The sequence below is a fragment of the Rhodococcus sp. SG20037 genome (assembly GCF_031763325.1).
Lineage (GTDB): Bacteria > Actinomycetota > Actinomycetes > Mycobacteriales > Mycobacteriaceae > Rhodococcus_F > Rhodococcus_F qingshengii.
Map to the genome: position 1 here is coordinate 4,755,225 of NZ_CP134497.1, position 57,671 is coordinate 4,812,895.

A 57,671-nucleotide genomic window follows, 5' to 3' on the forward strand; every position below is an offset into this window, starting at 1 on the left:
CCGCTGTTCGCGGACAACGATGCCAACGTGATGGCTCTGGCCGAATTGAGCGAGCGACGCGAGAGTGCGCCCAACCTCCTGATGATCAAGGCGTCAACCGGCCTCGGCGCAGGAATCGTCATGGGCGGAGTCCTCCAACGCGGTTCACTCGGAGCGTCCGGCGAGATCGGGCATACCAAAACCGCTGCAGCGCGGGGCATGAAGTGTCGCTGCGGCGACGTCGGCTGCGTCGAAACTGTCGCCAGCGGTTGGGCTCTCGTGCATGCCCTCCGAGATCAGGGCCGAAGCGTCGGTCACGTGCGTGATGTCGTCCGCCTCGCCCTGGACGGCGACAGCGAAGCCCGCCGGCTCATCAGAAGCAGCGGCCGACTGATCGGCGACGTCATTTCCGGCGCGGTCAATCTCCTCAATCCCGAGGTCCTGATCATCGGCGGCGACATGGCCGAGGCGGACGAACTCTTCCTCGCCGGGCTTCGGGAGTCCGTCTACGGCAACGCAACGGCGCTTGCCACCCGAAAGCTTCAGATCGCTTCGGTCAGCCACGGCGCACAATCCGGCATCCTCGGTTGTGCGGTTCTCGTCCTCGACCATCTGCTCAGCGCCAGGGAAATCGATCTGCGGATCGCGGCGTCACTCCACACGTGAGTCGCTGACTTCTCGCACGCTCCGCATCAAACAATCAGACTTTTCCGGCATCGCTTGTGTTGACGCTCACACTTCTGCATAATTCATTACCTACCGATCATTCGGTTGCCGATATCGACGATGAGATCGCGCAGGAACGCTCCGAGTCAGCCAAAAGCATGCACCGAGCACACCGGCAACGTCGCAGATCGAACAGCGTTTCTCCCCTGTTCCGACTTCGCAGTTTCACCGTGTCGGTGAACCACGTGACTGGCAGAAAGTAGCTCGATGACCACAACCAGAACTGGCACCAAGCCCGCCGCGAAGGAATACGACCGCGCCGCGATGGCGTCGATGGTCGGCACCACCGTCGAGTGGTACGACTTCTTCATCTACGCCCAAGCTGCAGCCCTGATCTTTGCCGACCTGTTCTTCAAGCCGATGGGCTCGGCCGGCCAGATCGTCTCCTACGTCACGGTCGGCATCAGCTTTGTCTTCCGTCCTCTCGGTGCCATCGTGGCCGGCTATCTCGGCGACAGGCTCGGCCGCAAACGTGTCCTGGTCGCGACGTTGGCGATGATGGGTGCCGCGACGGTTCTCATCGGCGTGCTGCCGACGTATGCCTCGATCGGAATCTGGGCACCGATCCTGTTGATCCTGCTTCGCGTCGTCCAAGGATTCTCGACGGGCGGCGAATGGGGCGGGGCCGCTCTTCTTGCCGTCGAACACGCACCCACCAAGCGTCGAGGATTCTTCGGAGCGTTCGTACAGATGGGAGTACCGCTCGGAATGTTGCTCGCCACCGGCGTTTTGGCACTGTGCACGTTCACCCTCACGGACGAACAGTTCACCACCTGGGGATGGCGAGTGCCGTTCCTGCTCAGCGTCGTGTTGATCGGCGTCGGCTTCTACATTCGAAGCAAGGTCAGCGAGTCACCCGTATTCGCCGAACTCAAGGAACGCCGCACCGAGAGCAACACGCCTATCCGAACTCTGTTCAAGAAACACCCGAAGCAGGTCGTACTCGCGGCGCTGTCCTTCATCGGCACAAACGGCAACGGCTACATGGTGATCGGCGGATTCATCGTCGCGTACGCAACCAAGACCTATAGCCTGGGTAAGACCGAACTACTGATTGCCACGCTCGCAAGTGCCGTCACGTGGGGCGTTTTCACCATGATCGGCGCCTACTGGTCGGATCGACGCGGCCGCACCACGGTGATGAACGTGGGCAACCTCGCAATGGTCCTCTTCGCGGTGCCGTTCTTCCTCCTCATCGACACCGGGAATCTCGGCTGGATCTACGTGGCGATGATCCTGTTCTCGGTCGGACTCGGGCTGTCGTACGGACCTCAACCCGCGTTGTTCGCCGAACTGTTCCCGGCTTCGATCCGTTACAGCGGTGCGTCGATCTCCTACGCGGTAGGCACCATCTTCGGCGGCGCCTTTGCTCCCACCGTCGCACAGTGGCTCCTCGGCAAGACCGGTGGCACCCTTGCCATCTCGATCTACCTCGCCCTGCTGGCGGCGGTCTCGTTCGTCGCCACGATGCTCATCAAGGATCGATCAGGACGAGACCTGATGGTGTGATCGACCTGAATGTGGACGCCCAACGGCGTCGCGATGCCGGAGTTTGTCAGCCGAACTTTCGAAAGGCGAACTCCGGCAACTTCTTCGCAGCATTCGCTGTACGCACGATCTTGTGGTTCTTGCCTCGCATCAGCGCCAGTTGGATCCGCGATTCGATCCAGAACGCGCCGCGAGGCGAGCGGTTCCAGGTCTTGTGCAGCAACGTCTTCGTCGCTGCGACGGCGTCCGGCGAGCGAACCGCGATCTGCGACAGCAGTTCCTGTGCCGGCTTGATCGGATTGTCGCTGACTCCGCTCACGAACCCCCACTCGAGAGCCTGATTTCCGTCGAACAGTTCAGCAGTCATGGCGAGGCGTTTCACGACGTCCATTGCCGCGAGTTCGCGCATCGTGACCGTTCCGGTCATGTCGGGGATCAATCCCCACTTCGCCTCCATCACCGAGAACGTGCAATCGGGGGTGGTGAATCGAAAGTCTGCGGCGAGCGCCAATTGCAGTCCCCCGCCGAAGCAGTGCCCGTGAACGACCGCGATGACCGGCACGGGCAATTCGCGCCACACCCAGCACGCGCGTTGGAAGAGGTTGGTCTTCTGACCGGGAAATTTCGCGAAGGCCTTCGCCATGCGCCTCGGTTGCTTACCCGCAGAGGCGAAGTCCAACCCGGCCGAGAACGCGTCACCCGCGCCTTGAAGAATCACGCCCCGGATCGAACGATCAGCTTCGATAGTTCGAGCGGCGTCCACCAGGGCGTCGAGCATGTCCAGATCGAGACCGTTGAGTTTCTCCGGTCGGCTGAGCGTCACGTACGCCACCGACTGCACCACCTCGACACGAACGCGATCACTCACGGCTACTCCTTCGGTTAGACATACCCCCGACGAACTTACCTGAGAGTAAGTTCGTCGGGGGTCCGTCATGCCATCTCCGCAAGAAGTTCCATGGTCACTTTGCCGGCAGGATCCGAATCAGTGGATGAAGGCACGGCCACGACGGAGTCCACTCCCGCCGCTCGGTACGCCTCGAGTTGCTCGCGGGCATCGGCCGGAGTCCCGACGATTCCCACCGTTGCCACCATCGCGTCCGAGACCTGGCTCAAGAGCTCGCGCGGCGCGGCCCCGGCCCTGGCTGCCTCGATCACATCAGCGAAGCCCGCGCGGACGAACATGTCCGAGTACCCCGGAGCAGCCAGATACGGTACGAGCCCGCGTCGAAGTTGATCGATCGACACCTGTGACGGTCCATTCTCGGCGACGGCAGCCGGTGCCCACACCGACACGAAAGGCATGCCGGTTTCCAACTCGGCAGCGATTTCCTTGCACCGTGTGATCAGGCGCCCCGCTTGCTCCGGGCTGACCAGATTGAGCACCAGTTCGTCGCCCAACTCCACCGCGGCCCGAAGCGCCTTGTCCCCGAATGCCGCAACGATCAGCCGCCCACCTGGCGGCTGAAGTCGCAGCCGATATCCGCTGGTCCGCATCACCGTTCCGGCGACTTCGCCCCGTTCACCGTCCATCAGCGCTCGTACACCGCGGGCGGACTCCGCGAGCGCCCGAGCTGCCCCGGACCTGCTTCGTCCATGCCATTTTTCGACCACGACAGTGCTGGACGTACCCAAGGCGATCGACACGTGGCGCCCGGTGAGATCGGCCACCGACGCCGCCCCGATCGCGATCATCGCCGGATCACGAACCGTCACCGCGAGCGGGCCGACCACTAATTCGGAGTGCTCGAATCCGGTGCCGACTGACGTCGCCAGAGCAAAGGCGTCGTACGTCGCCATCTCCCCCACCCACACTCGGCCGAACCCGAGTCTGTCGGCGAGGCGTGCAGTAGCGGTCACCTCCTGCGGCGGACGGTCCTGCCACAACCCCAGGGAGATGTCGATGGTCGGCAAACCTCTACTCGAAGTCGGAGACAAGACCCATTCCCTCCAACAGTGTCGGACGGTCGTAGTACTCGAGCCACTCGGTGATCCGTCCGTCTGCCATGCTGAGGATTCCGACAACAGGAACGACGCCATGGGTACCGTCGAAGTGGAAGTCGTCCACTCGCTGCACAAATACCCTTCCGTCGATCACGCCGAGAGACTCGATCTTCAGTGTGATCCGTTCACACTTGCTTGCCAGTAACGCAATTCGGCCCGCAACGGCCTCCTTGCCGACAAGAGGTTCCTGCATGACGCTGTGGAGCACACCGTCCTCGGCGAACAAGTCGACGACGCGTGTCCAGTCCATGACGTCCCACGCCTGGAACATCTCACGCGCCAACGCAAGCTTGTCACTGTCGTTCATCACACTCATGCCACACTCTTCTGTCGAAGCTCACGCTTGAGGATCTTTCCGGTCGAATTGCGCGGCAGTTCTTTCCGAATCTCCAGCCGCTCGGGAAGTTTGTACGACGCAATGCGCTTGTCCTTCAGGAACGCGACCAGAGCGTCCAGCTCGAGTTCCGTCTCGGGCCGCAGCGTGACCACTGCTGCGACGCGCTCACCGAGTACTTCGTCGGGGTCGCCGATGACGGCCACATCCGCGACGGCCGGATGCTCGGCGATCAATCCCTCCAGTTCGGCTGGGGCGATGTTCATTCCGCCGCGGATCACGAGGTCCTTCCCCCGGTCCAGGTAGCGGAGAAACTGCCCGTGATCACCGGCAATCTCGAAGATGTCTCCGGTGCAGAGGAATCCGCGTTCGTCGAACGGAGACGGCCGATCGCCGAGATAGCCGGCAAAGACCGTCGGTCCGCTGATTCGCAACTCACCCGGGTGCCCGACTTCGGTGATGTCCTCGCCGGTGACCACGTCGACCAAGCGCACGTCCATCCAGTCGGAGATTCTGGTGCTCCAGCGAAAGTTCTCGACACCGAAGCGGGGGAAGTACCGTGCGCGGTCGTCCGGATCCGGCATGTCCGCAGGCGAGGAGAGCAGACTGATGCCTTCGTTGGATCCGAAGAAGTTGATGACTCCGATTCCGTATCGCTCCTGCCATCCCCGGACCATCGGAGGTTGCAGTGGCACCGAACCCGAACCGATCCGAGTCAAGCTCGACAGGTCGACCGCCGCGAGCATCGACTCGTCGGCGAGCAGCATCCACAACAGCGCAGGCGGCGCTACCGTGTACGTCACGCGCTCGGCCTCGATCTGCCCGAGGAAAACTCGAAGATCGAACGGGTGGTGCTGTACCAGTACACATCCCGTGCGGAGCCACGGCAGGAACATTCCGTTGATTCCGGCCATGTTGACCATCGGGAACGGGTTCAGCAAGACGTCGCCGACGCCGATGTCGGGAGCGTCGATCGTGGCCCAGCAGATGGCCAGCCACTCGTAGTGCGAACGTGGGACCCCCTTCGGTTCGCTTTCGGTCCCGGAGGTCCAACAGATCGTCATCGCATCGTTGGGGTCGTTGGGATCTTCGGTGATTCGGACATCCAATTCACTGCGCTGTGTTTCGGTGGCCGCCCGAGGACTCAGCCCCACGACACCGGCCGGCAACTGGGCCGGAAGCTCGGATGCGGGAGCGTAGGCGAACACCGATCTCAGAGAGGGAATCCGGGATCTGATTGCAGCGATCTCCGTAGCAGGGAGTCTGTCACCAAAACTGGGTACGGTGACAAATGCTGCAAACGCCGCCTGGTTTGCCATTCCTTCCACTTCACGTTCGCGGTACTGCATGGGCAATGGCGAGACCACGATCCCCAGAGACCACGCTGCAAGGTAGACCTCGACCAATTCGACGGTATTGGGCATCTGCACGCCCAGAACATCTCCCCGGCCCAAACCCACCTCGGAGAAGCCGGCAGCGAGCGCGATGACTTCGCTCTCCAGTTGGTTCCAACTGAGGCGTCGCGGATCTCCGCCGGACAACTCGCTCCGGTTCGCCGGATCAACCACGGCAAGTTCGTCACCGCGTACCCGCACCTGCGCCCGGAACACCTGATCGATCGTCTCGTCGGACCACCACCCCTTCGAGGTGTATTCGTCCACCTTGACGCGAGGGTGCAATCCCCTGTGTGCCTTGTTCATTCGCGTACTCGTTTCAGTTCTCGTAACGGCCGGAAATGTCGATCACGTCGCCTTGCTTCTCGAACGCCTGGGTAGCGGCGTTCCACTCGAACGGCTGGAATGCCAGGATTCCCAATGCATGGTCCGCGGTCATCGTGAATTTGATTCCGTCGATGAACATCGGCGGGTGGTAGTCCTGCGTTCGTGCGGCACTCATGATGCTGGCGCGTGAGAGTCCGTCGGATGACTCAGAGGCCCGAGTGAAGTTGTCCACCAACAGGTCACCGATGGCCCAGCCGTTCACGGTGTAGCTGTTGGTCGGGGAATCGGCACCGTGAGCAGCCGCACCGGCCAGGTAGTCACGTACCGCCGCGTCATCCTTGTAGAGGGCGTTGTTGGGATCCTTGAGCCACACCATCACCTGCTGCCCGTCGGCAGCATCACCGGCGGGCGCATACAGCGTCGCACCGTCGACGCAGTTCGACGGTTGAATCACGGTGTCGGGCTTCCATCCGACACGTCCGATCGCCTGGGTGATCGCGAGGCAATCGGTGGTGACACCGGCCACCACCAATACCTCGGCGCCACTGGCTTTGAGGGTCGATGCCGCCGTCTTGGGGTCGGTCAGCGCCTCTTCGGCTGCGATCTCGAAGTTCGTTCCTTCGATCGCGGACTTGAAGCCGTTGGCGATCCCTTGTCCGGACTCGGTCTGGTTCGTGGCCAAGGCAACCTTGGCGCCGCTCGGATACTTCTTCTTCAGGCTTTCGACCACTACCTCCATCTCGACGCCCGGATCCGGTAGATACTCCGTGGTCCACGGAAAGTCTTCGATCACCCGGAACTCGGGCATGCCTGCCTGCGCGAAGAGCAGTGGAACACAGGCAGTGGTCTGGTCGTCCGCGATGGCGTTCAACTGGCCTGCTCCGAACGTGCCCAGAACGTCGACCTTGTCCTTCTGAATGAACTCTCCGACATTGGCTTTGGCGCGCTCCGGGGAGAAGGCATCGTCCTTGACCACGACGTCGAGCTTGACGCCGCCGACGCCTCCGGCCGCGTTCTCGACCTCGAACCGTGCTCGCATTCCTTCGATCACGTTGCCGACCGCGTCGGCGAGCGGGCCGGACGTCGGCCCACTCCACCCCACCGTGAGTTTGTCGGTGATCGGCGCCGCGGCACCACTGGGATCGCTGCAGTCGTCGACCGATACTGCTCCGGCCGAGGTCGACGTGTTGCTCTCTGCGTCGGAGTTACCTCCGCAGGCCGAAAGGAGTAGTGCCGCAGCGGCGATGACTGCGGGAATCGTGGTCTGCCTTTTCATATCGTCCAGTTCCTTGCTGTGAGTTGAGAGAAACGAGAGTGGGCGAGGGAGACGGCGCTCAGGTGCGGGGTTCACCTTCGCGATACTTGGGATGATCTGCGGGAACCACGAGGACAAACCGTCGGAGAACGCTGTTGATCCGGCCGACGATTCCGTCCGGCATCAAGAACACGATCGCGATCAGCACCGCGCCGAACACCACTCCCGACACGGGGCCGTCGGTGACGCTTCCGGTGTAGTACGGCAGGAACACCACTGCCGTCGCCCCGACGATCGGGCCGAATTGCGTTGCGATTCCGCCCAACACCAGTCCGGTGATGAACTCGATCGACTTCATCAACGAAAAGGACTCGGGTGAGAGCGCGCCGATGTACATCGTGAACAGCGAACCTGCCAGACCGGTGATCGCGCCGGAAAGTCCGAAAGCGAGAATCTTGACCCGCGCGACGTTGATGCCGTTTGCACTCGCCGCAATCTCGTTGTCGCGCACCGCAACCATTGCCAAACCGAATCGACTCTTGACGAGATTGCGGATCAGGAGCATGACCACTGCCAGCGTCACTACCGAAACCCAGAAGATCCAGAGATAGGTGTCCGCGCGGGTCAAACCCGTCCATTTCGGCGGGACCAGAAGATTCGCACGAACGACCATGCCGGCCGCGCCACCGGTGAGATCCCCGGTCTTGCGGATCACTTCGGGAAACGCCACAGCGACGGCGAGGGTAACGAGGGCCAGATACAGCCCTTTGATCCGCAAGGAGGGAAGCCCGACGAGAAGTCCTAGTACGAAACACAATACGACTGCCATCGGGATTGTGGTCAACGGCGAGTATCCGCGATCGACGATCAGAACGCCGGTCGTGTACGCGCCGAGGCCGAAGAAGGCAGAATGGCCGATCGACAGAAGTCCGGTGTACCCGCTGACGATATTCAGTCCGGCGATGGCAATCGCGATGATGAAGACACTCGTGAACTGCCCTACGCGAAACGGCGCGCTCTGCGACACGAGGAGCAGGGCACAGACGGCAGCCACCAGCAGAACCAGTTGGAGTATCCGGTACGACGTCGATCCGGCAACCACCACGCGCGGCTGCCTGACTGCCTTTTCGGCGACCGCGGGTTCATTTCTCTCGGCAAGCGTCGTCATACCCGCTCCAGTTTCTTGGTACCGAACAGTCCATTGGGTCTGACGAAGAGGATCACCACGATGATCAGTAGCGCGGATGTCTGCTGCAGCGAACCGCCGATGACCGAAATGTAGCCGCTGAGCATCGATTCCAGAACACCGATCGTCAACCCACCCACAACTGCGCCGACAAGACTGTCCAGACCGCCGAACAGCGCTGCCGCAGATGCTGCGATGAAGATCGGGAACATGGTCGTGAGGCCGAGTTGTTGCGGCGAGAGCGGAGTGACCAGGACACCGGCCAGTGCGCCGATCGCTGCCGCAACACCCCAGCCGATTGCGAGTATCCGGCTGGTCGGAACTCCGGCGAGAGTGGCAGATTCGGCATTGTCCGCGACGGCACGCATGTGCAGACCGACTCTCGTCTTGCGAAAGAGCAAGGACATCAACACAAGTAGGACAACGAGCGCAACCAGTACGCCCAGTGCGTCGCCGTACACGCGCGCGCCGCCCACTGAGATGTAGTCGGTGGGACCGTTGGGAAACGGGCTCGGCATGATCTTCGTTTCGCTCCCCCACAGCATTCCGGCCAACGAGTTGAGCCCGGTGAACAATCCCAGTGCCACTATCAGCACTGCCATGTCACTTCTACGTTGAACCGGCCGGATGAGCAGACGCTCCATCAACGCCCCGAGCAGGAAGCCGAGAGCGAGAGCCGCTCCGATCGCGGCCCAGATCGGCCAGGACATCGTTGTGAGCCACCACGCCACGAAGGTTGTGAACAGGGCCAACTCGCCCTGAGCGAAGTTGATCGTGCCGGTGGCACGGAACACCACCACGAGTGCCAGCGCGAGAATTGCGTAGATCGAGCCGTTGGTCAATCCGGAGATGAGTCGTTCGAGAAAGAGTGTCACCGTTTACTCCTGGTACCCGAGATAGGCGCTGCGCACGACGTCGTCCGAACGAAATTCCTCGGGCGTGCCGGCAGCGACGATGGTGCCTACGTCGAGCAGGAAGACCTTCGACGCGAGTTTCATCGCGAGATCGGCATTCTGTTCCACGATCAGCAGTGCAGTTCCGTCGCTCCGGTTGATCGCACCGAGCGTGTCGAACAATTCGGCGATGACGATGGGCGCCAGACCCAGGCTCGGTTCGTCGCACAAAAGCAGGGTGGGACGGCTCATCAATGCCCGCGCGACCGCGAGCATCTGCTGTTCACCGCCTGACAGCGAACCTGCCAACTGTGTGGACCTCCTCGCGAGCACCGGAAATGTCTCACACCACCGCTCGATGTCGGCCTCGATCTCCGCCTTGTCGTTGCGAAGCGCAGCGCCGACGAGCAGGTTGTCACGTACCGACAGTTGACCGAGAGTTCCACGGCCCTGTGGGACAAGGCTGACGCCGGCGGCCACGGCGCGTTCAGGTTTGGATCCGAGCGGCGAACCGTTGAAGGTGATCGTTCCCTGGTGCGGAATCAATCCGGCAAGCGCACGCATCATGGTGGTCTTGCCGGCACCGTTCGCGCCGAGAACGACAGCGACCCCGCCGGGTTCCACGTCGAGCGAAACCCCGTGCAGTACATTGCCTCGCCCGTAACCGGCATGCAGATCATCGACGCTCAGCAGGCTCATGCCGCTCGCCCCAGATAAGCATTGATCACGGCGTCGTTCTGCTGGATCTCCGCCGGAGTACCTTCAGCGATCTTGTGGCCGAAGTTCAGTGCGACAACGTGATCGGAGATACCCAGCACCAATCCCATGTGGTGTTCGACCAGAAGCGCTCCGAAGCCGAAGTCGTCGCGGAGCGAGACGATCAGTTCTCCCAACTCCTTGACTTCGCTGTGTGTGAGCCCGCCGGCGGGCTCGTCGAGCAGAAGCAGCGAAGGCTCGGACATCAATGCTCGTGCCAGTTCGACGCGCTTGAGTGTTCCGAACGGAAGGCCTGCTGCCGGCGCGTTCGCGACGTCGACGAGTTCGAGGCGTTCGAGCAGGTACCAGGCCTTCTCTCGCAGTTCTCGGACTCGGGCGCGCGCTGGAGGCCAGCCGAGAAGCCCGCTCGCCAGTCCGAAGCGGCCCCGAGACGATCCGCCGACCATGGTGTTGTCGAAGACGCTCATGCCGCTGAACAGTGCGAGATTCTGGAAGGTCCGAGCGATCCCTGCAGATGCCATTGCATAGGGCCGCAATCCCAAGAGGTCGGTTCCTTGCCAGGTGATGACACCGCGACTCGGTTCGTAAATCCTTGTGATGCAGTTGAACAGCGTGGTCTTACCAGCGCCGTTCGGCCCGATGAGTCCGCAGATCTGGCCGGCGTGGACGTCGAAGCCGACGTCGTCGAGAGCCGTGACTCCGCCGAATTCGATCGATACATCGGAGAGCGTGAGTACGACCGGGTCATTCGCAGGTTGTGCGGGTGGTGTGTTTCCAAGCATTGGTTTCACCTCCTCGTGACACTTCAATTAACAGTGTGATAGAGATTACTACAGTAAACAGAGGCACTCCGTCAACGTGCGGCCCCCGATCCGGAGCCGAGAAGGGACATCATCTTGAGGTCCAACAACATTCACGCAGTCGACAGCGGCGGGGGCCCAGACGTCAGGGACTACAGCCGGGTCGACGCTCTCGTCGCCAAGCAGGAAATCTACGAGGTTCTGGCTCGTTTCCTCCGAGCTGCCGATCGCGGAGACGTCGAGGACGCCAGGCGGTGTTATCTACCCGGCGCAACCGAAGACCACGGGGGTGTCTTCACCGGCACCGCCGACGACTACATCGACCACATCGCCGGGGCCATCACTCACCCACGGTCACTGACGACCCACGCAATGACCAACGTCCTGATCGAACTCGACGGGGCCACAGCACACGTCGAGTCCTACGTGCTTGCCTTCGCACGAATCAAGCACTCGGACGGCATAGCCGACACACTCACCGCGGCGCGCCTGATCGACCGCTTCGGCTACGAGGACGGCAGGTGGGGAATCCGCCACCGCGCACTGCGGTGGGACTGGAACCACGACATGGCCACAGCCGAAGGCTGGATCTTCGGGATGCTCGCGCCTGAAACGTCCTTGAAGAAGAGCAAGAAATTTCCCGACGACCTCATCTACACACGGCAGACACAGGAGCACTCATGACAAGGTTTCGCGGAACGCCGATAGAGGGCGCGACTGTCCTCGTCACCGGCGCCAATCGAGGGCTCGGCTTGGCCTTCGTCCAACAGGCGAAGTCGATGGGTGCCGCCAAAATTTATGCAGGGGTGAGAAATCCCGACGAGGCGCCCGCCGAGCTGCGATCCACCGGAGCACACATCGTCGAACTCGACGTGACCGATCCAGGACTCGTCGATGCAGCGGCCAGGGCGTGCGGTGACACCACAGTGGTCGTCAACAATGCCGGACTGTTCACCGGGAATCGGTTGATCGAGGCCGACGACCAAGCGGCTGCGCGAGCCGAGATGGAGGTCAACTACTTCGGGCCTCTGACGATGATCCGCGCCTTCGCGCCGGTACTCGCCGCCCGCGGCGGAGGATCGATAGTCAACGTCCTGTCGGTGGCCGCAATCGCTCCGACCGCCTTCATGGGTGGCTATTCACCGGCCAAGGCGGCTGCTCTGTCGCTCGGCGGCATCGCTCGCGCCGAACTCGAACCGCACGGCATCACCGTCACGTCGTTGATCGTCGGCAGCGTCGATACCCGCATGGCGTCACATGTTCAGGGCCACAAGGAAAATCCTCTGGACATCGCCGCGACCGGACTCGCCGCCACGCAACGCGGTGAGTGGACGTGCGACACAGATTTCATGGCAATCGATGCCCGTGCGCGTCTGGCCCGCGACCCGATTCGGTACGAACGCGGTCTGGGCAAGCTCCTCTTCGCCGGCGAACTGACCACTCGATCATGAGCGATCCGATTCGTGTTGCCCAGTGGGCGACCGGTGCCATCGGCAAGACAGCGCTACGCGGAATCATCGATCGTCCCGACCTCGAGTTGGTCGGCCTCTACGTGTACAGCGACGCCAAGGCGGGTCGAGACGCCGGTGACATCGCCAGACGAGCACCGACGGGGGTGATCGCTACACGCGACGTGGACGAGATCATCCGCTCGCGCCCACAGGTTCTCATCCACAGTCCGCGGTTGCAGATTCCGTACGAACGCCACGACGACGATCTGTGCCGTCTGCTTCGCGCCGGGATCAACGTGATCACGACGGCCGGGCAGCACTTCCCCCGCGCACACGGCACCGAACGCGAGCACATGTTCGCCCAAGCATGCAAGGAAGGCGATTCGACGCTCTTCGGGGTCGGCGTGAGCCCAGGTGTCATCGGCGAGCGATTGGCGTTGGCGCTGACGGGAACATCGATCGAACTCGACCGAATTACGATCGACGAGGTGCTCGACGCTCGCGGCATGCCTGACCCCGACTTCGCGTTCACCGTCATGGGAATGGGTTCGCCCCCGGAGGAACTGGACGGAACCGGGCCGTTGCCCTCGCTGTACGCGTCGCTGTACCTCGAGACCATCGCGTTCATGTGCGAGCGCCTGGGCGTCACCTACGACGGGGTCGTGTCCGATCACAGGGTCGTTCCGGCACGTACGGATCTCGACGTCGCCGCCGGACGCATCGCCGCGGGAACCGTCGGAACCACCGAATGGCGCTGGCACGCAATGGTCGACGGAAAGCAGTTCCTCACCCTCGCCATCATCTGGACCATGGAACCTGATCGCGACGAATACGCGGGACGGGACCAATGGGAAGTCCACCTCTTCGGCAAACCCGAGATCGTGATGACCGTCAACCTGGTCGAACCACAAGATCCGAACAGTCGCACGACAGCCGGTCAGTTCATCACTGCAGGCCCGGCACTACGCGCCGTCGAGCATGTACTCGCTGCTCCCGCCGGCATTTTCGAACCCCCTGTCTTTGCCCCCTTCAGATTGGAGCATTCAGCATGACAACTCAGCCGACGGCCGTAGGTTCGACTGCCACCCGTGAACCTGCCACCCGTGAACCTGCCACCCGTGAACCTGCCGTCCGTCAACCTTCCGTGAACGCGCTCCTGCCCGACGGTCGCCCCGTGCAGAATCTGGAAGACTTGCTACGCAGCCGGGCGATTGCCAGTCCGGAGAGCACCGCCGTCATCTCCGATGACGGGCGTACCAGTTTCCGCGAACTCGACATCGAAACAAATCGTGTCGCGAATGCACTTCTGCGCGATGGTGTTCGACCCGGCGACCGGGTGGCGTACATCGGGGCCAATGCACCGTCTTTCCTCTCCGTCCTGTACGGATCTTCGAAGATGGGCTCGATCCTGACGGCCGTCAACAATCGGCTGGCACCGGGCGAGGTCGACTACATCCTGAGCAACAGCGAGCCGACCGTCGTCGTACTCGGAGCAGGCGATGAGGGCCTCTCCGACGTCGCCGCGGCGGTCGGTAGCGTCCGGACCGTCGTCACGGTGGATGGCGCCGGAAACTCGATCTCGTGGAACGACTGGCTTTCCGGTGTCGGCGACGACGATCCGGGGTCGTCGCGCCGCCCCGACGACACAGCGCTGATCTTCTACTCGTCGGGAACCACCGGTCACCCCAAGGGAATCGAACTCACCGGCGCCAACCTCGGCCGTGCCCTCGCCACCATGTATCACCTGCTCGATCTCGACACCGACTCCGTGGCTATGTGCCCGGTTCCGTTCTTCCATGTGGCCGGACTGGGTCTCGCCCTGGTCACGACGCTCGGCGGTGGCGCTCTACTGCTCGAGACCATCGCCGGACCTCTCGAACTCGTCGCGCTGATGCAGGAGTACAAAGTCACGCATGCGGTCGCCGTTCCCGCGGTGATCAGCGTCCTGACCTCCCTTCCGGCTGTGCGCGAGGCAGATTGGAGTGCCCTGCAGTTCCTGGTCTACGGAGCCGCGCCGATGCCACTGCCCCTGTTGCAAGACGCGACCGAGGTCTTCGGGTGTAGTTTCCTGCAGGCATACGGTCTCACCGAGTCGACCGGCGGCGTCACCATGCTGACCCCGGAAGATCATCGGGCGACCGACGAGTCGACCGCGCATCGGTTGAAGTCCGTCGGGCAGCCGATGTTCGGAGTGCCCATCCGCATCGTCGATCCCGTGACGCTCGAAGACGTCCCGGTCGGTACCCGCGGAGAGGTCGTCATCGGCGGCGCTCACGTCATGAAGCGTTACTGGCGTAACGAAGCAGCCACTGCGGCCACCATGTTGGACGGCGACTGGCTTCGCACCGGAGACGGCGGATCGTTCGACGAGGACGGCTATCTCTACCTCCACGACCGCCTCAAGGACATGATCGTCTCCGGCGGTGAGAACGTCTATCCGGCCGAGGTGGAGAGTGTTCTCTCCGGGCACCCCGGCATCCGCGAGGTCGCGGTAGTCGGCGTTCACTCCGATCGGTGGGGTGAGACTCCCCTTGCCGTGGTCGTTCGAGCTGCTGATTCGGATGCAACCGAAGCGGAGATCATCGAGTGGTCACGCGAGCGACTGGCTCACTTCAAGTGCCCCAGTGCGGTTCGGTTCATCGAGGAGCTGCCACGCAACGCTAGCGGGAAGCTGCTCAAGACTCGTTTGCGACAGGACTTCGCTTGAGTCCATGACACGAATTCGGGGCCGGTCGCTTCGAGCGATCGGCCCCGATTTCTGTCGTTCGATGTGAAGCACGCTCAGCGTGGGTGAATCCGGAATTCCACGCCGCCGACACTCAGCCCGGGCTCGACGGCAGACGCGCCGCTCGACGCCGCCAGATCGATTGCAGTGAGCATCGACCGCTCCCCCGGAACGAACGACACGACGCGTGATCCCAGCCTGATCGAGAGTGGTTGCGCCGAGACCGGTTTCTTTCCGAACACTTCGGCCCACAGCGTCGCCGTCCTGGCCGGATCGGACGAGGACACGTCGACGCCGAGGATGTCGTCGACCCAGGGATCGAGGGAAACCTCCTTCTCCGTCTCATCCCAGAACCACTCGTCGGCGTCGGGAATCTCGTCGAGTTCTACGAGCAGTCCGAGATCACCGGGATGAAGTTGGACGATCCGGTGACCGTAGGCCTCGAGATCGGCCACCGTCCGAACATCGGCCGCAGCTGCACGTTCCAGATAGGGCTCGATGTTCGAAACCTGGATCGAGAGTGCATAGCCGCCCTCCCCTCCGCCCTTGCGGATCCATCTCGCCAGCGAGACCGTCTCGTCGAGCGGCGCGACGATCTCGAGAAATGCCTGCGGCCCGACGGCCAAGGTCTCGTCGGCCAAACCGATGTCTTCGAGCAGTGGATCTGTGAATCCTGGTGCCAGATTCAACGCTTCACGTAGTTGTTGACCGGTCTTGTCCAGGTCTCGTGCACCGATCACCACCTGTCGCAGGATCTCCCACGTGCCCGCGTCGTGCGTGCCCGTCACAGTCCGACCGCTTCGGCTGCGGTGTCGGCACTCTGCCAGCGTCGAAGCTCGGCACCCGGCGCCCACGTCGAGTGGGTGCCACTCGAAATCCGTTCGGGAAGGCGAAGTTTGCACAATGGTCCGTCTCCGACGCGGGCAGCGTCGAAGATCAGGCAGAAGGACGCGTCCTCGTTCATGTCGGTGGTCAACGTGATGAGATAGCCGTCGTCTTCGGCGGTACCACCCACGCGTGGTGCCATCGAGGTCTCGCTTCCATACACGCCGTCACCGAAGGAGAATCGTTCCTCGTTCCCCGTAAGCAGGTCGTGTTTGACCAAGCCGTCGAACAGGAACCACGACGGCTTACCAGAAGCCGCATAGGCGTATCGGTACTTCTCACCCGCGAAATTGCCGTTCATCATGCCGAATTCGGTGATCGAGTCACTGAGTTGCTCTTCACGCGTGGCTCCGGTGACCAGGTTCAAACGCCAGCGGTGAAGCCGGGTCTGCATGCGATCGAGAGCGAGGAAACGGAAGGCGCGCTCCCACTGATTGCCCATACCGTTGTCCGACGGCTCCGGATCACCCTGGTAGAAACCGTCCAGAACAATCTCGTCCCCCTCTTCGTAGGCGTTCACGAAGTGCAGGACATAGGTCGAATCGGCTTCGAACCACTTGATGTCAGAAGTATTTCCGCGGCGTGGGATGACTCCGAGACGCAGCGGGATATCGGGATGGAAATTCGCGACGTGCGCGCCCTTCTCCAGCAGAACCGGATCCCAGAACAAGGGGCAGTCGTTGAGGATCGCGTAGTTCTCCGTGAAGGCCATGTCGTGCGGCAAGCGCGGACCGGGAAGTGGGACGTCGACGTAGTGGACCAACTCGTTGGCCGAGTCCACGACGCCGTAGTGCATGTACGGCGCTTCCTTGCTGTAGTTGAAGAACAGCATTTCTCCGGTCTTGTCGTCCACCTTCGGATGCGCGGACACACCCCATTCGAAGGGGAACTTGCCGTTCCAGCTTTCCTTGCCGAGTGTCTCCGCCGACATCGGATCGAGACGATACAGATCTCCGCACTGGTAGAAGCTGGTGAGAGCAGTCCCCCGGTGAACGACGACGTCGGTGCTGGACGCGTCCTTCATCCGGGTGCGCGCACCCTTGCCGCCCTCGGGGCGACTGAGTTTGGGAGACTCGGCAAGCCCGGCCCACAACGCAGCGCCGGCATCCTGCTCGGCCGCCAAGCCGTCGGTACGTACGAATCGGTTGCGGTAGAACGACTCTCCGTCGCGAAAGCCCACGATGTGAATCATGCCGTCACCGTCGAAGGGGTGATACGCCTTCATCGAGGGATGGAGCGGATTCTCGGTGTTACGCAGGTAGACACCGTCGAGGTCTTTCGGAACCTCACCGAATACGACTTCGAGGTTGTCCGCTTTGAACTCGGTGGTCTGGGGTTGCCACGGGCCGGTGCGATACGGGTGATCGTCATCGGCGGGAAGGGTGGACAACAACTTGCCTACGATTTCGACGTCCATGGAATTCTCTTTTCGACTGATGGGGAAAGGCTGGGTTGGGCTGCACCTTCAGGAAACTGCGTCGACGACAAAACTGACGGTGGTGGCCGTACTTCCACCGAAGTTGAGCGTCGCAAAGCGGCTCGCACCCTCGACTTGGAAACCGCCGGCCGTTCCCGTCACCTGATGGGCCGCGTCGAGAAGCATTCGAACACCACTGGCACCCACCGGATGACCACCGCCGATCAGACCGCCGCTGGGGTTGATCGGTAGCTTGCCGCCCATGGCGATGTCACCACTCTCGATGGCTTTCCACGACTCGCCGGGCGCGGTCAGACCGATGTGGTCGATCGCGAGATACTCACTCGCCGTGAAACAATCATGTGTTTCGATCCCGTCTATCCCGGCCAGGTCGACTCCGGCCCGGGAGAAGGCACCCATCACCGCATCCCGAACGTGTGGCATCACGTAGGGATTATCGGCGTCGCGGGCCAGCTTCTGCTCGAGACCTAAACCAACTGTCCGGTGACCCCAGCCCGCGATCTGGGCCCGCGGAGTCGCCGCGGCGCCAGGGTGTTCACGCAGGTACTTGTTCGTCACCAGCACCACCCCGGCGCCACCGTCGGTCACCTGGCTGCAATCGAATCGCCGAACACCACCTTCCACAACGGGATTGGTCGTGTCGTCACCACCCGCATTTCCGAGTAGATCGGGCACCGCCCAACCGCGTGTCTGCGCGTTGGGGTTGTTCTTCGCGTTTGCGAAGTTGATCTGCGAGATCGCGCGAAGGTGAGATTCGTCGATCCCGTAACGCCGCCCGTACTCCTTCGACACACGGTCGAACATGTACGGCCACATGAATTTTGCTTCCTGACCTTCGTGTCCGACCCAGGCTGCAGCGCCCAGATGGCCGGCCGCGTCATCACCCGGAACCGTCTTCTCCAGTTCGATACCCATCACCAGAGCCACGTCGTAGTTGCCGGCGCGCAGGTCTGCCATCGCTGCAAGTACAGCGATACTGCCCGATGCGCACGCCGCCTCGTGCCGAGACGAGGGCACACCCCACAGGTCTGGATGCACGGTGGCGGGCATCGCGCCCAGCTGACCTTGGCCGGCAAACAATTGACCGAAGGCATTACCGACGTGGATCACCTCGATGTCGGTGGCAGGAACCTTCGCCGCGTCCAGGGTGTGGTTCACCACCTCTTCGGCAAGGTTCGCGAAATCGAGTTCCTCACGGGTGAAGTTCCGTGCGAAGTCGGATTGGTACCCGCCGAGAATCCAAATGTTCGAAACAGTCATGACCTCTCCCCTTGCCGATCCGGCCTCGGTGACGTCACCGAGATACCCGCGCAACGGCGGTTGTAATTTCACCGCAACCGTACTACAACTAGCAGAGTAACTCTACTAATTGAAGGGTTGAAAATGACTGATGCTTTTGTCCTCGACTACGTGCGCACACCGCGCGGTCGAGCATCGGCGCGAGGCGCCCTCCACGAACACAGCCCCGTCGATCTTGTCGTCCACCTGGCCAAGGCTTTGCAGGGTCGAACGAACCTAGGCGCAGAACAGATCGACGACGTCGTTCTCGGTTGCGCATCGCAGGTGGACGAGCAGGGCGCGAACATCGCTAGAACTGCCGCACTCCTTGCCGGTTGGGGCGACTCCGTCCCCGGCGCAACCCTCAACCGATTCTGCGCATCCGGCGTCGACGCAGTTGGCCAGAGCGCGGCCCGCATTCGCGGCGACGACGTGTCCCTCGTCGTGGCCGGTGGCGTCGAAAGCGTCTCCCGGACTCCGATGTTCAGTGATCGCGGACCGCTGTGGACCGATCCGGCAACTATCGCGCAGATCGGTTCCATCCATATGGGTGTTGCCGCCGACTTGAATGCCACGATCGAGGGGTACTCCCGCGACGAGTTGGATGCGTACGGCGTCGAAACCCAGCACAAGGCTGCCGAGGCCTGGCGCAACGGCGCATTCGAGCGGTCCGTTGTGCCTGTCCCCGGCAGAAATGGTGAAGCCGGAATCGCGCACGACGAACTGGTCAGGGCAGAGACGACGGCAGAGGGACTCGCCACGCTGCCTCCGGCCTTCGAAGGGCTCGGCGCCGCCGGTCAGGATGCACTCGCGCTCGCCGCCTACCCTGAGGTCGGCAAGATCGAACACCTGCACACCGTCGGATCCTCTCCCGCCATGGCCGACGGCGCAGCGCTCCTACTCCTCGGATCCGAGAAAGCCGCGGCCAGAACCGGCTTGACCCCTCGCGCACGGATCATCGGATCCGCCTCGACTTCGGTGAATCCGGTCCTCATGCTCACTGCGGGCCAGAGCGCCGTGGAGGCAGTCATCGCGCGAGCCGGGCTTCGTCCACAGGACATCGACGTGTTCGAGTTCGCAGAGGCGTTCTCCGCACTCTGCCTACGGTTCCGCCGCGATCTTGACGCCGGGCCGGACCGCATGAACCCCAACGGAGGCACGATGGCGATGGGCCATGCATTCGGCGCCACCGGAGCAATTCTCGTCGGCGCATGTGTCGACGAACTGGTACGGAGCGACGGACGCTACGGTGTGGCCGCGGTCAGCGGCGCCGCCGGTGTCGGAGTCGCGGTGCTCGTCGAACGGATCGCCTCATGACCGTCAGTTCACTCTCCGGCCGCGTTGCCGTCGTCACGGGAGGGGGTAAGGGCCTCGGCCGTGCCGTCGCACTGCATCTCGCGAGCCGAGGGGTCACGGTGATCGTCAACAATCGGAATCGCACACTCGATTCGAGCGGCCGAGGCCCTGCAGATCAGGTCGTCGACGAAATCCTCGAAACCGGTGGACAGGCCGTCGCCAACCACGACGACGTCACCGACCCCGAGGTCGGCCGAAAGTTGGTGGACGACGCTCTCACTCGGTTCGGACGACTCGACTTCTGCATCACCAGCGCCGCGGTCAGCGGTCCACAGATGCTTCATCGCACCACCGCCGAGAACCTCAGCACCGTCATCACGACAAACGTCGTCGGAACCGCACTGGTCGCCGCCGAAGCCTCCCGAGTGATGCGCGAAGCCGGATTCGGGCGCATCGTGATGATTGCCTCGACCGCAGGACTGCACGGAGAACCCACCGTGTCCGCCTACGCCGCCAGCAAGGGTGCCGTCATCGCATTGGGACGCACCGCAGCCGGCGAAGGAGCGAGTCGCAATGTGTTCACCAATGTCGTACTGCCCTATGCCACTACGCAGATGACCGAATCCGGAATGGATCCACGATTCATCGACATCATGGGTGCCGACCTGGTAGCCCCGGTGGTCACCGCCCTCGTCGATCCCGAGTCCACGACCAACGGGCAGGTGATCGTCACGGCAGGCAACGGGGTGCGTTCGGCAGACGCCGTCGAGGGCTCGACCGAATTCTTGCCCACCACCACAGAACTCGATGCCAAAGCGCTCGACGCGCTACTCGTGACCAGCCGACTCGGCGCTCCTCACACCTATCCGAGCGCACAGGAAGCCTTCGCGGACTTCGCTTCCGAACTGCTCGACCACCACAATCGGAAAGCGCGCGCATGACCGACATCCCACTGGGCGATCTTGCACTGAACTTCGGTGTGAGCGCACTCGCCGTCCTCGTCTTCATCGCAGTCGTGATGGCCGTCGCCATCCGGATGAACAATCACTCGATCATCGACATCTGCTGGGGGCCTGGCTTCGCCGTCGTCGCCGTCGTCTCGTACCTGACGTCCATCGGGTCGGACGGCAACGATCTGCGTCGCCTCGTCGTGCTGGCTCTGACCGTGGTGTGGGGAATGCGACTCGGCCTCTACATCGGCTTCCGAAACCGTGGGCACGGGCAGGACAAGCGCTACACTGCCCTGCTCAAACATCAACAGGGACCGCTGGTTCCGTTCCTGATTCGCAAAATCTACGGCCTCCAGGGCGTTCTCATTCTCGTGGTGTCGCTGCCCGTCCAGTTCGCGATGTACGAGTTTCGCGCCCTCGGAGTCCTCGGCGCGATCGGCATCGCGGTCTGGACCGTCGGCTTCGTCTTCGAATCGGTTGGAGACTACCAACTTTCCCGCTTCAAAGCTGATCCGGCCAATGCCGGGAAGGTGATGGACCGTGGGCTCTGGGCCTGGACCCGCCATCCCAACTACTTCGGTGATGCATGCGTCTGGGTCGGACTGTTCATCCTCGCGCTTGGTGATCCATTGGCGCTGATCACGATCGTCTCTCCGATCGTCATGATCAAACTGCTGGTGAGCTACAGCGGTAAGGCCCTTCTCGAACGCGGCATGCGCAAGAGCAAGGGGCAGGCCTACGACGACTACGTCGCCCGGACCAGCGGATTCTTACCTCGTCCACCCCGTCCGGCACGAAACCACGCGTCGTGAGCGCCCCCACGAGTGGTCTCGCCGACGTCTTCGATCTGGAATCGACCGGCCCGGACCGGTGGCAAGGGTCGAACGACGGTGTTCGTCTACCTCAATTGTTCGGCGGCCAACTGGTAGCCCAGTCGATTCTCGCAGCCGGGCGCACGGTTACCGACGGCAAAGCGATCAGTTCCGTCCACACCCACTTCCTTCGCCCGGGATCGACGGAGCATGCAACCGAGTTCTCGGTAGATCGACTTCGCGACGGAAAACGCCTGTCCACCAGAGGCGTCGACGTCCACCAGGACGGACGACTCGTCTGCCGTTCCACGGTCTCTGCCTCCTCGATCGACGAGGGCATCACTCACAGTCGCGCAGTACCTACCGCACTCCCGCCCACTGAGTGCGTGACGTTGCAAGAGTTGGCCGAGGCAGACGGTGGGTTGGGAGAGGTGTGGGAGGAGTTCTCCGCCATCGAGATTCGTGTTTCCCCCCTTGATTCGCACTCCCCCACCGCGCATTCGGCGGCGCCTCCGCGCAACATCTGGATGCGTTCGGCTCAGCGGCTGAGCGACGATCCACTGATTCACGTGGCTGCTCTCGCTTATGCCAGTGATCTGATGCTGATGGCAACCGCACTGACTCCGCACGGCTACGACATCGGGCAGGAGCACTCGCTCGACACGGACTGGACTGGTGTGTCCCTCGATCACACGATGTGGTTTCAACGCCCTGTGCGAGCGGACGAGTGGCTGCTCTTCGAGCACGCGACCCCCACAGCTCACGCCGGCAGAGCAGTCGTGAATGCGGCGGCCTTCGATCGATCCGGACTCCAGATCTGCCAGATCACTCAGGAAGCGTTACTCATTGCCCGCACCGAGTGATTCCCGACTCTTTCTGCAGACCATTCGGTACGGTCTCGCGGTGCCGCAGGGTTCGCGGCCTATGATTTCGGGGTGGTACGAGTGAATGCAGCCGGATCTTCGACACCCACCGCGTCGGCGGGCGTCACCGAGTTGCCTGCCGGCGGTCCGAACGCACTGGCCGTCACGCTCGGGTTGTTGGGGGACGAGTGGAACCTCTGGATTCTGCGATTCGCCCTGTTGGGGTCGCGGCGATACAACGACTGGCTCGCCCTCGGGGGAATCTCCAACTCCGTATTGTCCTCACGGTTGGCGGTCCTGACGGCCGGCGGAATGCTCGAGCGTCGTGAGTATCAGCAGAACCCGCCCAGGCACGAATACTCGGTCACCCGCAAAGGGCAGTCGATCTGGCCCGTCCTCATCACCATGTGGTCGTGGGAGAAGCAGTGGGCGCCCAATGAAACCCAGCCGCTTCCACCACTGCGGCACAGCACCTGCGGAAACGACTTCACCCCGATCCTGCGCTGCAAGGAGTGCGGCGAGGACGTGGACGTACGATCCCTGGACTCCCAAATGGGTCCGAGTGGGGACTTCTCACGCAGTGTCCCGGAAGCAACATCGCGGCGACGCTCCACCAAGTCCGAACGCCGTCCGGAGATTCTGGCTCACACGATGGAACTTGTCGGCAATCGCTGGTCAGCGGCGATCATCGGTGCAGCTTTCCGAGGCGCTCGCCGCTACGGAGAGTTCGCCGAGATCACCGGTGCACCACCGGCGATAGTCGCGGATCGCTTGAAGCACCTCACCGAGATCGGTGTGATGGAAACGCGTCCGCTTCCGGATCGCCCACAGTGGTCGGAGTATCGACTCACCGCCAAGGGCACGGCGTATTTCCCCGTGGTGATGTGCATGATCTCCTGGGGTCAGCGTTGGTTCAGATCCGCGGACGGCCCGGACATCGTTCTCCATCACAAGGCCTGCGGTAAACGGTTCGAAGCACGCTTGGGTTGCAGTGTGTGCGGTGAAGAGTTGAGGTCTTCGGACATCGAGGCCGTCGACCTCACCACCTCGGTCCACGTACCCGGGTCCGGCTGGTCCTGAGGTCCGCTCAGCCGGCAGTGCGGATCCGGCCGAAACTCCGGCCTCGGTGTTCGAGCGGCAGCCTGTCCCCTCGCCCGAACAGTTTGTTGCGCAGCGTTCCCTCGTCGTAGTCGCTCTGGTAGGCACCTCGTTTGGTCAGCTCCGGAATCACATGCTCCACAATGTCTTCGAAGGTTCCAGGAGTCACCGCGTACGCGAGATTGAAACCGTCGACGTCGGTCTCGGACACCCACTCCTGCAACTCGTCCGCGACTTCCGCACCGGAACCGACAACGATCGGGCCGAGCCCGCCGATGCCCGCCCACTCCGCGATGTCCCCCACCGTCCATTCGCCGCCTTTCTCGTCGGCCTGACGAAACGATGCGACCGCGGATTGAATGGCATTGCTCTCGACGTTCCCGATCGGCTCGTCCGCTCGGTATCCGGAGAGGTCGATTCCCATCCACCCCGAGGTGAAAACGAGCGCGCCTTCACTACTCGCGTAGCTGCGGTAGTCCTCGAGCTTCGCCTGGGCCAACTCAGGGGTTCGGTCGGTGATGATCGTCAACAGTGTGTAGATGCGGGCCGAGAACGGATCTCGCCCGACCTTCGTCAGTTCGTTTCGGATTCGAGCAACGGTGTCTTTGAGAATCGCCTTTGTCGGTGCACCCACAAAGATCGCCTCGGCATTCTCGGCGGCGAACCGCACCCCACGAGGCGACGCGCCGGCCTGGAAGATGACCGGCGTCCGCTGCGGAGAAGGTTCGGAGATGTGGATGCCCGGAACCGTGAAGTGCTTGCCTTCGTGCTCGATCGGATGAACCTTGGCGGGGTCCGTGTAGACCCCGGTGGTTCTGTCACGCACCACCGCGTCGTCTTCCCACGACGTTTCCCACAACTTGTAGAGAACTTCGAGGTACTCGTCCGCGTGGTCGTAGCGATCGTCGTGCTGGAGTTGGTCGTCCTCGCCCATGTTCCGCGCGGCCGAGGGGAGGTATCCGGTGACCACGTTCCACCCGATTCGCCCGTTCGTCAGGTGGTCGAGGGTGCTCAAGCGCCGAGCGAACGGGTAGGGATGCTCGAAAGCTGTACCTGCGGTGATCCCGAAGCCCAAGTGCTCGGTCACGGCAGCCATCGCCGACGCCAGCAGTAGCGGGTCCGAGACCGGTACCTGCGCGCCCTGCCGCAGCGCTGCGTCGTGATTGCCGCCGTACACGTCGTACGTTCCCAACACGTCGGCCAGGAACAGCCCGTCGAATCGTCCACGCTCGAGGAGCTTCGCCAACTCCGTCCAGTACGTCAGATCCGTGTACCTGGACGACTGGTCCTCCGGGTGGCGCCACAGACCTGGCGATTGGTGGGCGACGCAGTTCATGGCAAAGGCGTTGAAGCGGATTCTGCGGGTCATTCCCGCACGATGCCGTGCCTGCTCCGCGGTGAACACCATTGCGATCAGTGCGATCGGTACGGCTCCTGCTTGCACCCGGCGATACCGTCGACTTCGCGACCTCGTCGGCGGGCCGCTACACTGACTAGCGCAGCTGTGACGCCCGAGGCTTCGTGCCGACAGGTCGAGCGGATGCAACAGCAGTATCGGGAAGCGAAAACCCCGGCAGCACAGGGTTTTCAGCGCTTGTCGGTACGCTCCCCGCCCTCGTAGCTCAGGGGATAGAGCATTCCTCTCCTAAAGGAAGGGTCGCAGGTTCGAATCCTGCCGAGGGCACCAGGTGGGACTCTCCCCACATCGGCGCCACCAACGTGCCATTCTTGACTTCATGACGATGCCTCACTCCACGGCTACTCCCCCGAAGAACATGTCTTTGATCCCGGGTGGGACGTACTGGATGGGCTCCGAAGATTTCTATCCGGAAGAACGCCCAGTTCACCAGGTCACAGTCGACGGATTCTGGATGGACACGACGGCGGTGACGGTCGCCGAGTTCCGACGCTTCGTGAAGGCAACCGGCCACGTCACCACTGCTGAAATCGCCCCGGACGCCGCCGACTATCCCGACGCCGATCCAGCCCTCCTCGTCCCGGGATCGTTGGTCTTCAATTCGCCACCCGGCCCGGTTTCACTTGACGACTACACCCAGTGGTGGTCGTTCACTCCCGGCGCCGATTGGCGCCATCCCGAGGGCGCCGACAGCAACATCGGGGGACGTGAACGGCACCCCGTCACCCACGTGTCGTACTTCGACGCCCAGGCCTACGCCGCGTGGGCCGGCAAGGAACTCCCGACCGAGGCCGAGTGGGAGTTTGCCGCCCGCGGTGGACTCGATCGCCAGGCGTACGTGTGGGGCGATCACGACTCTCCGGGCGGGCGGCCCGGTGGCAACGTGTGGCAGGGCCAGTTCCCCTGGGAGAATCTGCTCGAGGACGGTTACGAGCGCACCGCTCCGGTCGGAAAGTTCCGGCCCAACGGCTACGGACTGTTCGACATGGCCGGGAACGTGTGGGAATGGACGGCCGATCACTACACGTCCGACCACGCCCACAGTTCCAAGAACGTCGCGCCGGCCTCGTCGTGCTGCATTCCTCGTAATCCCCGAGCGGAGTTCGCCACGGAGGCGTTGGCGGGCGAACCCTACGCACGACGGGTGATCAAGGGCGGCTCACATCTGTGTGCACCGAACTACTGCCTGCGCTACCGCCCTGCCGCGCGGCAGGGCGAATCCGAGGAGTCCTCGACCTGCCACGTCGGCTTCCGGTGCATCATCCGCATTCCGCAGACGTAAATCAGAAGGGCACGTCTCCGAGGATTGCCACCCGCTCCATCACGCGGCGATGAGGGAAGTAATCACTCGCTGCGTAGTGCTGGGTAGCCCGGTTGTCCCAGAAGGCAATGGAATTCGGCGCCCACTTGAAGCGGCACTGAAAGTCCGGGACCTTGACCTGCGCGAACAGCAGGTTGAGCAGATCGTTGCCTTCGACAGGATCCATGTCCGGAATGTGGGTGGTGAAAAGGCTGTTGACGAACAGAGTCTTACGCCCGGTCTCCGGATGCTTACGCACCATCGGGTGCAGGACCGGCGGGTACTGCTCCTTCATCTGTTCCAACTTCTCCGGGCTCATGCCGCGTCCGAAGGACGGCACAAAATCGTGGATGGCGTCCTTGCCGTCGATCAAGTCCTTGATCTCGTCGGGGAGGCAGTCGAAGGCGTTACCCATATCAGCCCAGAGCGTGTCACCACCGGCAGGCGGTACGTCGATCGCCCGAAGTACTGAACCGAGCGGCGGCGTCTTCGTCCAGGTGACGTCGACGTGCCAGATGTTCTCGGTTCCTGGACTGTCCTCTCCGCGTTCGAATCTGACGACTGCCGGAACCTCTCCCTGTGGGAGAAGTGGATGGACCTCGAGTTCGCCCCAATGGGCAGCGAAGTCACGATGATTCACGCTCGAAATCGGCTGGTCCCGAAAGAACACGACCTTCCATTCGAGCAGGGCCCGGCGCACGTCCTCGATCTGCTCCTCCGACGGATCATGCAGGTCGATGTCGCTGATCTCGGCACCGATGAACGGTGTGACGGGTGTCAGAGTGAACCGCTCGTACGGCCTCGATTCAACGCCTTCCGGGTTTCGCCTCATTCCGCGTGGTCCGAATTCGATTGTGTGATTGCCGATTTGGACTGTTCGTGAGGATGTAAGGGTAGCCATCGAATGACTCCGTCCTGTCGTGTCGTGTCGCGGGGTCACACGTCAGTCGACGCGTGCACCCGCTTTGCTCGTGTGCGTTTGTGTGCGCTTTGGGGCGCGGTCAGTGCTCCTACCGCGAGATCGACCAGATGATCCACTGTCGTATCGAAATCTGCCTGCACAACCGGGTTTTCGTCTTCGCGGCGCTGCTCGAAGATGGCCAGAGCGGAGACGCTCATGTTGAACGTCAGATCGATCCGTTCGACCGCGACGCGGCGAGATAGATGCGGCAACGCCCGCGTCAACCTGACGACAACTTCGTTGATCCCCTCGCTGACCTCGCGGAACTCAGCACTCTGCGTATCCACCGACGGTGAGATTCGGGCAATGAACCTCGCATAGTTGGAACCGTCGACCGTCGCCAGAAAATCTGCCAGCGGGTACAGAAAGGCTTCGACCAAAGCACGGACCAAGTCGGTCCGCCCACTGGCGTCGATGTCGTCGAGATACGTCAGTCGCGCTGCGTTGATCTGATCCATCCGATGCCGGAATACGGCCAGCACCAGACCGTCTCGCCCACCGAAGTGATACTGAACTGCAGAGTTGTTGCGCTGCCCGGCCGCAGTCGCCACGTCCCGCATGGACACTTCGTGAATACCTTGCTCGGCGAACATCCGCTCGGCGACGGCGATCATGGCGTTCTTGGCATCCAACGAGGCGGGCATACACCGACCATATAAGTCACTGTCTTAATTCCGCAAGCCCCATCCCCTGTGCGCGGTTAGGGAGTGCAGGGACTCCTTAACCACTCACGGGGGTAGTTGTCCCAGTCAACGAGACATACGCCGCCAACTGAATTCCGATCGATACGCTCCAGATTAAGACGACTGCTTAATCCGCCCGGTTTTGCACACGCCAAGGAGCCTGCTGGTGAATCGCCATTCCATTCCGATCATTCCCGAGACGCCGAACGTCGCGGCCGCCGTGTACTACCCCGATCAGAATCCCCCGTACACCCGCCCGGAACCGCTTCGCCCGCCGGCCGGGGCCCCGAACGTGCTGCTGATCATGATCGACGACGTCGGATTCGGCGCACCCTCCGCGTTCGGTGGCCCGTGCCGCACCCCCACCGCCGAGCGTTTGGCCGAAACCGGCGTGAAATACAGCCGATTCCACACCACGGCTCTGTGCTCGCCGACGCGTGCCGCCACACTGACCGGGCGCAACCACCACAGTGTCGGTATGGGTGTCATCTCCGAAATGGCCAACGCGGCACCGGGATACAACGGGACCCGCCCCGCCTCTGCCGCCACGGTCGCACGCGTCCTACAGGGAAACGGCTATGCGACAGGTGCTTTCGGCAAGATGCACCAGACCCCGACGTGGGAGACCACCGCTGCCGGGCCGTTCGACCGTTGGCCGGTCCGTGAGGGTTTCGACAAGTTCTACGGTTTCCTCGGTGCCGAGTCCGACCAGTTCACCCCGGTTCTCTACGAGGACTTCACGATGGTCGACTTACCCAAGACACCACAGGAGGGTTACCACCTGTCCGAAGATCTCGTCGACCACGCGATCGAATGGGTCGAGGGCGTCAACACGATGGACCCCGACAAGCCGTGGTTCTGCTACCTCCCCTTCGGCGCGTGCCACGCTCCACTCCAGGTCCCGGACCGCTACCTGGACAAGTACGTCGGCGAATTCGATCACGGGTGGGATCGCCAACGCCAGATCACCCTCCAAAAGCAGAAGGAACTGGGCGTCGTCGCTCCTGACACCGAATTGGCCCCGTGGGCTCCGGGGCTCCCACACTGGGACGAACTCGACGACGACCAGAAGAAGGTCTCGGCCCGTCTGATGGAGTTGTACGCGGCATTTCTCGAGCACACCGACGACGAGGTAGGCAGGCTCGTCGACCGGTTGCAGGACATGGGTGTACTCGACAACACTCTGGTGCTCTACATGATGGGTGACAACGGCGCTTCCGCGGAAGGCGGAATGGAGGGCTCGTTCAACTACCTCGCCGGCCTCAACGGTTACAAGAGTGCGACATCCGACGTACTGGCGCGCTACGACGAATTGGGGACCGAAACCAGCTACCCGCACTATCCGGCGTCGTGGGCTCTGGCTCTCGACACCCCCTACCAGTGGGCCAAGCAGGTTGCGTCCCATTACGGCGGTACCCGGAACGGCCTGATCGCCCACTGGCCCAAGGGGATCGACAAGCCAGGCATCAGGGAGCAATGGCATCACTGCGTCGACATCACGCCGACGATCCTGGAAGCTGCCGGTATTCCGGCACCGTCCAGCGTCGACGGGGTGACCCAGAAACCGATGGAAGGCGTGGCGATGAACTACACCTTCGCCGAGCCCGACGCCGAAGAGCGCCACACCACACAGTATTTCGAGATCTTCGGCAACCGCGGAATCTACGATTACGGTTGGACCGCAGTCACGGCCCACCGCGCACCCTGGCTGATGGCCACTCACGGCCTCGAGCTCACACCGATGAGCGAGGACCGTTGGGAGCTGTACGACACCTCGGTCGACTGGTCGCAGGCCCGCGATCTCGCAGACGAGCATCCCGAGATCCTGGCCCGGCTCAAGGAAAAGTTCCTCGTCGAGGCGGCCAAATATCAAGTGCTGCCGCTGGACGACAGAACGGTCGGTCGCCACGCCACCGCGGAATCACGACCCCCGCATCCGATGATGGGCCGCAAGACCCTCACTCTGTACCCACACATGAACGGTCTGGTCGAGAAAGCCGCGCCGACGTTCTTCAACCGCTCGTACACGCTGACCGCGAGTCTGGGTAGCGTCGCCGACGGCATGCTGGTCAGCCTCGGTGGCCGGTTCGGCGGATTCGCTTTGTACATACTCGATTCCGTCCCCGTCTACTGCTACAACTTCAGCGGCGGTGGTCGGACCTTCGTGCGTGGGCGCAACCCGCTGGCACCCGATACGCGCGAGGTGTCCGTCCACTTCGAGTACGACGGCGGCGGAATCGGCAAGGGCGGAACCGCCACCCTGATTGTCGACGGCGAGGTGGTCTCCGAAGGCCGGATCGAGAAGACCACTCGGGCGATCTTCAGCATGAACGAACAGCTCGACGTCGGCATCAACCGGGGAAGCCCGGTGGCGGAGGAGTTTGCGGAGAAGGGCACGTTCCGTTACGGCGGCAAACTCCACAGCGTGACCGTCGACTTACGATCCACCCGAGATGTGGTGTCCGCAGAGGAACGGGAGAAAATCTCACTCGCCGTGCACTGATCGACCAGGCGACGCTCGCCGATTGTGCAGCCGCGCGCGATATCTGCCGTGCGGCTGCACAATCGCCCTGCGTCTATCCGACCGTGTACATCTGCAGGCACGGCCCCACCGGGCGAGCTTCCAGGATGTCGCGGGCCTTCTCACGCGCTGCGTTGAACTCCCAGGGCGCAGTGGTGCCCGGCACTCCGAATCGATATCTGCTCAAGGCACATGAACGCTGCGGTTCCGGTAGACGATCCAAGGCAGGTACCGCGTCGACGGAGAGCCCGCGTAAGTAGGAAACGTCGATGCTCTTGCCGCCCTCGAACCGTTCCACGTTCTTTTGCGCGATGTACGCGTCGGGGTTGAACACCGCGAAGGCCAGCAGCGCGACGGCCGAAGTGGCGAGAACAGCTGTGGGCAGCCACTTCCCGGACATCCGAATACCTGCGACGAGCAACAACACGAACACGAAGCCAAGAAGCAGCTCTGTCGCGAAGACGCTGACCCGGAGCACCGTGAAACCGTACTGATTCTCGTACAACCACATCCGGTGCACAGCGGACGCCACGATCACCAGGCTGAAAACACACAGGGCACCCAGCAGTCCGCGGGCAAGACGCCTCGATCCAGCGTCGCGGCGGTCGATGTACCGCACTGCGACGGCGATGACGAGCAGCGTCAGCACGGTAACCGCCATAAGCTGCCAGAAACCCTCACGCGCGTAGTCCGCATAGGTCAGTCCATCGGTCACCTGTACGTGCTCGTCTCCCCCGAACAGCGTCTTCGTCTGTACTGCAACAAAACCGAGGAACAGCACGTTGAGTACTCCGAGCGGGACCGCCCACTCCCACATCGGCAACGGCGTCGCCTGCGCAGGTGCAAACGCGTCCACCGTCGGCGTTCTGCGGCGCAGATACACCGCAACCAGCGTGCCGAACGCCATCACGACGCCGGCAAAGATCCGTGCTCCCGGGTTCGACACCGAGATGGCAGGAGCGAAGCCGTCGAAGATCTTCGCGAACTCCGGATCCGCACTCACGAACAAAGATCCGAAAATCAGCAGGAGAAGAATCGATACTGCGCTTACGACGACAACTCGCGCCGCCGGCACCCGCGGAGCAGAGCGGGTAGCGAGCTTTCGACGACGAACGAAGTTGACCGTCCGGTGCGGTGCCCGCCAGGGAGCGACCGTTCCCAGAAGTATTCCGGTCCACGTCCGCCCGCCGATCAGAGTCCACGTGAACAGAACCCACGCAGCTACGACGCAGAGGAACACCAACCACTCCGCACCGCGAACGGCGGCAACACCCAGCAGTGCGAGCATCCCGATGGCGGCGACCCACTGCGTCACGGTCATCCGCGGCGGCGTCAGAATCCCGAAGACGATCACCACACCGGCACCCACGATCACGTACGCGATACTCGCGAACCCTGGGTCGAGGATCAGGGCCGCAAGCACCCCTACTGCGGCCGCGCCGAGGAGCATCGAGCGGGTGGCCATCGAAGTGCGATCGGGACGCCAGAACCGGCTGGGACGCTTGGGTTTTACGGCCGGCATCGGCGGTTTCGGTGGAATTACTATCGGAGCGCTCATGTGATCTCCTATGTGTCTGGTTCAATTTTCAGGGTCGGAAGTACAGACGAATGCCGATGAAGACATGCGCCATCGCGAGATCTCTCGATCTCGTCAGGGACTTTGATTCAGTTCTGCGGCAGCACTACTCGAATGCAACAACCCGACGGGGCATCGACGACGGCAATCCTGCCGTCATGTAATTCGACCGCCCACTTCGCGATCGCGAGGCCGAGTCCGGTGCCCCCGTCGGTCGAGCCGCCGCGGATGAAGCGGTCGAACACTCGCTCACGGGCCTGTGGTTCGATGCCGGGGCCGTCGTCGTGGACGTCGAGCACCAACTCCCCCGCGCTGCCGGTACGTACTCGGATCACAACTTTGGTGTCGACGTTCCCGTGCTGAACCGCGTTGTCCACCAGGTTGGTCACCACCTGATGGAGGCGATCCGGATCGGCGACCACGGACAATTGTGGAGGCTTGACGTCTATCTCGATGTCGCCCGCACTCACACTCGACAGCTCGCGTAGGAACGGCTCGACCTCGAAACGGCGGCGTTTCAACGGCATTGCGCCACCCTCGAGTTTCGAGAGATCGAGAAGGTCGGCTACCAGCGCGCCCAGTCGTTCCGTTTGCCGCAGCGCCGATTTCATCATCGCCGGATCCGGTTCTTCGACACCGTCGACGACGTTCTCGAGCATGGCTTGCAAAGCGGTGATGGGCGTGCGCAGTTCATGGGAGACGTTGCCGATCAACTCGCGGCGGTACCGGTCGTCGGCCCCGAGGTCCTCGGCCATCCGATTGAACGCATGGGCGAGTTCGCCTACTTCGTCTCTGGAAGTCGCTCGTACTCGCCGCGAATAGTCGCCGCGCGCCATCGCCTTCGCCGCGGCCGTCATCTCGCGAAGCGGTGACGTCATCCCGTGTGCGAGCACCTGCGTAACGCCGAGAGCGACAACCAACGCCGTCAGTAGAGCAAAACGAAACGGTTGTTGCGACGTCAGCCAGAAACCACCCGCGGCGAACACCAGTGCTGCGACAACCAGGAGGCCGACCTTCACCTTGAAGGACCGCATCGGGTCCAGCGGCCGCGGCCACCGTGCAAAAAGACGGTCGACGACGCTCATCGCGGCACGTCCCAGGCGTACCCGACCCCGTGAACGGTCCGGATCACGGAAGGTCCGAGCTTGCGTCGCAGCGCCTTGACGTGGCTGTCGACGGTCCGACTGCCCGCTCCCTCACCCCAGCCCCAGATCTCCTCGAGCAGCGACTCCCGCGGGATCGCGGCTCGCGGCCGCTCCGCCAGATAGGCGATGAGATCGAATTCGGTGCGAGTCAGGTGAACTTCTTGCGCATCACGGCGTACTCGACGTTCGGTCAGGTCGATCACGACGTCACCGAACTCGAGGAGGTCGGCCACCGGGCGAGCAGCGTGCTCCGCGCGATCCGCACGCCGAAGCAGAGCCTGCACCCGGGCGACGAGCACACGCATGCTGAACGGCTTGCTCAGATAATCGTCGGCCCCGACGCCGAGACCGATCAGCATGTCCGTTTCATCGGCGCGAGCGGTCAGCATCAGCACAGGCACCGGGCGCACGGCCTGGATGCGGCGGCAGACTTCGAGTCCGTCGAATCCCGGCATCATCACGTCGAGTACCACCAGGTCTGCGTCCATCTGCTCGCAGCGGGCCACCGCGCTGGGACCGTCGAACGCCAGCTCGACGTCGTAGCCCTCGGCACGCAGCCTCGCCGCGATGGACTCGCAGATGCTGACCTCGTCGTCGACCACGAGCACTCTTCGCTGACTCATGGAACTGACTGTATTCGGCCCTCGTGGATGAACCTGGGAGGACTTGTGAAGGTTCTGTGCAGGTTCTAGAACCTGCGGATGTTGTTGATCGGCAGATCCGCCAGGGGCGTCAGTCCGGTCGGAACACCAACTCCGTAGGCGTTGAACACCATTCCGAACCCAGCGTAGATGCCGACGTGCGTCGCACCGGGGTAGAAGGTGATGACGTCGCCGGGGGCGAGGGCCCACCGGGGAACCGACTGTCCGACGTTGGCCTGCTGTTGGCTGGTCCGTGGCAGATTCACGCCGGCCTGCCGAAACGCCCATTGCACCAGCCCGGAGCAGTCCCACGAGTTCGGCCCGACGCCGCCCCACTGGTAGGGCTTTCCGGTCTGAGTGCTCGCCGCTGCCAGCGCGATCAGCCCTGCCGGACTCGGAATCGGAAGGGCGGCTGATCCGCTGCTGATGCTGCCCGTGCTTCCCAAGCTTCCGGAACTCCCGCTACTGCCACCGCTACCGAGACTTCCCGGGTCGGCTGAGGCGGGGGCAGCGGAGAGCAACAGGACACTTCCGGTCAGCAAAGCCGCGACCGTTCCCGTGCGGAGTGTCGACTTCTTCATGCATCCGTCCTTCGTGGGAGTCGTTTCGGCGCGCGGCAGCGCACCTCGATAGCCGTGAACTGGTAAGACACGTGAAAACAAACACTTCGTTCGGATGTTAACGGCGTGGACGTGGTGTTCGGACAGGAATGATTGATCCGATTTGTCGGTTTTGAACAAACGGGCCTTACGTCCCGGGCTGGCAGAAGATCAGGGAATGATGGGGGATTTCCTGGATCCCGCGGCACGACTAGGTCCATAGATTCGACTCATGCGCCCATACCTGCTCGTCGCCGCGGTCATCATCGGAGCCACCACGGCACTCGTCGGTTGCTCGACGCTCCAGCGCGCAGTGGAGATTCAATCGGATCTCGACGGACTCACCAGGTCGGGTGTCGTCGGGTCGATCGCAACACTCGACGACGGCACCACGACGGCTGTCATGACCAGCGGCGTGCCCAACCGGACCAACGGCGATTCGATCGGCAAGAATGATCGGGTCCGGATCGGAAGTGTGACAAAGACATTCACCGCTTCACTCGTCCTGCAGTTGGTGGCCGAAGGCAAGGTCGACCTCGACGCACCGATCGAGCAGTACCTCCCGGGCCTACTGCACGGCAGTGACATGGACGGCAGTGGCACAGACGGTAGCGCAATCACCGTGCGGCAACTGTTGCAACATCGCAGCGGCCTACCCGAGTTCGCCGGAGAACCCGGCGCTGACGAATGGATTGCCGCAAACGAGGACCGAACGCTGACGCCGTCCGCCGCGGTCGCCATCGCCCTCGGCAAACCGGCGCAGTTCGTCCCCGGAACGTCGTTCGTCTACACCAACACCAACTACATCGTTCTCGGAATGCTCGTCGAATCGGTGACCGGCCGCAGCTACGCCGACGAACTTCAGTCTCGGATACTCGACCCGCTGGACTTGGAAGACACGTACCTCCCGCCGGCCGGTGAGCTCGACATCAGGGGCGATCACCTGACGGGCTATCAGGATCTCGACGGTGGCCTGACCGACGTTTCCCGCACGGAACCGTCGATCCCCTGGGCTGCCGGAGCGATGGTCTCGACGGGCACAGACCTGAACACCTTCTGGCGTGCACTACTCGACGGGCGGGTGGTGCCGGCCGAGCAGCTTGCCGAGATGACCACCCCTCAGGTCGCCGCCACCGAAGCCGAGGGACTCGGGTACGGGATGGGCGTCGGCGCCACCGAACTTCCCTGCGGCGTCACCTATACCGGCCACAGTGGTGGGATCTACGGGTACTACACACTGTCCGGTGCGACGCCGGACCGCGCGTTCACTGTGACGCTGACGTCGACGCCGAAGGACCAGCCGGACACCGTCGCGATACTCTCGCACGCACTCTGCCCTTGACGCTGTTACCAGTATTGATGACGTTTTCCATCAGTGTCCGCGACGAAAATGACCGCGTCGGCGCCGTCCAACTCCGAAGGTTTCAGCGGCAGATGCCCTGGCAGGATCGCCTCTCCCGCGGTGACGGACAGGTCAAGTGCTGCGCGAAGTGCGGGGGTCGGAAACAGGGCACGCCGACTGGTCGCATCGGCCAACGCTCCCTGCAGAGTGCCCGGATCACTGTCGGGGTTGGCGTCGGTTGCCACGAATACGTAGCGCTCTCCGAGGACAAGTCCGACAAGTGAGCCGGCGCTCCCCCAGCTGACCACGTCGCCGTTGACGGGCATGTCGGACGGCACTCGCAGGAGATGGGCATTGTGTGCGAAGAGCAGGATCGGCCCGCGTCGCTGCTCCTAGGCGACGACGGCCAGCAGGTTCTCGGCCATCATCTCGGCACGGAGACTGAGCAGAGTGCCGATACGATCAGGAGCGGAACTCGCCATCGCGGCGTGGTAGCGCAGAAGACCTACAGCGGTGCGTGCGTGTGCGAGGGCCAGGTCGTATCCGCCCGGGTCGGCGGGCCGCAGCACAGGTGCGGCGCGCCGCAGGACGCTGGCGAGGTCGTCCGCAATGATGCGCAGGGCACGAGCCTGATCGGAGTTGCCGACGGACGCAGCCGGTTCGAACATCGCCGCCGGGTTGGTCCAGTCGGGGTCCTGCCCGAGCAGAAGGTCGATGTCGTCGAACGAGTGCGGCCGCATCGCAGCGGGCAGGAAGTCACCTGCTGCAGACAGCGCGCCACGTGGGCTCGGTGCGCCGGAGTACTCCACCGGAGCGTCGAAGCCGTAGAAGCGAACTCGGTCGGCCGGAGCGCGGCCGTGGTTGTACTCGCGTAGCCATTCGACGAGTTCGCGGTTTCCCGGTACCGCACCGAATCCGTGGCTGAAGCCTGTGGCGAGCACCTTCTCGATGTCCGCCTCTCCCCCGTTCACGTAGTCGTTCACGAGCAAAGCCGCAAAGACATCTGTTTCGAGCACGATCGACCGATATCCTCGTTCGACCAGTTGGCCGAGAAGTTCGTTGCGCAGCAACGGAAAAGCCTTGATCCCATGAGTCGGCTCGCCGAGAGCGAGCAGAGCCGGCACCTCGGTTCGCGCTGCGAGCAGTTCGTCGACCGCACGACCAAGACTTGCCGCGTCTTCGAGTTGGCGGCCGAACTCACTCAGCGCTGGGGCAGTGGACATGATCATCCCTTTCGAAGGTGGACTGCCTTCGACAGTATCGTTGAAGATTCGGTTGAAACTTTCACTGGCAATTACCTGGGGTATACCGTGAAAAGCCTCAATCGGAGGTGATCAGTGCGGCCCATAGACCTTGCCCGTGAACACGGGTTGTCCGCACAGGCGATCCGCAACTACGACGATGCCGGCATCCTCCCTCCGAGCGAGCGCAGCACTTACGGCTACCGGCGATACACCCCAGTGCACGCGCAAGCCCTGCGCACTTTCCTCGCATTGCGCGGCGGTCACGGGCACCAGCGGGCCACGGAAATCATGCGGGCGACCAACCAGGGCGACACCGAGTCCGCCTACCGCCTGATCGACAGTGCGCACGTGACGCTGCTCGCCGAGCGAAAAACTCGCACCGAGGTAGCCACAGCGCTGGGGACTCTGTCCACCATGGCACCGGCACTGGTGCACGGTCCAGCGCTGACGGTGGGTGAGCTGGCGCGCCGTCTCGGCGTTCACCCGGCGACACTGCGCACATGGGAAGAGCACGGCATCCTGCGCCCGGAGCGCGAACAGGCAACGGGTTATCGCGAATACGGTTCGGAGTGTGTGCGCGACGCCGAGATCGCACGGCAGCTGCGGCGCGGTGGCTATCGGCTGTCGCAAGTCGCTCAGTTTCTCGATTCGCTGCGCGAGGCCGGCGGAGCAGACGCATTGTCAGCGTTCCTCGAATCCTGGCAAGACCGGCTGGCCACACGCAGTCGCAACCTTCTCGCCGGCGCAGCTCAGCTCGATGCCTATCTCACGATGCTGGATCAGACCTCGCCTGGTTGCCGATCAGCAAACGGTTGAGGCGTCAGTTCACAAGCCGCGCAAGGCTCCTCACCATCTCACCGACGGTGTCGGTCGACGGCCACGGGAATTCCGGAAGATCGGCCCGCAACATCACCTGTCCGTGCAGCGAAGTCCAGATCGATACCGCATCGACAAAAGTGTCTGTGCTGGCCGACCTCCCAGCGGCGACGCACGCGTCGAGGTTGGTCACCAGCGTGTTGAAGGCGGCCAGTCCTCGCGTATCCGATTGTGGTGACTGACCTTTCGGCCTGGACCACCCGAACAAGACCCGATACCGAGCGGGCTCGGAAATGCCGAACTCGACGTATGCCGAGCACCCGGCATACAGACCCTCGACCGGGTCGGGGTGTGCGGAAACGGCGTCGGCCACGGCGAGATGCAACTGCTCCAGCGATTCGGAGACCACCGCTTCGACAATGGCATCGCGATCGGAAAAGTGTCCGTAGATAGATGGTGCGGATATCCCGACTTCGCGAGCGACTGATCGGAGCGTCACCGCCTGATCCGATCCGGTGCGGGCGATGAGCGTCGCCGCTGCGGCGACGATCTCTCCGCGGAGCCGTGCGCCGCTTCCTCTCGGATTTCGGGCGCGAGTACTCCGAGAACCACTCGTCCCAGTTTCATCGGCATCTTCGGAAACATCACTCACCCGACAAACTTTACACATGTAAGGCGAAGGGGTACGTTCTCATCACTAAACATTCGTAAGGTTACATTCGTAAGGACATGATGAATTCCCTCGAACCCACTGACCGGCGACGATGGGCAGCACTGGGCGCCCTCTGCACATCCCTCGTCGTAGTCACGATCGACAACACCATCCTCAACACCGCTATCCCGACCCTTGCCCGCGAACTGCGGGCGACCACCGTCGACCTGCAATGGATCACCAACGCATACACATTGGCGTTCGCCGCCTTGCTCATCACGGCAGGTGGACTCGGCGCGAGATTCGGTCACCGTCGGATACTTCTGACCGGCCTCACCGTGTTCGCTCTCGGGTCAGCCTTCGCTGCCCTCTCTCACACGTCGTTGCAGCTGATCGGCTGGAGAACAGTGATGGGGGCAGCCGCCGCACTGGTCATGCCGGCGACGCTGTCACTTGTCGTCTCGATGTTCGCCCCGCACGAGAGAGGCCGGGCGATAGGAATCTGGTCTGCAACCGCCGGACTGGGAATCGCGATCGGCCCCGTAGCCGGTGGCGTACTACTCGAACATTTCAGTTGGGGAAGCGTCTTCTGGATAAACGTCCCACTGGTCGCCGGTGTGATCGCCGCGACGGTTTCTCTTGTGCCCCCGGCAAGAGGAATCACGAAGGGTTCGTTCGACATCCCCGGGCTCCTGTTGTCCGCCGGCGGACTGGCTTTGATCGTGGATGCCCTCACCCAGGCAAGCCTTCGCGGATGGTCGTCGCCCGTCACGCTAGTGGAGATCGTCAGCGCAACAGCACTTCTCGCCGGATTCGTCTGGTGGGAGCTGCGGGCCTCGGCGCCAATGACCGACGTGCGCATCTTCACCAGTCGAGTGTTCAGCACCTCCAATGCCATCTTGGCCGTAACGTTCTTCGCCCTTTTCGGAGTTCTCTTCACGTACACGCAATACCTCCAATTAGTTCGTGGTTACGGTCCATTGGTCGCCGGCGTCGGTGCAGTTCCGTTTGCGATAGTGATGGCGACTGTCGCCTGCAGCAGCGATCGTATGGTCGGCCGATTCGGCGTGCGCAGTTCGATCGCGACCGGTCTCGCAGTCATGTCCGCGGGACTGTTGGTCCTGTCGATCGCAGCAGATAGGTACGCACCGTTCGGAATCCTGGCTGCGATCATGGCACTGGTCGGCGCGGGGATGGGGTTGGTCATGGCTCCGGCCACAACCACGTCGATGTCTTCGGTTGCGCCCCAGCAGGCTTCGATGGCCAGTTCGATCAACAGCGTCGTGCGAGAGTTGGGTGGAGTTCTGGGCGTCGCCGTCATCGGGACGGTCGTAGCCACCGTTTTCCGGTCCCGCTTCGAACCCGGAGTCGACACTTCCACAGCCGATCCGGCGCAGATCCATGCCGGCGCTCCCCCCGCGAGTGCCTTGACCGACGCAGCGAACCAGGCTTACACCTCGGCGATGAGTACCGGAATCCAAATCTGTGCCGCAGTCGCGTTCGTCGGTGCGTTGGCCGTCATTGCACTGTTTCCCGCACCACGTCGCCCGGTTTCTTGTCCTCCCGCAGACCTCGCCAACTCGGATGACGCAGACGCTCGGTCTTCGTCCAATCCATGAACCGCACCTCACCGACGAGTTCCGGCCTCACCCACACCGCACCCTTGCGGTCATCTGCTGGAAGTTCCTCCCCGAACGGACTTTCCTTCTGACGCAGCGGTTCCAGTGTCGCAAGTAAAGACTCCAAGTCGCGATCACTGAAGCCGGTACCGACGCGCCCCACGTAGGTCAATCCATCCTCACCCGGAATTCCCATGAGCAGTGCCCCGATCCCCTGTGCTCGATTGCCCCGCCCAGTGCGCCACCCTCCGATCACCACCTCTTGAGTGCGCCAGTTCTTCACCTTGATCCAACTCGACCCACGCCGCCCCGGAAGGTAGACCGATGCACGACGTTTGGCGACAATCCCTTCCCATCCGGCATCGGTACTCACCTCCAACGCGTTCTCCGCCGTGCCCTCGATCTGTGGAGGTACCTCGAGCTCACCGACCTTGCCCGCCAACGCATTCAACACGGTGCGCCGATCCGTGTAGGATTTCCGCAGCAAAGACACTCCGTCGAGGTACAGAAGATCGAAGGCCAGGAACACCGGTTCCCCACCTCGCTGGAGGAGGCCGAAATCTGTAACTCCCACGTCGTTGTACGCCACCACTTCACCGTCGAGAACCACGTCATGACCGTCCAGCACCTCGGCCAACCCGGCAAGGGCGGGATAGTCCCCGGTCTTGTCGTTACCCGCGCGACTGCGAAGTGACATTGTGCCCGAATGATATTCGAGAATCACTCGGATCCCGTCCCACTTGCCTTCGAAAGCCCACTCCTGCGAGTCGAGACCTTCGAGCGTTCCAGCGGTGGCAAGCATCGGCTCGAGATTCTTGGGAAACTCCGTTCCGAAACTCGCGTTCTGATCCTTCATCAGATGCATCAACCACTGGTCACCCTTCGTCCGGATCAGCGCGAAGCGTCCCTGCACCCGTTTCCCACTGAGGCGCACGATCACCTCGTCTTCACGCCACTTCTCGGTCTCGTACGTCCCGGAATCCCAAATCGTCATCGAACCGCCGCCGTACTCCCCCTTCGGAATCGTGCCCGAGAACGTGGCGTACTCGAGCGGGTGATCCTCGGTGTGCACGGCCAACCGATTCTCTCCGGCACTGGTCGGCACGCCCTTCGGAACAGCCCAGGACACGAGCACACCATCCCGCTCCAGCCGAACGTCGTAATGCAATCGTCTGGCGTGATGTTCCTGAATCACAAAGGTATTGCCCGCTGTCTCCTTGGTCACCGCAGCAGGGATCGGCTCCGGCGTCCGGTCGGCCGACCGCTTGTTGCGATAGTGCGTCAACGTGTCGGCTACAGCCGCCGAGACCGGCGGATCCAGATCGCCCAGCAGATCACCATCGGATTCGACGCGCTCCAGAACCTCGTCGAACAACAGATGTCGTAGTTTCGGATCGTCGAGTTCGTCCCAACTGCGCGGCGCGGCAACATAGGGTTGATCGCGACCGCGCATCGAGTACGGCGCAATGGTTGTCTTGGCTGCGTTGTTCTGACTCCAGTCCACGAAAATCTTGCCTGCCCGCACATTTCGAGCCATCGTCGCGGTGACGAGATCCGGGTGAAGCTTCTCGAGTCCGGTGGCGATCTGCTTGGCGACAGTCGACGCACCGCTTCCGTCCAAGGCTCGATCCAGTGGAACGTAGAGGTGAATTCCCTTGCTACCACTGGTTACCGGATAGGCAGTCCACCCCAGAGTTGCGACCAGATCTCGAATCGACCTCGCCACCTCGGCGCACTCGGTCAATCCGACGCCTTCGCCCGGGTCGAGATCGAATACCAGTCGTGTCGCCGGACCACGCTCGGAACCGTCGAATCGCCATTGGGGAACGTGCAATTCGAGTGCGGCCTGCTGCCCCAGCCACGCCAGGGATGCAACGGAATCGAAGACCGGGTAAGTGACGACACGATCAGAATGTTGCAGCGACGCACGCGTGAGCCACTGCGGGGCAGACGACGCAAGGTTCTTCTCGAAGAAGGACTGACCGTCCACGCCATTGGGCCAACGCTTACGAGTGCCCGGTCTACCGACGACATGCGGAAGCATGACTGCGGCGATACGGGTGTAGTAGTCGATGACTTCGGCCTTCGTGGTGCCGCTCTCGGGGTAGAGGATCTTGCCCAGATTGGTCACGGACACCGTTGTGCCGTCGAGCGTGATCTGACCCCGATCCGTCGTTGCCATTTCCTCATTGTGCTGGATAGTGCTGCATCTGGCAGTAGAAATCTGGTGGATCGGAAACCTGCCGCTGCGCCAGTCCACGGGCAAGACTGGATTCTCGATGGGAGAGGAGACCACGATGACAGTTCGCAGTTCCGTGGAGCCGTTGGTGGACAACAACTGGCGGATGTTCGCCACCTGTAAGACGGTGGACCCCGCGGTGTTCTATTCGCCGGGTGAAGAACGCGGACGCAATCGGGCTGCACGGGAAAATTCCGCAAAGCAGGTGTGCTTCCGCTGCCCGGTCATTCGGGACTGCCTGACGTTTGCACTCGACACCGCTGAACCACACGGAGTATGGGGTGGGACGACACCGTCGGAGCGCCTTGCACTACGACGCTCAGCTGCGTGAACTCCGCTCACACGAGACCCCCGTCACGTCCGTACCGGACAAACAGGCAAGATGGCCTTGTGCCTATGACACGACGCGCTGTTGCCGTGACCGCGATCTTCGCTTGCTCGATCTTGTTGGGCTCGTGTTCGTCGCAGCCGGAGGCACCTGCGGCAGCGGACACCACGACCACGGTTCCCGAGGCATTCACCAAACTGCCCTCGACCACCGCCGTGGACAAGTGCGGACCCCAGAGCGGGACCACCCTCGAAGACGGTGTCTTGACCATCGCCACCGATTCGCCGGCGTACGCGCCGTGGTTCGTCGACAACACTCCGTCCAACGGCAAGGGCTTCGAGGGAGCGGTGGCCCGGGCCGTCGTCGACAAGCTCGGGTACAACGCCGATCAGGTTCGCTTCACCACGGTCGCCTTCAACGACGCACTGAAACCAGGCCCCAAGGATTTCGACTTCGACGTCAATCAGTTCACGGTTTCCGGGGATCGCCGCGAGAACGTCGACTTCAGCTCGCCGTATTACGCAGTGGCGCAGTCGGTGATCGCCTCGCGCGGGAGCACAGCCGCTGAGGCAAAGAATCTTGCGGATCTGGCCGGCTACCGTTTGGGCGCTCAGACCGGTTCCACCAGCCTCGCGGCGATCACCGACACGATTGTTCCGACCACTGCGCCACGCGAGTTCGCGACCACGGACGACGCGAAAGCTGCGCTGGCCGCGGGCGAGATCGACGCATTGGTCGTCGACATCCCGACCGGATTCCACATCACCGAGAACGAACTGCCCGGGTCGGTCATCGTGGGTCAGTTTCCGCGGCCCAACGCGGTCACCGAATTCTTCGGGTTCGTGCTCGAGAAGAACAGTCCTCTGACGGCGTGCGTCTCTGCCGCCGTGGATGCGCTCTACGCCGACGGCACCCTCGAGAGACTCGCAACCGAATGGATCACGGACAGCGCCGACGCGCCAGTCCTCGAGTAGTTCAGCCGGCGCGCCCACTGATCGCGCCGACGAAGACCTTCGGGATGTCTGCCGGTGTCGGAGCGAAGTGGCTGTTGCCGCCGGTGAGAGCCGAAATCTGCTCGAGCACATCGGTATCGGCGTCATCGGTGACACCGATGGTGATGATCGGTACCGGCCGCGTCGGGTCCTGCTCGCGAGTCAGGGTGTCGAGAAGTTCCTGCAGCGAGATACTCGACGGATCATCGTTCGCACCGTCGGTCAGTAGAATCACCGAATTGATCGAGGCCGGATCGTAGGTCTGTTGCATGGACCGATACGCGGCGAGAACGCTGTCGTACAAACCTGTTCCGCCGCCGACGATCGAAGAGAGGCTGTCGATCCGAGACAGCAGTTTGCTCCGATGATCCGTGTCGCCTTCAGTTGCATCCATACGGGCGACAGGTTCGAGTTCGCGGTAGTCCGTGCCCTCGCCGAGGTCTCCGGAGAATGCCCAGAGACCCAATTGTGCGTTGGCGGGAAACATTCGGATCGCAATGTCACCGGCCTGTGCAGTCGCGGCCATTCGAGTGACCCCGTCCTGCATGTAGTCCATGGACCCCGAGACGTCGACAACTGCCAGTGCACGGGAAGGCCTGGACAGAATCTCGTACTGCGCAAGCGCTTTGGTGACCACAGTCGGATCGGACGGCACCAGCGAGCCAACTTTTCCCACTCCACCGGCGACCGGCGGGGCCTGATCCGCGCCGCGGAACCCGAGGCCGGCAAGTACGGAGCGCCCGGTGTCCGATGTCAGCGCTGCCGCCAGCAGTTTGCCGGCGTCGACCGCCGCCGACGAGTCTGCACCCACACTTGCCATCGGGTAGTCCATGAAGACCGAACCGGACGACGGTACCGACGCGGTGAGTCGACTGTCCGCATGTGCGGCGAGATAAGCCTCGAAGGTCTGCTCGGTCGTCACCGCGGTCCCGCCGTCCGCGTCCACGGTTTGGATGCGTCCGGTCGAACCGGTTTCCTTCAGATTTCCGTACTGCGCTTGCGCCACCGGGACCAGGGCTGCCGAAATGGACGTGAGGTCCCCGCCCCGCGACTGGGCCTCGGCAAAGGCTGCCACGATCGGTGCGCTGGAGACGGCACTGGTGAGGGGATCGCCGATGTGCAGTGCTGGAGCGCCGAGGACATCCGTCCAAGCGGCGGGTGCCTCGCTACCCGGCGCCGAGACAGTGACAACAGGGGTGGACGCGACCGAGTTGCTGATCCGGCGAATCTCCTGCCCGCTCGCCGAAACCTTGTCCAACCATTCGCTCGAATCAGGGATCCACAGTGCGGGTGCCGAACCGTCGGCGATCGCCGCGACGGTGAGCACGGGATCTTGCGGCGTCACACTGAGCGAGCTGCACCCGAGTTCCGTAGCGGGGATGGCAGCGGCGACAGCTTCGAGTCCCGAGGCGATCGACGGATCGGCGGCCACGGTCACGGTTTCCGGGTTCTCACAGCTGGTTGCCGTCGCAGCTGTGACAGCACTCGCACCGAGTTCTCCCTTGTCGCTGACGCTTTTGAACGTCACGGCGAATGCTGCGGTTCCACCGACTGCGACTACTGCCAAGAGTCCGATCAGAACCTGCACGGATCGAGGCATGGACGCAGGTGGTGCGCCGTACCCATGACGAGACGACATTGATCGAATCCTTTCCGGCGGGACCCGCATCAATAACCAACCGATGCCCGGTTTATCCCGCCGAAAAGAATCCTAACTCATGTTAGCGGTGAAGTAGCTCGATGTGGAAATCTCCACAACTAGGTGTAGATCTGGACAAACTGGGCCAGCGACTTCTCCACATCGCCTTTGAGCGCCCGCGCCACACTCGAACCGATCGGGCCGAACAACGGCGCGCCGCCCAACTCGACTGTCAGCGCGAGTTCCGACCCGTCGCCCTTTGCCTTCACGTCGAGTTCGAGACCGAGCTTGACCCCGCCCTTGCCGTCTCCCTTGAGCGAGATCGCCTTCGGAACGTCGTACTTCTTGATGGTCCACCGAACGCGGTTGCGCAGGCCCTTCACAGTCACGACCGAGCTGATCTCGGTGCCGACACCCAGTTGTTCGGGAAGTTCACTGCGCCATCCGTCGTGAACCACGAGCCAGTTTTCGTATCCGCTGAGATCGGACGCCTTGTCCCACACTTCCTGAGGAGGAAGCGGAACGTCGATTTTCACTGTGAGCTTTGCCATGGCAGAACAATAAGCCCCGTGCGCCTTTTCCGTAACCAGAGGTACCAGAAAGACGCACGGGGGCTTTGCCCCTCTTAGTGGCTGACAGCCTTTTCGACGCCGACGCCGGTGAGGGAGCGAACTTCCATCTCCGCCTGCTTTGCCGGATCTTCGATCTTGTTACGTCCGATGTACGTACCGACGATGCCGAGGACGAATGCCAGCGGGATCGAGACGATGCCGGGGTTCGAGAGCGGGAACCAGGCGAAGTCGGAGTTCGGGAACATCGACGACGGCTTGCCCGACACCGCCGGGGAGAACACGATCAGCGTCAAGCAGCTGATCAAACCGCCGTAGATGCTGAAGAGCGCACCGGTGGTGTTGAACTTCTTCCAGAACAACGAGTAGAGCAGGGTGGGCAGGTTCGCCGAGGCCGCCACTGCGAAGGCGAGAGCCACCAGGAAGGCGATGTTCTGCCCCATCGCCATGATGCCGAGAACGATGGAGACGAGTCCGATGACCACGACGGTGATTCGAGAAACTCGAACCTGCTGCTCCTCGGTTGCGTTGCCGCGCTTGATCACACTGGCGTAGATGTCGTGAGCGAACGACGCCGAAGCAGTGATCGCGAGACCGGCAACGACGGCGAGGATGGTCGCGAACGCCACCGCGGAGATGATGCCGAGGAAGATGGTGCCACCGAGCTCGAAGGCGAGTAGCGGAGCGGCCGCGTTCTCCTTACCAGGCGCTGCCAAGATCTTGTCCGGTCCGACCATGCTGGCCGCGCCGTAGCCGAGAACCAGTGTGAACAGGTAGAAGGCACCGATGAGCGCGATCGCCCAGGTCACCGAGCGGCGAGCTTCCTTGGCAGTGGGCACCGTGTAGAAGCGCATCAGCACGTGCGGCAGGCCCGCGGTGCCGAGCACCAAAGCGATTCCGAGAGAGATGAAGTCGAGCTTCGTCATTCCGGAAAGACCGTACTTGGCACCGGGCCCGAGGATGTCGCGTCCCTGCACACCCTTGGTGGTGGAACTGTTGACCATGTCCTGCGCATTGGCGAGCAACTGAGAGAAGTTGCCGCGCACTGCCCACAGAACGAGTACGAACATGATTCCGGCTCCGGCAACCAGCAGAACTGCCTTGACCATCTGTACGTAGGTGGTGCCCTTCATGCCGCCGACCAAGACGTACACGATCATCAGCACACCCACGATCGCGACGACGATCGACTGTCCCACCTTGCCGTCGATGTTGAGCAGCAGCGCGACAAGTCCACCGGCGCCGGCCATCTGGGCAAGAAGATAGAAGAGGGAAACGGCCAGAGTGGACAGGGCTGCCGCCATGCGCACCGGACGCTGCTTGAGTCGGAAGCTCAGCACGTCGGCCATCGTGAATCTGCCCGTGTTCCTGAGCAATTCGGCGACCAGGAGCAGTGCAACCAACCAGGCGACAAGGAAGCCGATGGAGTACAGGAAGCCGTCGTAGCCGTACACGGCGATCGCACCTGCGATACCGAGGAACGATGCCGCCGAGAGGTAGTCACCGGCGATGGCGAACCCGTTCTGCGGGCCGGTGAACTGCCCACCACCGGTGTAGAAGTCGGACGCCTTCTTGGTGGTCCGGCTGGCGCGGATCACCAGCGTCATGGTCACGACGACAAACGCGAGGAAGATCGCGATGTTGAAGGCTGGGTTTCCTACGTCCGTTCCGGACGCGGCGAGTGTGGTGATCACTGTGCGGGACCTTCCAGTTCTTCACGGATGGCGGCGGAGCGGGGATCGAGCTCACGACCGGCGAACTTCACGTACCACGCGGTGATGGCGAAGGTCGTGACGAATTGCCCGAGGCCGAGGATGATGCCGAGATTGATGTTGCCGAGGACCTTGGTGGCCATGAAGTCGTGGGCATAGGTAGCCAGGACGACGTACACCGCATACCAGAGCAGGAAGAATGCAGTGATGGGGAAAACGAACTTGCGCAGACGCGTTCGGAGTTCCTGGAATTCGGGACTCGCTTGCATGTCTATGAATGCCTGGGCATCCGGGGTGCGTCGCTCTTGCGGCGACCCCTCACTGATTTCTGCTGTGGACACTGCCGGCTCCTCGCCTCGCGTGTGAAGTGAACTACGCACAGACGTTAGTGAGATCGGAGTCACATGAAGACGCTGTGGCGCCAGTCACACGGTGAGCAGTCGCGCGCTGCGCCGAACGGTCAGGCAGGCGCGACCAACGGCAGAGGGTTCGGGCGGTGAAAGTCAGGGTTGGCGGAGATCGTCTTCGCGATCGGAGCCCATTCCGAGCCGTTCCGGGGCGTGCATCCGCGTGAAGATTCGCGCAATATCTGCCGGTATCTGCTTCGACGACACCTTGCTCACGACGATCATCGTGAGGAACGCCAGCGGCACGCTCACCGCGGCCGGGAACGCGAAAATGGCTGCCGGCCAGCCACCGAGGACGTCCTCCGACAAACCACCCAGGACGGCGACAGTAGCGGCAGTGCCCGCAACACATCCACCGACAACCATCCCCGCCCCGGCGCCGACGGCGGTCAGACCGCGCCACCAGATACCCAATACGAGCAGTGGGCAGAGCGTCGACGCAGCGACTGCGAACACCAAACCGACGGTTCTCGAGAGGTCGACCGACACCACCGCCAGCGACAGCACGAGAGGAACGACCCCGGCCAGTAGCGCTGCAATACGGAAGTCTCGAACTCGACCACGGAGAACATCGGTACTGACGACGCCGGCGATGCTGACGAGCAATCCGGACGACGTCGACAGGAAAGCGGCGATGGCACCGGACGCCACGAGGGCTGCCAGCAGTTGTCCGCCCCACCCCGAGAACACCGAGCCCGGCAACAGCAGCACCGCCGCGTCAGAGGTGCCGGTGATCAGAAGTTGCGGGACGTACAGACGAGCGAAGACGCCGAGGAGTGTCGGAAACAGGTAGAACACGCTGACCAGACCGACAACGGCGAGCGACGTCAGACGGGCTGCCCGGCCGTCGGGGTTGGTGTAGAACCGGACGAGAACATGAGGAAGGCCGAGCGTTCCGAGGAAGGTCGCGAGCATCAGCGAGTACACCTGGTACATCGGGTGCGGCCCACCGAAACCCCAACCCGGGGTGATCCAGTCAGAGTTCTGCGCGGGCGCTCCGGCGACGACAGGGACGGCGGCTCCCGCGTCGAGGACCATGGACATGCCTTCACCGAGAGTGTGCTCCCCCGGCCCCAGGGTCATCGTGCCTTCGACCGCTCGTCCGTCGACTGTGCCGCCGCTGACCGTCACCGGCTCGGACACCTGGACGACGACGTCGGTGGTGATGTCGACGGTCGTCGCAGTGGTGACCGTCGGCGGCATCGACGCGCCGACGTCGTGGTGATCGCCGAAGAAGTAGAAGGTCAGTGCCACAGCGGGAATCGCGACGGCAGTCAGTTTCAGCCAGTACTGGAAGGCCTGAACGAAGGTGATCGAGCGCATCCCGCCGCCGACGACGTTGGCGATGACGATGACCCCGACCGCTACGCCGCCGATCCAACTGGGAACCCCGAGCAAGATATTGAGCGTCAGTCCCGCGCCTTGGAACTGTGGAATCAAATACAGGATGCACACCATCGCGACCACGAGCATCGCGAGCTTGCGCAATCGCGGTGAGCCGAGACGGAACTCGGCGAAATCGGGGACGGTATACGCACCGGAACGCCGAAGCGGCGCTGCGACGAACAGCAGCAGGGCGAGGTATCCGGCGGTGAAGCCGATGGGATACCAGAGTGCGTCGGCGCCGTACTTGGCGACCAGCCCCGCAACACCGAGAAACGAAGCAGCAGAGAGGTACTCGCCGGAGATGGCCGTCGCATTCCACCGCGCACTGACGGTTCTGGACGCGACGAGAAAGTCCGAGGTGGTACGAGCGAGCCGAACGCCGTAGATTCCGATAGCCACCGTCGCGACAGCTGCTGCCACGATGCCGAGCACCGTCAACACCGGGATAGGTTGTCCTCCCACAGTGCCGCGCTCAGTCGTCCACGATGTCGTTGAAGTCCTGCTCGTTTCGCTCCGCACGACGCACGAACACCCAACCGGTCGTCAACAGCAAGGGATACACGGCGCCGCCCATCACGAGCCACGGCAACCGGATGCCAAGGACCGCGACCTCCGACAGCGTCGGGAAGAGATGCGTCAGCAGCGGCACCGCACACAGGAGCCCGGCTGCGACGACGGCAAGGCGAATCGCCAGTCCCAACTGCGCGCGAACGAGACCGCGGATCATGGCGTCACCGACTTCGGTCTGTTCCTGCACCTCCACCCGTGTTCGCACGATCCGTGCGCCACTACGTTGCGCCAACACAACGCGCTCACGCTGCGGAGGATCGGACTGCGACGTCACCGCGACAACCAACTCTGCTTGGGCGCACGAACCAGTCGATCCTTGAGTTCACGGGTGTGTCTGCGACTGACCGGAAGCTCGACGGGAGGTTTGTCACCGTGCGGGCGCAGACAGACCACCAATCCACTGCCTACTGTTCGGATGCCGGTGACCAGCGCCAGAGATACCAGGTAGGAGCGGTGCACACGCAAGAAGCCCGCGTCGGCCCAGCGTGATTCGAGCGTCGAGATCGGGATGCGCACCAGGTGCGACTTTCCAGCGGTGTGCAAACGCGCGTAGTCCCCGTCGGCTTCCACCCACTCCACCGAGGAACGCTGAACGAGCGTCGTGACACCGCCCAGTTCCACCGGGATCACCTCGTCCGTGGGCGCAGCTTCGGGTTTGCTCTCACTCTTGGTGCGCCCGGCGAGCCCCACGATCCGCTGAACGGCCTGAGCGAGACGCTCCTCCCGGAGCGGTTTGAGTAGGTAGTCGACGGCGCCGAGATCGAATGCGTCAACCGCTCGATCGTCGTGCGCTGTCACGAACACCACGGGCGGTGGCGTCGCGAAATTGGAGAGGATGCCGGCCAGTTCGAGACCGTCGAGTCCGGGCATGTTGATGTCGAGAAACACCGCGTCGATGCTTCCACCGCGCAGTATCCGCAACGCTGTCGTCGCATCCGATGCCGTGTGAACGTGCGCCACCGAGTCCTCGGCGCGCAGCAAGAAGGCCAGCTCGTCGAGGGCTGGTTTCTCGTCGTCGACGGCAAGGACGGTCAGCTGGGCATCAGTGTCAGTCTCGTTCACAACAGGTCCATGTTCCCACGACGGTTTCAGCCTGATCATCGAAGGCGAGAATCAGACGTGAATACCCTGCTTGAACTTGGGAACACGCATGCTGACCTTCGTACCGGCACCCGGCGCTGTCTCCACCACGAGTCCATAGTCGTTGCCGAACGCGGCACGAAGTCTGTCGTCGACGTTGGCCAAACCGACGTGAGCAGCTTCTCGTGCGCTGGGTCGCCCCGATCCCGACTCGATGGCGTCGAGCGAACCGGAGCGCAGTAGCTCGGGGTCCATCCCCACACCGTCGTCCTCGACGCTGATGATGCAGTCCGGTCCCTCGTCCGCAGCCACGATGCTCACGGTCCCGCCCTCCGGCTTACTCGAAATGCCGTGACGAACCGCGTTCTCGACCAGCGGCTGGAGGGCAAGGAAAGGAAGAACCACGTTGAGCACTTCGGGTGCTATCTGAAGGCGGACGTTCAGAGCCTCCCCGAATCGCGCGCGTTCGAGGGTCAGGTAACGATCGATGTTGCGCAGCTCGTCGGCAAGCAGGGTGAACTCACCCGCAGATCGGAACGAGTACCGCGTGAAGTCCGCGAACTCGAGGATCAGTTCTCTGGCCCGCGCCGGATCGGTTCGAACAAACGATGCGACCGTGTTGAGCGCGTTGTAGATGAAATGAGGACTGATCTGTGCGCGCAGGGCACGCACTTCGGCTCGATCCAACAGGGCTCTGGACGCGTCGAGGTCGGCGAGTTCGATCTGACTGCAGGCATATCGTGCCACCTCGGTGACCGCTCCGAGCATTCCCGGCCACGGGTCCTCGCTGGTGACGATTCCCAGTACGCCGACCACGCCGATGTCCTCGATCAGCAGGGGCTGAGCGATCAGCGCTCGCACATGGTGATCGCTCGGTCCGCGCACCAGGTCCGAGTGCGTGACGAGTACCCGGCGTTCGCCTTCGATCGCACGAATGGCGGCGTCATGGAATTGTTCGGACAACGCTTCGTGACGGCCGTCCCACGCCAACAGGTTTCCCGACGCGTCTGCCAGGCCCAGACCGGAGCCGCCGGTCAGCTCGCGTAGGTGAGGCGCCGCCTCGGCGGCCGAATTCTCGTCGAGTCCACGCCGAAGTGGCCGCGCGGCAAGCGAAGCCGTGTGGAGAGCGGCATGGACTGCACGTTCGGTGGGGGTGGTCACCTCACGTCTGGTGCGCATCCACACAGCCGTCAGCGCCCCGGCCACTGCGAGAATCAGCACGCTGAGAAGCGCGACCACGGCCGGACTCAAGGCGAGTCCTCGTCCAGTTTCCGTATCAGTGTTTTCGGAGCCACCGTGCGGTACGCATCTTCGACGACGTCGGCTACGTCGTTCCAGAATTTCTCGTCCTCGGTCTCGTCGGCACTCGGAACGTCGAGGTACACGCCGATCCATCCCCGGCCACCCACGTACGGAGGGACGAAGAACCTCGACGGGTCACGACTGACCCAATCTGCCTGCGCCCCAGGTGGGGCCGCGGCCCAGATCGCGACGCGATCGTCGTGGTGGTGATCTGCCATGGTGACGAACTGCGGCGCCTTGCGCACGAACCACGACGCTTCACCGTGGCTGACCCGCTCGGTCGCCTCCGGCAATGCCAGTGCAAGAGCGCGGATTCGTGCCGAGGCCTTCATCGATTCACGACCCGCAGGTGTTCGGTGCCGGAACACCTGCAAATCGATCCTTCACCCACGCGACAGCTCCCGGCACAGCGGCGCCGTCCGCATGACCTTCACCCGGTCGCGCCTGGAATTCGATGACGTCACCGCCGGCGCAGGCGCGTTCGACCGCCGCCTCGGTCCATTCCGGACGGATCAGGTTGTCATTGGTACCGACGACTACGTACATCGGACCGCTCGCGCGTTGACGGGGAAGAGCAACGTCGCTGAGCCACGCGTGAATTCGGTCCGCATCCTCGGCGGTAGCCGGCCGCGTGTCGGCGGGCATCACCTTTCCGACCAGACCCAACTTCTCCGTCGCCCGAGAGGTCAGGCACGAGGTGAGCAGGTCGTAGTTCTGCTCGAATGCGCCGCGCACGTAGTCGGTTCGTTCGAGGTCCGGATGGGTGAGGGACAGCCCTTCGAGTACATAGGGCAGCAGCAGTTGCTGAGGCAGTGACAGATTCACCTCGGAATCACTCGAGATGATCGGCGAGATGTCCGCTGCCGGGGACAGGTTTGCTGCACCGACGAATTCGAGTCCGTCGCCGTAGGTGTCGGCTTCCTCGGCTGCCGCCCAGGATGCCTGCCCGCCTTGGGACAGCCCCAGAGTTGCCCAACGAGTCGAGGTGTCCGGAACGACGTTGCGCGCCGCTCGAACCGCGTCGATGACGTTGAACGCCGCGGTGTCCGGTTGCAGGTAAGGATGCGGGTCCGGAGTGCCGAGGCCCTCGAAGTCGGAGACAGCGACCACGTATCCCGAGTCGAGGAACGGCGCGACCAGGCCGATCGTGCCGAACAGGGTCGGCGAGGCCGACGGCGCGCAGTCGTCCGAAATACCCGTCGTGCCATGGCCGATGGAGACGATCGGCCAACCGCCCTCCGGCGGAGTTCCAGGCGGCGTGAACACCGTTCCCGACACCTGAGTCTCTCGGCCGTCGATACCGGAGGTGGAGCCGTACAGGATTTTCACCGCGCTCGCTCCGGACGCCGCCACTTCGGCTGTGCTGGTGAAGGGTTCACTGTCGAACACGACGCCACGTTGCGCACTGCTCTCGACCGACGGGGTTGTCGTGGTCGAGGTGTCGGTGACGGAGACATCCGGCGAGGCATCCGATCCGCAGCCGACGCTCACGAGAAGTGCGCTCGCCACCACGACTCCCCAGACTGCGCGAACCCTCGAACTCCGAACAGTCATACGCAGTGTTCCCCTCTATTTGCCTGCACCGCTACCTGCTCGGCGACGCCTGACACGTTCCTCTGCTGCGGCCTCTTCGATGTCGAGTCCTTCCAATACGGTACGCAATACCTCGTCGTCGAGATCTCCGTCGTCACGTGCGGCGATCAGCGCAACTCGTTGCGAGCGCAGTGACTGATGCCGGAACTTGTCGAACAGAGCTCCCGCATTCCACAAGGCGGCCTCGCGATCGGCGTCCTCGTCGACCTCCTGGAGTTGAAGCCTCGCCTGCATCGAGCGTCGTACGCGTTCGACGATCGCCTGCAGTTCCTTCCCGTCGATCCCCGGCGGAGGGTGCGCGGCCGCGTCTGCCAACGCCTTCTCTCCCGCCTTGCGAGAAATGTTGCGTGCCAACTCCATCTGTTCCTGCGTGCGCAACTGCTCGTAAGGATCCGCGACGTCGAGGCGACGGATCATGAACGGCAAGGTAGATCCCTGGATGAGCAATGTCCCGACCGCGACGATGAACGCGATCGCCTGGATGACGCCGCGTCCCGGGAACGGCTCGCCGGACGAGAGCGCAAACGGGATACCGCCGGCCGCAGCAAGAGTGACGACACCACGCATTCCCGCCCACGAGACCACCAGATTCTGTTTCCACGTCAGTTGATTCTCGCGATCACGGCGCAGGGTTACACCGAATCGCACACGGGAGTAGCTCAGGAACAGCCACACCGGCCGAATCACGATGACCACGGCCAGGACTGCCAGACCGTACGCGAACACGTGAAGCACCGGAAGTCCGTCGGCGACAACATCGTCGATCACGAAGCTCAGTTGCAGCCCCATGTACGCGAAGACGAACATCTCGAGGAGCGTGTCCAGGCTCGACCACACCGAGCGCTCCTGCAGCCTGGTCATGATCGACGCGTCCGTCGAATAGTGCCCGATCACCAGACCAGCAACCACGACGGCCAGAACACCGGACGCGTGTAGTTCTTCAGCGGCCAGGTAGGCAGCGAACGGAAGGACCAGCCCCAAGCCGGTTTCGAGTGGAGAGTCGTACATGCGGGCGCGAACGAACTTGACGACAAACGCGAGCACCAAGCCGACGACAACGCCGCCGATCACTTCGTACGCGAAGAACAACAGGGGCGAATCGGTGGCAATTCGCGTTCCGGTCACTGCTGCGACGGCGACGGTGAAGAGCGTGAGCGCGGTGGCGTCGTTGACGAGCCCCTCGCCCGTCAGGATGGCGATCACCCGTTTCGGGAGCCCGAGCTTCTGACCGACCGCCACCGCGCTGACGGCGTCGGTCGGCGCGATCACGGCCCCGAGCACCAGGGCGGCGCCGATCGTGAACTCGGGCACCATCCATTCGGCGAAGAAGGCAACCACGAACGCCGTCACCAACACCATTCCGACGCCGAGGCGCAAGATCGGGGCCAAGTTGCGTTTGAAGGTCGCCACCGAGAATTTCAGAGCGGCCGAGTAGAGAAGCGGCGGCAGGACCACACCGAGAATGACGTGGGGATCGAGTTCCGGCCGCGGCATACCGGGTATGAAGGATGCGACCGAACCTACCGTCACCAAAACCAGCGGAGCCTGCAGGTTTCGTCGATTGGACAGCCCGGTGACTGCGATGGCGGCAATGACGACCAGCAGAATCCAGGTGAAGTTCACGCGTTCATTCTGCCCGCCGACCCTGGGAGTTCACCTAGCGGACGCACAGAAGCCCGCAACCTTTTCGGTGACGGGCCCCTGAGCAACGGTGCTACCGAAAAACGGTATGCCGAATCCGGTATTACTGCTTTTCGGGAACAGCCTTCTTGGCGGCCTCAGCTGCCTTGTCGATCTGATCGCCGTACTTGTTGCCGGTCTTGTCGTCGGCGATGTCGGCGACCTTGTCGATAGCGTCGTGAACCTTGTCGGAGTTCTCCGCTGCGAGCTCCTGGCCCTTTTCGACCAATCCCTTGACGTTGTCCAAGAAACCCATGTCCGTGTCCTCTCCCGGTGCTGACGCACATCCTTCGGCGGAATCGTTCCTCCGCGCCCTTCGATTCTCACAGGTCGACGGCCTCTGCGCCAGAAAGCAGGTCCGTGCGTTCGAGCCGTGCGCAACTCGAGGTAACGTTAACCCGCCAATAGCTGATTGACCACCCATCGACATCGACAGGTGCCCGGTTTGAATGCAGGACTGCGCGGGACGGGGAGCGACCCCTACCCCACGCGTGAACTGCTGTCCCGGTGGTGGTCGGATCGCACCGATTACACCTGGCTCCCCCGATTCCTCGACACTCGCGGGCTGACCGTTCCCGGACGCAAATTAGTCGCGGTGTGGTGTTTTCTCTTCGCCCTGATCGCGGCGACCATGCAGTTGAGCCGCTTCGGTTCCGACACCGCCCTGGCGCGGTCGATCTTCGCCCTCGGAACTATCAGTGGCGCCTATGCGGGCTACCGCTGGGCGCGTAATGAATCGTGGCCAACTTGGCGACAATCCGTGGCCTTTGTTGTCTGGGCCGACCTGTGGCTCGCCGTCACTCTCTTCTTCGCCGTGCGCACCGCTTTCGTCGGAACCATCGGCTGCATCTTGTTCATCATGATCGGCTTCTATGCGGCGATAGTTCACAGCCCTCGCGTTGCCATCAGCCACATCGGTTGGGCTCTTGCTGTCTGCACGACGCTCGCTGCCATGGCGATGTCCGAGCCGGTCAACGACGCCTGGGTGGTCGTGAATCTCTATCTGATGGTTGCCGGTGTGGTTTTCTCCACCGCATGGATTCTGCAGATCGTCTGGCTGCGCCTGACCGACGACGCACGCAACGCCCACCGGGACTACCTCACCGCGACACTCAATCGCCGCGGACTCCAGGACGAGGCACAGCATCTGCTGCGCAGTGATCGAACGCAGGCTCTGATCGCACTACTCATCGACGTCGACTCGTTCAAAAACCTCAACGACACGCACGGGCACGTCGCGGGCGACGACGCGTTGACCGCTGTCGCCGACCGCCTCATCGCTGCCGCCGGCCCCGATGCGGTGGTGGCTCGAATCGGTGGAGACGAGTTCGTCGTCCTGCGCGGAGTCGATCGAGGAGACATCGAGCAGGTCGCCACCGAGATACATTCGGCGGTCTCGTCCGACTCCGATCCCTATCCTGTGTCCGCCAGTACCGGCGTCAGCGTCTATCTGAGTCCCGAGACGGACTTACCGGATCGAGCTGTCAACGAACTGATCGAGCACGCAGACAATGCGATGTACCGAGCCAAGAAGCGCGGCGGCGATCGCATTGCCTGGGTGCAGATGTTCAGGCGCTGAAACTACTCACTCACTGTGGGCATGGTGATGCTCGCCGGGCAGGTCGTCGGGTGTCGCGAACATCTTTCGTTTCTCCCCGTGCAGGCGTGCGCTGATCCACCACGAGAGTTCCACGAGTACAACGCCGATCGCGCCGAGGGTGATCGCGAGCGTCGTCGCAGCGACGTTGCTCGGATCCAG

53 protein-coding genes, 1 tRNA gene and 1 pseudogene (2 of these 55 cut by a window edge) are annotated in these 57,671 nt (G+C 62.8%); 20 read left to right on the forward strand and 35 right to left on the reverse strand.

Features of this window, described 5'->3' with window-relative positions:
• Window positions 1-645 carry the 3' portion of an ROK family transcriptional regulator gene (locus tag RHP72_RS21690; protein ID WP_003946405.1) on the forward strand. It extends 543 nt beyond the left edge of the window, so only the last 645 of its 1,188 coding nucleotides appear in the window; the start codon falls outside the window, past its left edge; its stop codon occupies window positions 643-645.
• A gap of 267 nt (window positions 646-912) precedes the next feature.
• Window positions 913-2,214: an MFS transporter gene (locus RHP72_RS21695; RefSeq protein ID WP_042451068.1), complete on the forward strand. Its 1,302-nt coding sequence runs from the start codon at window positions 913-915 to the stop codon at window positions 2,212-2,214.
• 46 nt (window positions 2,215-2,260) lie between these two features.
• Here RHP72_RS21695 and RHP72_RS21700 read toward each other — a convergent pair whose 3' ends face one another.
• The 9 genes from RHP72_RS21700 to RHP72_RS21740 form a co-directional block, all read right to left on the reverse strand.
• A complete protein-coding gene (locus RHP72_RS21700) occupies window positions 2,261-3,061 on the reverse strand; it encodes a crotonase/enoyl-CoA hydratase family protein (RefSeq protein WP_042451070.1) in 801 nt (266 codons plus the stop codon).
• A gap of 65 nt (window positions 3,062-3,126) precedes the next feature.
• A complete protein-coding gene (locus RHP72_RS21705; RefSeq protein WP_230793093.1) occupies window positions 3,127-4,107 on the reverse strand; it encodes an LLM class F420-dependent oxidoreductase in 981 nt (326 codons plus the stop codon).
• A 4-nt stretch (window positions 4,108-4,111) separates the two neighbouring features.
• Entirely contained in the window at window positions 4,112-4,513 is a 402-nt protein-coding gene (locus tag RHP72_RS21710; protein WP_021345212.1) for a nuclear transport factor 2 family protein, read from the reverse strand.
• A complete protein-coding gene (locus tag RHP72_RS21715) occupies window positions 4,510-6,231 on the reverse strand; it encodes a class I adenylate-forming enzyme family protein (protein WP_030534908.1) in 1,722 nt (573 codons plus the stop codon). Before RHP72_RS21715 ends, RHP72_RS21710 begins: the two co-directional genes overlap by 4 nt.
• 13 nt (window positions 6,232-6,244) lie before the next feature.
• On the reverse strand, window positions 6,245-7,528 hold the full coding sequence (locus RHP72_RS21720; RefSeq protein WP_003939841.1) for an ABC transporter substrate-binding protein: 1,284 nt from the start codon (window positions 7,526-7,528) through the stop codon (window positions 6,245-6,247).
• A 58-nt stretch (window positions 7,529-7,586) separates the two neighbouring features.
• The gene (locus tag RHP72_RS21725; protein WP_030534909.1) at window positions 7,587-8,675 is read right to left on the reverse strand and encodes a branched-chain amino acid ABC transporter permease; all 1,089 of its coding nucleotides are present in this window, start codon (window positions 8,673-8,675) and stop codon (window positions 7,587-7,589) included.
• A complete protein-coding gene (locus tag RHP72_RS21730; RefSeq protein WP_003940241.1) occupies window positions 8,672-9,568 on the reverse strand; it encodes a branched-chain amino acid ABC transporter permease in 897 nt (298 codons plus the stop codon). The genes RHP72_RS21725 and RHP72_RS21730 overlap by 4 nt, the downstream gene beginning before the upstream one ends.
• 3 nt (window positions 9,569-9,571) lie before the next feature.
• Window positions 9,572-10,285: an ABC transporter ATP-binding protein gene (locus RHP72_RS21735; RefSeq protein ID WP_003939931.1), complete on the reverse strand. Its 714-nt coding sequence runs from the start codon at window positions 10,283-10,285 to the stop codon at window positions 9,572-9,574.
• Entirely contained in the window at window positions 10,282-11,085 is an 804-nt protein-coding gene (locus tag RHP72_RS21740; RefSeq protein WP_042451072.1) for an ABC transporter ATP-binding protein, read from the reverse strand. Before RHP72_RS21740 ends, RHP72_RS21735 begins: the two co-directional genes overlap by 4 nt.
• A gap of 114 nt (window positions 11,086-11,199) precedes the next feature.
• On the opposite strand from RHP72_RS21740, the gene RHP72_RS21745 reads away from it, so the two are divergent.
• Genes RHP72_RS21745 through RHP72_RS21760 form a run of 4 tightly spaced genes read left to right on the forward strand, consistent with a single transcriptional unit; the run spans window position 11,200 to window position 15,261 of the window.
• Window positions 11,200-11,787: a nuclear transport factor 2 family protein gene (locus tag RHP72_RS21745; protein ID WP_042451074.1), complete on the forward strand. Its 588-nt coding sequence runs from the start codon at window positions 11,200-11,202 to the stop codon at window positions 11,785-11,787.
• Complete coding sequence (locus RHP72_RS21750; RefSeq protein WP_042451076.1) at window positions 11,784-12,554, forward strand: SDR family oxidoreductase; 771 nt, start codon at window positions 11,784-11,786, stop codon at window positions 12,552-12,554. Before RHP72_RS21745 ends, RHP72_RS21750 begins: the two co-directional genes overlap by 4 nt.
• Entirely contained in the window at window positions 12,551-13,606 is a 1,056-nt protein-coding gene (locus RHP72_RS21755; RefSeq protein ID WP_042451078.1) for a dihydrodipicolinate reductase, read from the forward strand. Before RHP72_RS21750 ends, RHP72_RS21755 begins: the two co-directional genes overlap by 4 nt.
• On the forward strand, window positions 13,603-15,261 hold the full coding sequence (locus tag RHP72_RS21760) for a long-chain-fatty-acid--CoA ligase (protein WP_052417005.1): 1,659 nt from the start codon (window positions 13,603-13,605) through the stop codon (window positions 15,259-15,261). Before RHP72_RS21755 ends, RHP72_RS21760 begins: the two co-directional genes overlap by 4 nt.
• A gap of 74 nt (window positions 15,262-15,335) precedes the next feature.
• Here RHP72_RS21760 and RHP72_RS21765 read toward each other — a convergent pair whose 3' ends face one another.
• From RHP72_RS21765 to RHP72_RS21775, 3 genes are read right to left on the reverse strand one after another with little or no spacing between them, the layout of a single operon-like run.
• On the reverse strand, window positions 15,336-16,067 hold the full coding sequence (locus tag RHP72_RS21765) for a hypothetical protein (RefSeq protein ID WP_042451081.1): 732 nt from the start codon (window positions 16,065-16,067) through the stop codon (window positions 15,336-15,338).
• Window positions 16,064-17,581: a carotenoid oxygenase family protein gene (locus RHP72_RS21770; RefSeq protein ID WP_003940450.1), complete on the reverse strand. Its 1,518-nt coding sequence runs from the start codon at window positions 17,579-17,581 to the stop codon at window positions 16,064-16,066. Before RHP72_RS21770 ends, RHP72_RS21765 begins: the two co-directional genes overlap by 4 nt.
• Before the next feature lie 48 nt (window positions 17,582-17,629).
• A complete protein-coding gene (locus RHP72_RS21775) occupies window positions 17,630-18,862 on the reverse strand; it encodes an acetyl-CoA acetyltransferase (RefSeq protein ID WP_042451084.1) in 1,233 nt (410 codons plus the stop codon).
• Between the two features lie 123 nt (window positions 18,863-18,985).
• On the opposite strand from RHP72_RS21775, the gene RHP72_RS21780 reads away from it, so the two are divergent.
• The 5 genes from RHP72_RS21780 (at window position 18,986) to RHP72_RS21800 (ending at window position 23,881) form a co-directional block, all read left to right on the forward strand.
• Window positions 18,986-20,197, forward strand: a complete 1,212-nt coding sequence (locus RHP72_RS21780) for an acetyl-CoA C-acyltransferase (RefSeq protein WP_042451085.1) — start codon at window positions 18,986-18,988, stop codon at window positions 20,195-20,197.
• Window positions 20,194-21,117 (forward strand): SDR family NAD(P)-dependent oxidoreductase, encoded by a 924-nt coding sequence (locus tag RHP72_RS21785; RefSeq protein ID WP_042451086.1) that lies wholly within the window; start codon window positions 20,194-20,196, stop codon window positions 21,115-21,117. The genes RHP72_RS21780 and RHP72_RS21785 overlap by 4 nt, the downstream gene beginning before the upstream one ends.
• Window positions 21,114-21,938, forward strand: coding sequence for a DUF1295 domain-containing protein (locus RHP72_RS21790; RefSeq protein ID WP_042451087.1), 825 nt, complete (start codon window positions 21,114-21,116; stop codon window positions 21,936-21,938). The genes RHP72_RS21785 and RHP72_RS21790 overlap by 4 nt, the downstream gene beginning before the upstream one ends.
• Window positions 21,935-22,801: an acyl-CoA thioesterase II gene (locus tag RHP72_RS21795; RefSeq protein ID WP_042451089.1), complete on the forward strand. Its 867-nt coding sequence runs from the start codon at window positions 21,935-21,937 to the stop codon at window positions 22,799-22,801. Before RHP72_RS21790 ends, RHP72_RS21795 begins: the two co-directional genes overlap by 4 nt.
• Before the next feature lie 81 nt (window positions 22,802-22,882).
• Window positions 22,883-23,881: a helix-turn-helix domain-containing protein gene (locus RHP72_RS21800; protein ID WP_003940366.1), complete on the forward strand. Its 999-nt coding sequence runs from the start codon at window positions 22,883-22,885 to the stop codon at window positions 23,879-23,881.
• A 7-nt stretch (window positions 23,882-23,888) separates the two neighbouring features.
• Here the strand turns inward: RHP72_RS21800 and RHP72_RS21805 are convergent, their stop codons facing one another.
• Complete coding sequence (locus RHP72_RS21805; protein ID WP_042451462.1) at window positions 23,889-25,268, reverse strand: LLM class flavin-dependent oxidoreductase; 1,380 nt, start codon at window positions 25,266-25,268, stop codon at window positions 23,889-23,891.
• Between the two features lie 242 nt (window positions 25,269-25,510).
• Here RHP72_RS21805 and RHP72_RS21810 point away from each other — a divergent pair.
• Both RHP72_RS21810 and RHP72_RS21815 read left to right on the forward strand, forming a co-directional pair.
• Window positions 25,511-25,586 (forward strand) — tRNA-Arg (locus RHP72_RS21810).
• A gap of 49 nt (window positions 25,587-25,635) precedes the next feature.
• Window positions 25,636-26,598, forward strand: coding sequence for a formylglycine-generating enzyme family protein (locus RHP72_RS21815; RefSeq protein WP_042451091.1), 963 nt, complete (start codon window positions 25,636-25,638; stop codon window positions 26,596-26,598).
• Between the two features lies 1 nt (window position 26,599).
• Here the strand turns inward: RHP72_RS21815 and RHP72_RS21820 are convergent, their stop codons facing one another.
• The gene (locus RHP72_RS21820) at window positions 26,600-27,517 is read right to left on the reverse strand and encodes a TauD/TfdA family dioxygenase (RefSeq protein WP_030534931.1); all 918 of its coding nucleotides are present in this window, start codon (window positions 27,515-27,517) and stop codon (window positions 26,600-26,602) included.
• 35 nt (window positions 27,518-27,552) lie between these two features.
• Window positions 27,553-28,221 (reverse strand): TetR family transcriptional regulator, encoded by a 669-nt coding sequence (locus tag RHP72_RS21825; protein ID WP_030534932.1) that lies wholly within the window; start codon window positions 28,219-28,221, stop codon window positions 27,553-27,555.
• Window positions 28,222-28,426: 205 nt separating this feature from the next.
• Between RHP72_RS21825 and RHP72_RS21830 the strand changes: the two genes are divergently transcribed.
• Entirely contained in the window at window positions 28,427-30,763 is a 2,337-nt protein-coding gene (locus tag RHP72_RS21830) for an arylsulfatase (RefSeq protein WP_042451093.1), read from the forward strand.
• A gap of 73 nt (window positions 30,764-30,836) precedes the next feature.
• Here RHP72_RS21830 and RHP72_RS21835 read toward each other — a convergent pair whose 3' ends face one another.
• From RHP72_RS21835 to RHP72_RS21850, 4 genes are all read right to left on the reverse strand, one after another.
• Window positions 30,837-32,339 carry a DUF4153 domain-containing protein gene (locus RHP72_RS21835; RefSeq protein WP_042451095.1) on the reverse strand — a complete coding sequence of 501 codons (1,503 nt, stop codon included), beginning with the start codon at window positions 32,337-32,339 and terminating at the stop codon, window positions 30,837-30,839.
• Between the two features lie 107 nt (window positions 32,340-32,446).
• Window positions 32,447-33,442 (reverse strand): HAMP domain-containing sensor histidine kinase, encoded by a 996-nt coding sequence (locus tag RHP72_RS21840; RefSeq protein WP_007727705.1) that lies wholly within the window; start codon window positions 33,440-33,442, stop codon window positions 32,447-32,449.
• On the reverse strand, window positions 33,439-34,125 hold the full coding sequence (locus RHP72_RS21845) for a response regulator transcription factor (protein ID WP_003940586.1): 687 nt from the start codon (window positions 34,123-34,125) through the stop codon (window positions 33,439-33,441). The genes RHP72_RS21840 and RHP72_RS21845 overlap by 4 nt, the downstream gene beginning before the upstream one ends.
• A gap of 65 nt (window positions 34,126-34,190) precedes the next feature.
• On the reverse strand, window positions 34,191-34,724 hold the full coding sequence (locus tag RHP72_RS21850) for an NlpC/P60 family protein (RefSeq protein WP_052417006.1): 534 nt from the start codon (window positions 34,722-34,724) through the stop codon (window positions 34,191-34,193).
• Between the two features lie 250 nt (window positions 34,725-34,974).
• Here RHP72_RS21850 and RHP72_RS21855 point away from each other — a divergent pair, with 250 nt between their 5' ends.
• On the forward strand, window positions 34,975-36,084 hold the full coding sequence (locus RHP72_RS21855) for a serine hydrolase (RefSeq protein WP_073512705.1): 1,110 nt from the start codon (window positions 34,975-34,977) through the stop codon (window positions 36,082-36,084).
• A 5-nt stretch (window positions 36,085-36,089) separates the two neighbouring features.
• Here RHP72_RS21855 and RHP72_RS21860 read toward each other — a convergent pair.
• Window positions 36,090-37,313: pseudogene (locus RHP72_RS21860) on the reverse strand (erythromycin esterase family protein).
• Window positions 37,314-37,421: 108 nt separating this feature from the next.
• Between RHP72_RS21860 and RHP72_RS21865 the strand changes: the two are divergent.
• Window positions 37,422-38,144 (forward strand): MerR family transcriptional regulator, encoded by a 723-nt coding sequence (locus RHP72_RS21865; protein WP_042451099.1) that lies wholly within the window; start codon window positions 37,422-37,424, stop codon window positions 38,142-38,144.
• A gap of 4 nt (window positions 38,145-38,148) precedes the next feature.
• Here RHP72_RS21865 and RHP72_RS21870 read toward each other — a convergent pair whose 3' ends face one another.
• A complete protein-coding gene (locus tag RHP72_RS21870) occupies window positions 38,149-38,796 on the reverse strand; it encodes a TetR/AcrR family transcriptional regulator (protein WP_003940096.1) in 648 nt (215 codons plus the stop codon).
• Window positions 38,797-38,873: 77 nt separating this feature from the next.
• On the opposite strand from RHP72_RS21870, the gene RHP72_RS21875 reads away from it, so the two are divergent.
• Window positions 38,874-40,415 carry an MFS transporter gene (locus tag RHP72_RS21875; RefSeq protein WP_042451100.1) on the forward strand — a complete coding sequence of 514 codons (1,542 nt, stop codon included), beginning with the start codon at window positions 38,874-38,876 and terminating at the stop codon, window positions 40,413-40,415.
• Here the strand turns inward: RHP72_RS21875 and RHP72_RS21880 are convergent.
• The gene (locus tag RHP72_RS21880; RefSeq protein WP_311093797.1) at window positions 40,315-42,597 is read right to left on the reverse strand and encodes an ATP-dependent DNA ligase; all 2,283 of its coding nucleotides are present in this window, start codon (window positions 42,595-42,597) and stop codon (window positions 40,315-40,317) included. The genes RHP72_RS21875 and RHP72_RS21880 overlap by 101 nt on opposite strands.
• A gap of 115 nt (window positions 42,598-42,712) precedes the next feature.
• On the opposite strand from RHP72_RS21880, the gene RHP72_RS21885 reads away from it, so the two are divergent.
• Together RHP72_RS21885 and RHP72_RS21890 are read left to right on the forward strand one after the other, a co-directional pair.
• Complete coding sequence (locus tag RHP72_RS21885) at window positions 42,713-42,985, forward strand: WhiB family transcriptional regulator (protein ID WP_037128762.1); 273 nt, start codon at window positions 42,713-42,715, stop codon at window positions 42,983-42,985.
• Between the two features lie 65 nt (window positions 42,986-43,050).
• Entirely contained in the window at window positions 43,051-43,956 is a 906-nt protein-coding gene (locus tag RHP72_RS21890; RefSeq protein WP_042451104.1) for a transporter substrate-binding domain-containing protein, read from the forward strand.
• Between the two features lies 1 nt (window position 43,957).
• Here the strand turns inward: RHP72_RS21890 and RHP72_RS21895 are convergent, their stop codons facing one another.
• From RHP72_RS21895 to RHP72_RS21950, 12 genes are all read right to left on the reverse strand, one after another.
• Window positions 43,958-45,613 carry a substrate-binding domain-containing protein gene (locus RHP72_RS21895; RefSeq protein ID WP_042451106.1) on the reverse strand — a complete coding sequence of 552 codons (1,656 nt, stop codon included), beginning with the start codon at window positions 45,611-45,613 and terminating at the stop codon, window positions 43,958-43,960.
• A gap of 119 nt (window positions 45,614-45,732) precedes the next feature.
• A complete protein-coding gene (locus RHP72_RS21900) occupies window positions 45,733-46,164 on the reverse strand; it encodes an SRPBCC family protein (RefSeq protein ID WP_003939735.1) in 432 nt (143 codons plus the stop codon).
• A 74-nt stretch (window positions 46,165-46,238) separates the two neighbouring features.
• Window positions 46,239-47,876 carry a cation acetate symporter gene (locus tag RHP72_RS21905; RefSeq protein WP_007727752.1) on the reverse strand — a complete coding sequence of 546 codons (1,638 nt, stop codon included), beginning with the start codon at window positions 47,874-47,876 and terminating at the stop codon, window positions 46,239-46,241.
• Window positions 47,873-48,235 (reverse strand): DUF485 domain-containing protein, encoded by a 363-nt coding sequence (locus RHP72_RS21910; protein WP_003939976.1) that lies wholly within the window; start codon window positions 48,233-48,235, stop codon window positions 47,873-47,875. The genes RHP72_RS21905 and RHP72_RS21910 overlap by 4 nt, the downstream gene beginning before the upstream one ends.
• Window positions 48,236-48,397: 162 nt before the next feature.
• Complete coding sequence (locus RHP72_RS21915) at window positions 48,398-50,149, reverse strand: cation acetate symporter (RefSeq protein ID WP_030534942.1); 1,752 nt, start codon at window positions 50,147-50,149, stop codon at window positions 48,398-48,400.
• A 10-nt stretch (window positions 50,150-50,159) separates the two neighbouring features.
• On the reverse strand, window positions 50,160-50,531 hold the full coding sequence (locus RHP72_RS21920; RefSeq protein ID WP_003939880.1) for a membrane protein: 372 nt from the start codon (window positions 50,529-50,531) through the stop codon (window positions 50,160-50,162).
• Window positions 50,528-51,319, reverse strand: coding sequence for a LytTR family DNA-binding domain-containing protein (locus RHP72_RS21925; protein WP_003939723.1), 792 nt, complete (start codon window positions 51,317-51,319; stop codon window positions 50,528-50,530). Before RHP72_RS21925 ends, RHP72_RS21920 begins: the two co-directional genes overlap by 4 nt.
• 51 nt (window positions 51,320-51,370) lie before the next feature.
• The gene (locus RHP72_RS21930) at window positions 51,371-52,588 is read right to left on the reverse strand and encodes a sensor histidine kinase (protein ID WP_030534943.1); all 1,218 of its coding nucleotides are present in this window, start codon (window positions 52,586-52,588) and stop codon (window positions 51,371-51,373) included.
• Entirely contained in the window at window positions 52,585-52,971 is a 387-nt protein-coding gene (locus RHP72_RS21935; protein WP_116057998.1) for an MmcQ/YjbR family DNA-binding protein, read from the reverse strand. The genes RHP72_RS21930 and RHP72_RS21935 overlap by 4 nt, the downstream gene beginning before the upstream one ends.
• Window positions 52,972-52,975: 4 nt before the next feature.
• Entirely contained in the window at window positions 52,976-54,193 is a 1,218-nt protein-coding gene (locus tag RHP72_RS21940) for a lipase family protein (RefSeq protein WP_311093798.1), read from the reverse strand.
• 15 nt (window positions 54,194-54,208) lie between these two features.
• Window positions 54,209-55,855, reverse strand: coding sequence for a Na+/H+ antiporter (locus tag RHP72_RS21945; RefSeq protein ID WP_003939739.1), 1,647 nt, complete (start codon window positions 55,853-55,855; stop codon window positions 54,209-54,211).
• 121 nt (window positions 55,856-55,976) lie between these two features.
• Window positions 55,977-56,168 carry an antitoxin gene (locus RHP72_RS21950; protein WP_003940164.1) on the reverse strand — a complete coding sequence of 64 codons (192 nt, stop codon included), beginning with the start codon at window positions 56,166-56,168 and terminating at the stop codon, window positions 55,977-55,979.
• 180 nt (window positions 56,169-56,348) lie between these two features.
• On the opposite strand from RHP72_RS21950, the gene RHP72_RS21955 reads away from it, so the two are divergent.
• Window positions 56,349-57,491, forward strand: a complete 1,143-nt coding sequence (locus RHP72_RS21955; protein WP_075834106.1) for a diguanylate cyclase — start codon at window positions 56,349-56,351, stop codon at window positions 57,489-57,491.
• A gap of 6 nt (window positions 57,492-57,497) precedes the next feature.
• On the opposite strand, the gene RHP72_RS21960 is transcribed toward RHP72_RS21955, so the two are convergent.
• Window positions 57,498-57,671, reverse strand: partial view of a cation-translocating P-type ATPase gene (locus tag RHP72_RS21960; protein ID WP_003940410.1) — the end only. The gene runs 2,331 nt beyond the window's last position; the window shows 174 of its 2,505 coding nt (coding positions 2,332-2,505); the start codon falls outside the window, past its right edge — the gene reads right to left on this strand; the stop codon is at window positions 57,498-57,500.

Excerpts from the sequence above, each read along its gene's own strand:
- RHP72_RS21695 (WP_042451068.1), top strand. The coding sequence starts at position 913 with ATGACCACAACCAGAACTGGCACCAAGCCCGCCGCGAAGGAATACGAC.
- RHP72_RS21710 (WP_021345212.1), bottom strand. The coding sequence starts at position 4,513 with ATGAGTGTGATGAACGACAGTGACAAGCTTGCGTTGGCGCGTGAGATG.
- RHP72_RS21715 (WP_030534908.1), bottom strand. The coding sequence starts at position 6,231 with ATGAACAAGGCACACAGGGGATTGCACCCTCGCGTCAAGGTGGACGAA.
- RHP72_RS21720 (WP_003939841.1), bottom strand. The coding sequence starts at position 7,528 with ATGAAAAGGCAGACCACGATTCCCGCAGTCATCGCCGCTGCGGCACTA.
- RHP72_RS21725 (WP_030534909.1), bottom strand. The coding sequence starts at position 8,675 with ATGACGACGCTTGCCGAGAGAAATGAACCCGCGGTCGCCGAAAAGGCA.
- RHP72_RS21735 (WP_003939931.1), bottom strand. The coding sequence starts at position 10,285 with ATGAGCCTGCTGAGCGTCGATGATCTGCATGCCGGTTACGGGCGAGGC.
- RHP72_RS21740 (WP_042451072.1), bottom strand. The coding sequence starts at position 11,085 with ATGCTTGGAAACACACCACCCGCACAACCTGCGAATGACCCGGTCGTA.
- RHP72_RS21750 (WP_042451076.1), top strand. The coding sequence starts at position 11,784 with ATGACAAGGTTTCGCGGAACGCCGATAGAGGGCGCGACTGTCCTCGTC.
- RHP72_RS21755 (WP_042451078.1), top strand. The coding sequence starts at position 12,551 with ATGAGCGATCCGATTCGTGTTGCCCAGTGGGCGACCGGTGCCATCGGC.
- RHP72_RS21760 (WP_052417005.1), top strand. The coding sequence starts at position 13,603 with ATGACAACTCAGCCGACGGCCGTAGGTTCGACTGCCACCCGTGAACCT.
- RHP72_RS21770 (WP_003940450.1), bottom strand. The coding sequence starts at position 17,581 with ATGGACGTCGAAATCGTAGGCAAGTTGTTGTCCACCCTTCCCGCCGAT.
- RHP72_RS21775 (WP_042451084.1), bottom strand. The coding sequence starts at position 18,862 with ATGACTGTTTCGAACATTTGGATTCTCGGCGGGTACCAATCCGACTTC.
- RHP72_RS21780 (WP_042451085.1), top strand. The coding sequence starts at position 18,986 with ATGACTGATGCTTTTGTCCTCGACTACGTGCGCACACCGCGCGGTCGA.
- RHP72_RS21785 (WP_042451086.1), top strand. The coding sequence starts at position 20,194 with ATGACCGTCAGTTCACTCTCCGGCCGCGTTGCCGTCGTCACGGGAGGG.
- RHP72_RS21790 (WP_042451087.1), top strand. The coding sequence starts at position 21,114 with ATGACCGACATCCCACTGGGCGATCTTGCACTGAACTTCGGTGTGAGC.
- RHP72_RS21805 (WP_042451462.1), bottom strand. The coding sequence starts at position 25,268 with ATGACCCGCAGAATCCGCTTCAACGCCTTTGCCATGAACTGCGTCGCC.
- RHP72_RS21815 (WP_042451091.1), top strand. The coding sequence starts at position 25,636 with ATGACGATGCCTCACTCCACGGCTACTCCCCCGAAGAACATGTCTTTG.
- RHP72_RS21820 (WP_030534931.1), bottom strand. The coding sequence starts at position 27,517 with ATGGCTACCCTTACATCCTCACGAACAGTCCAAATCGGCAATCACACA.
- RHP72_RS21825 (WP_030534932.1), bottom strand. The coding sequence starts at position 28,221 with ATGCCCGCCTCGTTGGATGCCAAGAACGCCATGATCGCCGTCGCCGAG.
- RHP72_RS21835 (WP_042451095.1), bottom strand. The coding sequence starts at position 32,339 with ATGAGCGCTCCGATAGTAATTCCACCGAAACCGCCGATGCCGGCCGTA.
- RHP72_RS21840 (WP_007727705.1), bottom strand. The coding sequence starts at position 33,442 with ATGAGCGTCGTCGACCGTCTTTTTGCACGGTGGCCGCGGCCGCTGGAC.
- RHP72_RS21845 (WP_003940586.1), bottom strand. The coding sequence starts at position 34,125 with ATGAGTCAGCGAAGAGTGCTCGTGGTCGACGACGAGGTCAGCATCTGC.
- RHP72_RS21850 (WP_052417006.1), bottom strand. The coding sequence starts at position 34,724 with ATGAAGAAGTCGACACTCCGCACGGGAACGGTCGCGGCTTTGCTGACC.
- RHP72_RS21855 (WP_073512705.1), top strand. The coding sequence starts at position 34,975 with ATGCGCCCATACCTGCTCGTCGCCGCGGTCATCATCGGAGCCACCACG.
- RHP72_RS21875 (WP_042451100.1), top strand. The coding sequence starts at position 38,874 with ATGATGAATTCCCTCGAACCCACTGACCGGCGACGATGGGCAGCACTG.
- RHP72_RS21880 (WP_311093797.1), bottom strand. The coding sequence starts at position 42,597 with ATGGCAACGACGGATCGGGGTCAGATCACGCTCGACGGCACAACGGTG.
- RHP72_RS21885 (WP_037128762.1), top strand. The coding sequence starts at position 42,713 with ATGACAGTTCGCAGTTCCGTGGAGCCGTTGGTGGACAACAACTGGCGG.
- RHP72_RS21890 (WP_042451104.1), top strand. The coding sequence starts at position 43,051 with ATGACACGACGCGCTGTTGCCGTGACCGCGATCTTCGCTTGCTCGATC.
- RHP72_RS21895 (WP_042451106.1), bottom strand. The coding sequence starts at position 45,613 with ATGTCGTCTCGTCATGGGTACGGCGCACCACCTGCGTCCATGCCTCGA.
- RHP72_RS21900 (WP_003939735.1), bottom strand. The coding sequence starts at position 46,164 with ATGGCAAAGCTCACAGTGAAAATCGACGTTCCGCTTCCTCCTCAGGAA.
- RHP72_RS21935 (WP_116057998.1), bottom strand. The coding sequence starts at position 52,971 with ATGAAGGCCTCGGCACGAATCCGCGCTCTTGCACTGGCATTGCCGGAG.
- RHP72_RS21940 (WP_311093798.1), bottom strand. The coding sequence starts at position 54,193 with ATGACTGTTCGGAGTTCGAGGGTTCGCGCAGTCTGGGGAGTCGTGGTG.
- RHP72_RS21950 (WP_003940164.1), bottom strand. The coding sequence starts at position 56,168 with ATGGGTTTCTTGGACAACGTCAAGGGATTGGTCGAAAAGGGCCAGGAG.